The organism is Sphingomonas sp., assembly GCF_019746665.1.
In the GTDB taxonomy this organism is placed as follows: Bacteria; Pseudomonadota; Alphaproteobacteria; order Sphingomonadales; family Sphingomonadaceae; genus Sphingomonas.
Genome location: NZ_JAIERS010000005.1, coordinates 227,505 through 282,610, shown reverse-complemented (window position 1 = coordinate 282,610; position 55,106 = coordinate 227,505). Strand labels below are relative to the sequence as shown.

Sequence of the window (55,106 nt, the reverse complement as noted above, 5' to 3'; positions counted from 1 at the left end):
GCCCCCTGGGCTGGGGACGGCGGCTGGCTTTGTTTCGATCGTCGCGCGCTTACAGGGTGAAGCGCACGCCGAGACGGATGAAGTAGGTCGAGGCGTTGAAGTTCGGCGCCAGATTGTCGTTCGGCCCGCGATACTGCGAGTAACGATACTGGGCGCAGGTCTGCGTCGAGTTGGTGTTGACCGCAGCGACGCCACCGGTCGGCACCGTGCCGCCGATGTTGCCTACCGGGGTTCCGGTCGGCACCGCCTGGTTCAAGCACTGCACCTGGATCACCGGCGCGCCGCCGATCTGGCGCAGGCCGCCCCAATCGCTGTTCAGCAGGTTCGGCAGGTTGTTGATGTCGGCGAAGACCGAGATCCGCGACGAGCGGAAGAACAGCGGGATTTCCTGCTCCAGGTGGAGGTCGATCCGGGTCACCGCGCGGTTGCGGGCGATGTTCTTCGGCGCGATCTGGCCACGGAAGCGGCCCAGCGCGGTGCTGTTGATCAGGTTGTTCAGCTGGGTCTGCGTGTCGGCGCTATCGTAGCTGACGATCGGATCGTTCACCAGCGGCACATACAGCAGGTTCGAGTTCTGGTTGCTGGTCAGCACCGTGCCGAACACCGACGAGCGCGTCGCGACGTTGTCCTGCATGAAGAAGCTGTAGGGGTTGCCCGCGCGGGTTTCGCCGAACAGCTGGATCTTCGTCTTGTAATCGCCGAAGAACGCATGATCGTAGCCGATGCTGTACTTGAACTGCCAGGCGGTCTGCAGGTCCGACGTCCCCAGAACCGGGAAGTTCGGATCGGCGAACACCTGGAAGCGATAGTTCGAGTTCGGCGTCGACGCGCTGGCGTTGCCGACATCGCGAATGTCCTGAATGATATACGCGCCGGTCAGCGACAGGCCGAAATCGAATTCCTTGCGGAAGCGGAACACGCCGATGTGGCTGCGGCCACCCTGCGCATTATAGGTCAGCACATCCCAGTTGTTATCGGTGAAGCCCAGGCGACCGTTGTAGCGGGTGCGGCCATCGGGAAGCCGGCCGATCGCGATCGAGCGCACATCGGTGAAGGCCACGTCGTTGCGCACCTTCTGGAACAGATAATCGACGCCCCACTCGATGCCGAAGAAGTTCCAGTCCGCCGACAGCGACGCCTTCAGGATCGAAGGCAGGCGGAAATTGGGCGCCAATTCGGCGGTATTCGTGAGGGCCGAAGCCGACCCGCCCCGCGCGAACTGGGTGAGCGCGGGGTTCACATTCGCGCCGATGTTGTTGAGCGCGGCGGCGCAGACCGCCGCGGTCACGTTCGCGGCGCCGTTGCAGCCAAGCGCGGTCGTCGCGCGCGAGATGGTGAAGGCGTTGGTGGTGACGGTGTTCGAGAAGCTGTTCGACATGTAAATGTCGGGGTTGCCGCCCGCGAGGATGCCCACGCCGCCATGCAGGCGCAGCGAGGGGGTCACCTTCCAGTCGATCGCCAGGCGCGGCTCGAAGGTCTGCAGCCCCTTATAGGTCTGCTGGTTGCTGAAGCCGGTGCGATCGGTGAAGGCGGTGTTCAGCAGCGGGAAGCTGTTCTGGCCATAGAGGTTCCAGCGGAAACCGTAGCTGACGTTCAGGCCGGGTGCCGGGCGCCAATCGTCCTGCATACCAACCGAGATTTCGTCATAGCTAAAGTTCGCCGCCGCGCCCGTCGCGCCCGGGGCGACGACCGCTGCGTATTGCACCTGGTTGGCGTTGCCCGCCGCGAAATCGGCGAGCGAGTCGAAATAATAGCTGCCCAGGCTGTTCGGCACGAAGTTGTTGAAGGTGCGGTTGCGCGAGACTTCGACCAGCAGCTTCAGTTCGTGGTTGTTGAGGTTCAACCGGCCCAGGAACGACCCGCCGAAGGTATCGGTGTTGAGCACGTTGGTCTGGCGGAAATTGTCCGGACCGAAAGTGATGCGCGGCACGCCGGTCGAGCAGGCCGTCGCGCTGCCGACGCTGACCGCATCCTGGCAGACGGTGAACTGCGAACTGGTGCGGCCGCCCAGCGGCTCCTGACCGCGCTGATAGCCCTTGTAGATAAGGCGGATTTCGGTCGACAGCGTGCTCGACCAGGTCGAGTTCAGCTGCAGGATGCCGGCGCGGAGCAGTTCGCTCAGCGTATAGGCGTTGGAGCTGAGGCCATATTGCGGGTTGGTCGCCGAAACGGTGGTGTTGTTCGGGCTGATCAGCGCGTTGTACGCGTTGACGTACGAAATCGACAGGCGCTGGCCGCTGGCGATGTTCCAGTCGAGCCGGGTCGAGAATTTCTCGTCGAGGCGCTCGTTGATCCGCAGCACATCGCCGAACGCGGCGCCCGCGATGCCGTAACGCGCGGCGCCCGCCAGCCCGCGGAGGTTGTCGATCTGCGCGGTGGTCAGGCCCTGGATATTCTCCGGCTGGGTGCCGAAAGCGCGCGGATCGGTGTTCTTTTCATAGTTGAACATCAGGAACAGGCGATCCTTCAGGATCGGCCCGGCGATCGTCGCGCCATAGGTTTCCGACTTGAACGGCGGCAGCGCGATGCGCTGCGTGCCGATCCGGTCGCCCGAAAGCCCGTCGGTGTTCTGCGAATAGAAGCCGGTGAGGAACAGCTTGTTGGTGCCCGAACGGAGCACCGCGTCGATCACGCCGCCCTGATAGTTGGTCTGGCGGAAGTCGTAATTCGCCGCCGAGGTCGTGACCTGCTCCAGCGCGTCGAACGAGACCGGGCCACGGATGTTCGGGCTGGCGTCCTGGTTCAGACCGAAGGTGTCGCCGACGGTCACGCCGTTGATGGTGAAGCGGTTGAAGCGGGGGTTGACGCCGGCGAAGCGGATCGCGCCGCCGCGATCGGTCGAGTTGCCGAGATCGAACGTCACGAACGGGTCGCGCCGCTGGATGTCGCGGATGTCGCGGTTGACCGAGGCGACCTTGGCGATGTCGGCCACGCTCAGCGTGGTCTGCACGCCCTTGGACTGGTTGCCCGCGCCGCGAATCTTGGTCGCGCTGACGACGACTTCCTGGGTGTTGGCGGGCGCGAGCTCGATCGGCAGTTCATAGGTCTGCTGGACGACCGTGAAGATGTCGGTGATCTCGGTATTGCCCTGCGCGCTGCTCACCTCGACCTTGTAGGGGCCGCCGGGACGCAGGCCGGGGAAGGTGAAGTTGCCCTCGGCGTCGGTCTTCACCTCGGCGCGGGTGCCCGAATTCACTTCGGTCGCGGCCACCGACGCATTCGCGACGGGCGCGCCATCCTGCGTCACTCGGCCGCGGATGATCGAGGTCGTTTCCTGGGCGCTCGCCGCCACCGGAACGATCAGCGCGGCCACGGCCACGCCGGCAAACAGAGTATGACGCATTGCTTTCCCCTTGAACGTATATCGCTCGTTAAGCGCGGCGTACTTCGCCGTCCGGGGCGCCCTTGGGGGCGAAATGTTTCGACTCGATGACAGTCGATCCCGGCCCGTCCCCGGGCACGGATTCGGTCACAAAGCGTGGCAAAAACGCATCACCGCGCGGCGGCGACGATCGCTTGCCAGGCCGCCTCGTCGATCACCGAAATGCCCAGTTCGGCAGCCTTTTTCAGCTTCGATCCCGCGCCGGGGCCGGCGATGATGAGATCGGTCTTGGCGGAGACCGATCCGGCCACCCGCGCGCCAAGCGATTCGGCCTGGGCCTTGGCCTCGTCGCGACTCATCGTCTCCAGGCTGCCGGTGAAGACGAGCGTCTTGCCGCTCACCTCGGAGGCCTTGGCCTCGAATACCACATCAGCCGGGCGGCACTGGTCGAGCAGCGCTGCGAGCGCTTCCTGGTTGTGCGGCTCGGCGAAGAAATCGACGAGCGCCAGCGCGACCTCGGGGCCGACGCCGGGGGTTTCGACCACCGCCGCCAATTCCTTGGCGGTGCGCGCCAGCAGCTTGTCGTCGCTCTCGGCGAGCGCCCGGATCATGCCAGAGCGGACTTCCAGCGCGCGATCGATCATCGCGCGGAACGCCGCCCAGCTCCCATAGCGCCGCGCGAGATCGCGCGCCGTCACCTCCCCCACATGGCGGATGCCGAGCGCGAACAGGAAGCGATCGAGCGGCGGGGTGCGCTTGGCGTCGATCGCCGCGACCAGGTTCGCCGCCCAGACGCGCCCATCCTTCTTACGCGCGCGCAACTGCTCCTCGTTCAGGCGGAAAATGTCGGCGGGGCTCGCGATCAGGCCGTCACGGAAGAAATCCTCGATCTGCTTCAGCCCCAGCCCCTCGATATCGAGCGCGTGGCGGCTGACGAAATGGCGCAGCCGCTCGACCCGCTGCGCCGGGCAGATGAGGCCGCCGGAGCAGCGCCAATCGACCTCGCCCGGCTCGCGCTCGGCGGCCGAACCGCATTCGGGGCAGGCCTCCGGGAAGTGCCACGGGTCGCGCGGCGTGTCGCGGGTAAGGTTTTCGACGATCTGCGGGATCACGTCGCCCGCGCGTTGCAGCACCACCCGGTCCCCCGGGCGCACCCCCAGCCGCGCGATTTCATCGGCATTGTGGAGCGTCGCGTTGGTGACGATCACGCCCCCCACCCCCACTGGCTCCAGCCGGGCGACGGGGGTGAGCTTGCCGGTGCGCCCCACCTGAATGTCGATCGCCTTCAGGGTCGTCTGCGCGCGTTCGGCGGGGAATTTGTGCGCGATCGCCCAGCGCGGCGCGCGCGCGACCGACCCCAGCCGCGCCTGCAGATCGAGCCGATCGACCTTATAGACCACGCCGTCGATGTCGAAGGGCAGCTCGGCACGCGCCGCCTCGATCGCGCGGTAATGCGCGAGCGCGGCGTCGAGGCCGTCGACCCGGATCAACAAGTCGCTCACCGGCAGGCCCCAATCGCGGATGGCGTGCATCAGGCCGAGCTGGGTTTCGGCGGGGACATTGCTCGCCTCGCCCCAGCCATGCGCCAGGAATTTGAGCGGACGGCTGGCGGTGACGCTCGCGTCCTTCTGGCGGAGCGACCCGGCGGCGGCGTTGCGCGGATTGGCGAACTGGCGCGCCTTTTCCGGCGCCTCGGCCTCGGCGAGCAGGCGCGCGTTCAAGGCCGCGAAATCGGCCTTGGCCATATACACCTCGCCGCGCACCTCGAACACCTCGGGCGCTTCGCCGGTCAGCTGCTGCGGAATGTCGGCGATGGTGCGGACATTCGCGGTCACGTCCTCGCCGATCGTGCCGTCGCCACGGGTGAGCGCCTGCACCAGCCGGCCGCGCTCATAGCGCAGCGAGCAGGAAAGGCCGTCGATCTTGGGTTCGGCGGCGAGCGCGACGGGCGCGTCCTCGGGCAGCGCCAGGAAACGCCGGACGCGGGCGAGGAATTCGGCCACGTCCTCATCGGCGAAGGCATTGTCCAGGCTCATCATCGCGCGCGCATGCGCCACCTTGGCGAGATGCGCGGCGGGCGCGGCGCCCACGCGCTCGCTGGGCGAATCGGCGCGGACGAGGTGGGGGAAAGCGGCTTCGAGCGCGGCATTCTCGCGGATCAGCGCGTCATAATCGGCGTCGCTAATCTCGGGCGCGTCATCGGTGTGGTAGAGCGCGGCGTGGCGCGCGATCTCGGCGGCGAGGAAGGCGAGCCGCTCGGCGGCCTCGACGTCGGATTGGGGCGGCGACAACGTCATGGCGCAGCGCTAACCTCGCGCCGCCATCGGTTCAAGGAGGGCGCGGTGCCGAACTTCATCCAGATCACCCCGTTCATCCACGTCGCCGATCTGGAGGCGGCGCTGGCGTTCTTCGTCGATCTGCTGGGGTTCACGCTGGGCTATCGCCAGCCCGGCTATGCCTATGTCTCGCGCGAGGGCTGCGGCATCCGGCTGTTGCAGAGCGATGGCGATGATTGCGCGCCGCCGGGAACCCGGCGGTTCGCTTATTATATCGACGTGCGCGACGTGGACGCGCTTCATGCCGAATTGAAGCCCAAGCTCGAGGCGCTGCCCGAAGGCGACGTGTTCGGCCCGGTCGACCAGCCCTATGGCCAGCGCGAGCTGTTGATCCTGGCGCCGGATGGCAATTTGCTCGCGTTCGGGCAGTTGATTCAGGGCTAGCGGCGCGCGTTTGATGGGCGCGCTCGTGGGGGAGCGCGATTTCCGTTCATCCCTTCCCCGGCGAAGGCCGGGGCCCAGCGGCGCGCCATGATGAGGCGCACTTTCCTCGGCAGGGCCGAGATACTGGGCCCCGGCCTGCGCCGGGGACGACGATTACCTTCATGGGTGCGAATGCTCACGAATGGATGCGAATGTTCACGCCGCCGCCAGCAGCCGCCCCGCCTGCGCCCGGGCCTCGTTGGTGATCTCGGCGCCGGAGAGCATCCGCGCGATCTCCTCGCGGCGTTCGGTCGGGTCCAGCGCGCGGACGCCGGTGCGGGTGACGAGGCCGTCGCTCGCCTTGGCGATGAAGAAATGCCCCTGCCCGCGCGCCGCCACCTGCGGGCTGTGCGTCACCACCAGCAACTGGGTATGCTCGGCGAGCCGGGCGAGGCGCTCGCCGATCGCCGAGGCGACCGCGCCGCCGACGCCGCGGTCGATCTCGTCGAAGATCATCGTCGCCGCGCCGCCTTGTTCGGCGAGGCTCACTTTCAGCGCGAGCAGGAAGCGCGACAGTTCGCCGCCGCTCGCGATCTTGGCGAGCGGGGCGAACGGGGCGCCGGGGTTGGTCGCGATCTCGAACTCGACGCGATCGGCGCCGCTCGCGCTCCATTGCTCCTCGGGAAGCGGGGCGATGACGGTCCGGAAGCGCGCGGCGTCGAGTTTCAGGGGCGCGAGCTCGCGCGCGACTGCCCCGTCAAGGCGTTGCGCTGCCCCGCAGCGCACGGCACGGGCGCTTTCGGCCGCCGCGCGATAGTCGGCCGCCGCCGCCGCGACCCGCGCCTCCAGCCGCGCGATGCCGCCCTCGCCCGCTTCGATATGCTCAAGCTTCGCCGCCAAATCCTCGGCGAGCACCGCCAGATCATCGGGCTGCACCCGGTGTTTGCGCGCCACCGCGCGCAGCTCGAACAGCCGCGCCTCGTCAGCCTCCAGCGCGGCGGGATCGAAAGCGAGCGCATCGGCCGCCTCGTCCAGCTTATCCTGCGCCAGGCCGCCCTCCACCAGCGCCCGGTCGATCGCCGCCAGACTCTCGGCGAGCGCGGGATGGTCCTCGGCGACGCGCTCCAGGATGCGCGCCGCCTGGCGCAACTGGCTGAGTGCCGCGTCGCTACCGTCGAGCAAGGCGGCGACCGCCTGGAGATCGGCGGCGATCTTTTCACCGCGCTGCATCGCCGCGCGCCGCTCGGCGAGCTCGGCCTCCTCGCCGGGACTCGCGCCCAGCGCCCGCAGCTCGGCGACCGCGTGTTCGAGCCATTCACGGTCGCGCGCGGCATTCTCCAGATCGGTCCGGGCGCGCGCGAGCTCGTCCTGCGCCGCCCGCCACGCGGCGTGCGCTTCGCGTAGTGGCGCCGGGTCGATCCGCGCGAAAGCGTCGAGCAGGGCGCGATGGCCGCGCGGGTTGAGCAGCCCGCGATCGTCATGCTGGCCGTGAATTTCGACAAGATATCCAGCGAGTTCGCGCAACAGCGCGGCCGAGACCGGCTGATCGTTCACCAGCGCGCGGCTGCCGCCATCGGCCTTCACGATCCGCCGTACGATCAGCGGCTCGCCGGGTTCGACCTCCAGCCCATTGTCGACCAGCAGCGCCTCGAGCGCGCCACCGGGGGGCGTGAAGCTCGCCGTCACCACCGCCTGCGTCGCGCCACCGCGCACCAAGCCGCTATCGCCGCGCGCGCCGAGCGCCAGGCCCAGCGCATCGAGCAAAATCGACTTGCCAGCCCCGGTCTCGCCGGTCAGCACGCTGAGCCCCGCGCCGAACTCCAGGTCGAGCGCTTCGATCAGCACCACGTCGCGAATGGCGAGAGCCGTCAGCATTGCACGTCTCTCTGCCGCCATGCGGGCGCGAAGGAAAGCCTCAGGCGGCCTTGGGCGTGGTCGGCGGCGGCGGGGGCGGCGGCACGTTGTCCGGATAGCGGCCTATCAGATCATAGGCGCGCTTGTACCAGATCGTGCCCGGATAATTGGCGCCGAGCACCGCCGCGGCCTTGCGCGCCTCATCGCGTACCCCGAGCGCGAGATAGCTTTCGGTGAGGCGCATCAGCGCCTCGGGCACGTGCGAGGTCGTCTGGTACTGGTCGACGACGCGGCGGAAGCGCAACGTCGCCGAGAGCCATTCGGCGCGCTTCTCATAGAAGCGGCCAATCTCCATTTCCTTGCCCGCGAGGTGGTCGCGCACAAGGTCGAGCTTCAGCCGCGCGTCGGCGGCATAGCGCGAGTTTGGGTAGCGGCGCGAAAGCTCACCCATGGCGTCGAGCGCTTGCTGGGTGATCTTCTGGTCACGCGTCACGTCCGAGATTTGCTCGTAATAACACAGGGCGATCAGATAATAAGCATAAGGCGCATCGCGATTGCCCGGATGGACTGACAGGAAACGCTGCGCCGAATCGATCGATTTCTGATAATCGGCGTTCAGATAATAGCTGAACGCGCTCATCAGCTGGGCACGGCGCGCCCAGATCGAATAAGGATGCTGGCGCTCGACTTCATCGAACAACTGCGCCGCTTCGGCGTAACGGCCGGTGTCGAGCAGCCGCTTCGCGCCCGAATAAAGCGAGCCGACGTCGCGCGCGACATAAGGCAGATCGCCCTTCGACCGCCCCTGGGTACAGGCGGCAAGCGGCAGGGCGGCGACAAGGGCACAAAGCAGCGCGCGGGAATGGACCTTCATGGCGCATGGCTCTAGCCCAGCCGCGCACATGCGAACAACGCTTTTTGCGCGAGCCGCGCGGCGGACCCGTGGCGGGATCGCGGCGTTTGGCGCTAAAAGCCCACCAAACCGGAGGACTCATGCCCGCAACCCTGCTCGCCACCCATCGTGTCGAAAAACCCTGGGGTCGCCATCGGCTCTGGCCAGGCTTCGCCGATCCGGCGTCCGACGGCGATCCGGTGGGCGAGATATGGTTTCAGGCGCCCGAGGGTGACCCCGAGCTGCTGGTGAAATATCTGTTCACCGCCGAGAAATTGTCGGTGCAGGTCCATCCCGACGATGCCGCCGCGCGAGCCGCCGGCCATCCGCGCGGCAAGGACGAGGCCTGGGTGATTCTGGCCGCGGACCCGGGCGCGACGATCGCGCTCGGCACGCTCGAGCCGATGACCGGCGACGAACTGCGCGCCGCCGCGCTCGATGGCTCGATCGAAGGCAAGCTTGATTGGAAGCCGGTGGAGGCCGGCGACTTCTTCTATTCGCCCGCCGGCACGGTGCACGCGATCGGCGCCGGGATCACGCTGGTCGAGGTGCAGCAGAATGTGGATCTGACCTATCGCCTCTACGATTATGGCCGCCCGCGTCCGCTGCATCTGGAGGCGGGCGTCGCGGTCTCGCACGCGGCGCCGTTCGTCGCTCAAGCGGCGCCCGGCGCGATCGAACCGGGGCGGACGATCCTGGCGGAAGGACCGAAATTCGTCCTCGAACGCTGGCGCGGCGGCGACAAGCGGCTGGTGTTGGGTGGGGCACCCGGCTGGCTGGTTCCGCTGGCCGGCGAGGGCGTGGCCGATGGCGTGGCGTTCCGCGCGGGCGAGTGCCTGATGCTGGCGGGCGAGGTCGAGGTTCAGGCGGGCGACGACGCGGATTTGCTCGTCGCCTATCCCGGCGCGACGCGGCTGTAATTGAGCGTGCCGATGCCCCTTCCCTTCGGGAGTTTCGGGTCGGTCATGCCCCCGGCATCGAGCTCCCTCACCCAACCCTCTCCCCTGAAGGGAAGAGGGCTTATCGCTGTTTCGAAAGCAAGCGTGCTGGGACCGTGTTACCCCCGCTTCGCCGCCCGCGCCGTCGCCACCAGCTCGCGGAGCTGATCGAGCGTTAGCGCCGAGGAAATCACCTCCTCGCCCACCACCCAGCTGGGCGTGCCGCGCAAGCCGAGCTTGTCGCCCATCGCCAGATTGCGACCAATCTCCGCCTCGATCACCGGATCGCGCGCCGCCGCCCGCGCCTCGGCGGGCGTGATCCCGGCGGCGCGCAAGCCCTCGTCAAGCGACGCGTCGCTGATCGGGCCGGCGGCATAGACCGCCTGGTGAAACTGGTGAAACCGCCCGCGCTGCGCGGCGACCAGGCTCAGCTGCGCGGCGGCATAGCTTTCCCGGCTCAGGATCGGCAGCTCGCGGAACACGATCCGCACCTTGGGATCGACCGCGATCAGTTGGTCGATCGTCGCCAGGTTCCGCCGGCAATAGCCGCAATTATAATCGAAATACTGGACGATGGTCACGTCGCCCCGCGGATTGCCGGCCCAGGCGTTGCCGAAGGCGCGGGTGATCGCGGGTCGCGCTGCCCCCACCGCCTTCGCCGTGCCGCGCGCTCGATACGCCTCGGCAGCTTCGATCAAGACCTGGGGTTTACGCGCGAGATAGGCCTTCACCGCCTCGTCACTGAGCCCTGCCCCGCCCTGTCCCCAGCGCGCCGCGCCCGCCATCGCCGCCGCGCCGAGCAGCGCGCCGGCGAGCGCGACCAGCAGCATCACGAGCCAACCGCCGCGTCCGTTCATCGCTGCCCCTTCGCGTCTTGCAGCTGGTTCTGGGTGGTGAGCGCGATGTCCTGCGCGCGGATCCAGTCGGTCGAGTTGGGCGGCAGCCCGGCGAGCGCCCCGCGCGCGGCGGTGGCGGCGGTGCGCAGATCGCCGGTCAAGGTCGCGCGCTCGGCGGTGGCGAGCAAGGCCCGCGCGGTATCGCCCTTGCGCTCATAGACCACCCCCAGCTGATACCAGGCGAAGGGATTATCCTGATCGCGCGCCACCGCCAGCCGGAGCACCTTTTCCGCTTCGGCGAAATTGGCCTGGTTCTCGGTCGCGATCAGCGCATGGCCGAAGGTCGTCAGGATCAGCGGCGCTTTGGTCGCCTGCGATGCCTCGCGCAGCGGCGCGAGCGCGGCGAGCGGCTGGCCCGATTCGAGCAGGATTTGCCCGCGAATCTCCAGGAAATAAGGATCGTGCGGCGCGGCGGTGATCAGCGCCTGGGTCTCCTCATCGGCTTTCTCGGGATAGCCGCTTTTGTGATAGGCATAGGCGCGGGCGTAATGGGCGTAGAGGCTCTGGTCGGTGGGCGGATATTTGCGCAGCGTCACCTCGGCATCGTCGGCATAGCCGGCGAGCTTCGCCTTCACCCGGCGGAAGCGCTCCTCCAAATTGCCGTCGAGCGGCTTGCCCCAAGCTGGGTTGGTCTTGAGCGTATCGGTCAAGTTGGCGATGCGGTCGCTCGACACCGGGTGGTCGAGCAGGAAGCTGTCCTTGCGGCTGATGCCATAGCGATATTCAAGCGCGGTGAGCTTGGTGAAGAAGCTCAGATAACCCTTGCCGGTGATCCCGGCGCCATTGAGGAAGCGCGCGCCGGCGGCATCGGCCGAGGCTTCCTGATCGCGCGAAAAGGCCAGATATTTGCCGAGCGCCGCCTGCTGCCCCGCCGCGATCGCGCCCGCCGCGCCCTCGCCCGATCCTGCGGCGGCGGCGGCGATGCCGATGAGCAGCGACAGGATCTGAATGCCGAGCGCGGGCTTATACCCCCGGTCGGCGAGCGGCACGTGCCCACCGACCACGTGGCCGAGTTCGTGCGCGATCACGCCCTGCACTTCGTTGGCGCTGTCCGCCGCCTGGAGTGTGCCCGAATTGACGAACACGATCTGCCCGCCGGCGACGAAGGCGTTGATCGAAGAATCGCCGACCAGCACCACCTGCACATCCTTGGGATTGAGCCCCGCCGCGACGATCAGCGGCCTGGACATGTCGGCGAGCAACGCCTCGGTCTCGGCGTCGCGCAAGATCGACTGGGCGAGCGCTGCCTGCGGCACCAGCGCGAGCAGCAACATCAGCACGGCGGCGAGTTTCTTCATCGCCCCGCTATCGGCCATTTTGTCCTACGCTTCAACGCCGCTGCGGGCGGCGCCCGGCCTTAATGCGCGCTATCGGTCGCAACCGGGGCATCACCGAACGCCCACATGCGCTCCAGATTGTAGAAGCTGCGCACTTCGGGGCGGAACAGGTGGACGATCACGTCACCCGCGTCGATCAGCACCCAGTCCGCCGCGGGCAGACCCTCGACGCGCACCGGACGGCCGAATTCGGCCTTGATCTTCTCGGTAAGCTTCGAGGCCATCGACGCGACCTGGCGGGTCGAGCGGCCGCTCGCGATCACCATGTGATCGGCGATGCTCGATTTGCCCGCGAGCGGGATCGAAATGGTATCGACCGCCTGGTCGTCGTCGAGCGACGTCAGGACAAGCTGATGCAGCGCCTCGACGCTTTCGGCGTCGGGCGAACGATAGGCTTGGGGGGATGAGGCCAAGGGAACTCCTAGGTTGAAGACTCGCCCTTGCGGACAAGCGTGTCGCCAAGATGGGAAAGAAAGTGGCGCTGCCAAGCGGGGTCTGCGGCGCGCAGCCGCGTTGCGGAGGTATCGTCAGGGCGAAAGCGCAACAGCACGAGCGCCGGCAAGCTCCACCGCGTCCACTGTCGAGCCTGGTATGCGGGGTGGACGAAGCGCCGCAACCAACCCATCGCGGGGGCCGCGCGGGCGGCGCCATCATAACCCGGGCGGGCGATCACGGCAATGGGCACGCGGTGCGCGATCCGCCGCCAGCCGCGCCATTGGTGGAACTGGGCGAGATTATCGGCCCCCATCAGCCAGATGAACTGGTGCCGGGTGTAGAGCCTCGTAAGCTTGTCGATCGTGTCGACGGTGTAGCGGGTGCCGAGCCGGCATTCGATGTCGGTGACGCGGATCGGCGCCGCGCGCGCCATCCGCCGCGCGGAAGCCAGCCGCACGCCGAGCGGCGCCATGTCCGTTCGTCCCTCCTTAAGCGGATTGCCGGGCGAGACCAGCCACCACACTTCGTCCAGGTCGAGCGCGGTATGCGCCGCCATGCTGATCGCGCGGTGCCCCTGATGCGCCGGGTTGAACGAGCCGCCGAGCAGGCCGATCCGCCTCATAGCTGGTGCTGCCAATCGCGGGCGTAGTGGAGGACGCGGCGTATTTCGACCCTTTGCCGGCCCGCCCGATAAAGCAACAAGAAGGGCGTCGCGGCGACGCGCCACTTTCGAATGTCGGCCCACGCGGTCGGCGCGCCAATTTCTGGAAAATCGAGCAGGATCAACGGCGCGGTTTCTACGCGCTCAAGGATCGTGAACTCAAGATCGGGATCCAGCTCGCGGTAATGGGCCGCGATCTCGAACAGATCGTTGCGCGCCCGTCGCGCCCAGAGCAGTTGCCTCAAGCGGCCTGCTTCTTGGGCCGCATTGCCTCGATCTCGGCGACCAATTCCTCATGAGTCAGATAATCGCCGCGAGCGAAATCGTCCTCGCCCGCTTGCAGGAACGCGTCCAAGGCAGCTTCTTCCTCGACAAAGCGCTTGATCGCCTTGGCGACGAGCCAGGCGCGACTGCGCTCGCGCTTCGCAGCGAGCGCGTCGAGCGCGGCGAGCGTTTCGGCATCGAGGCGAGCGGTGATGACGGCGGTCTTGCTCATGTATTCACATGTATACGCGAGCAACCAAGGCTTCAAGGCCGGACCTGACCCGTCCCCCGCCCCACCCACTTATAGGTCGTCAACCCCTCCAGCGCGACCGGCCCCCGCGCGTGGAGCCGGCCGGTCGCGATGCCGATCTCGGCGCCCAGCCCGAACTCGCCGCCATCGGCGAACTGGGTGGAGGCGTTCCACAGCACGATCGCCGCGTCGACCTCGGCCAAAAAGCGTTCCGCCGCGCCCGTATCGGCCGTGACGATCGCCTCGGTATGGCCTGAGCCATGCCGCGCGATATGCGCGAGCGCGCCTTCGAGCCCATCGACCAGTGCGACCGAGGCGATCGGCTCGAGATATTCGGTGTCCCAGTCCGCCGGCGTCGCCGGGGCCACCGCCGAATTCATCGCCTGGATCGCGGCGTCCCCACGCAATTCGCAGCCCGCCGCGCGCAGCGCCGCGACCAGCCCTGCGGCCGCCGGATAGGCCTGGTCGATCAGCAGCGTCTCCATCGCCCCGCACACCCCCGGGCGCCGCAATTTGGCGTTGATCGCGATGCGCTCGGCCATTTCAGGCTCGGCCGAGGCGTGGACGAAGACATGGTTGATGCCATCGAGATGGGCGAGCACCGGCACCCGCGCCTCGGTCTGCACCCGCGCGACGAGCCCCTTGCCGCCGCGCGGTACGATCAGGTCGATCTGGCCGGCCGCCGCCAGCATCGCGCCAACCAGTGCCCGGTCGCTGCTGGGCACGAGTTGCACGGCCTCGACCGGCAATCCCGTTGCCGCAAGGCCCGCGACGAAGGCCGCGTGCAGCGCGGCGTTGCTCGAGAGCGCCTCCGAACCGCCCCGGAGGATCGCGGCGTTGCCCGACATGACGCACAAAGCAGCCGCATCGGCGGTGACGTTGGGCCGGCTCTCATAGATCAGCCCGATCACCCCGATCGGCACCCGTGCCCGCTCCAATACGATGCCGCTGGGCGCGGTGCGACGGTCGATCACCGCGCCGACCGGATCGTTGAGCCCCGCCACCGCCTCGATTCCCGCGGCGATCCCCTCCAGCCGCGCGGGATCGAGGCGCAACCGATCGCGCAGCGCCGGGCTGAGTGCCGTGGCCCCTGCCATATCCTCGGCATTGGCGGCCAGGATCGCATCGGCGCGCGCGCGGACCGCGCCGGCGGCGGCGCGCAGCCCCTCGGCCTTGGCGGCGGTGGGGAGCCGCGCGAGCGTCTGGCTCGCGGCACGGGCGCGGGCAGCGAGGTCGGCGATGATCGCGGCGGCGGACATTCGCCTTCGCTACCAGCCGACGCGGATCGCGCAAGATCATGTCGCCTCTGGCACGCCAAGCTGTTATTGCTGTGCGCCATGCAAGGGGGATTCGAAGCCGCCGGTGATCTCGCGACCGGCACCTTGATCGGTCACGCGCTCGACGGCGCTGGTCACGGTGCGGTGGGCGAGCACGGCCATGGCCGCTGCCTGAACTGCCAGGCAACCCTCCAAGGCGAGTTCTGCCATGATTGCGGGCAGGCGGCGCACGTTCACCGCACGCTTTGGTCGATCGTCCATGACCTGCTGCACGGCGTCTATCATTTCGAAGGAAAGATTTGGACGACGCTGCCGCTGCTTTTCTACAAGCCAGGCAGCCTGACGCGACGCTTCATCGCCGGCGAGCGCGCGAAATTCGTTTCCCCGCTCGCGCTGTTCCTGTTCTCGGTGTTCCTGATGGTCGCGACGTTCGAGAGCATCGGCGGCCCATTTTTCGACGCCGAGGGCGATTCGAAGCAGATCCGTGCGAACACCCAGCTGTCGGTTCCTGAACTGGACAAGCAACGCGCCCTATCGGTGGCGCAACGCGACCGCGCGCAGGCCGAAATGGCCGCGCTCAAAGCGCAAGCCACGCGGGTGCAAGCCACCGGCGGCGACGAAGCAGCGATCGAGGCGCGTGTCGACGCGCTGGATAAGCGGATAGACAAGCTGGACGAGGATATCGACGGGATCGACACGGCAAAATCCCTGCTTGGCGGCGGCAAGGATTTCGAGAAAGGCTTCAAGGACGGAATGAACGCCGGCAAGATCAATATCCATACCGGCAGCGAGACACTGGACGCAAGGATCAAGAAGGCTGCCGAGAATCCCAAGCTATTTTTCTACAAGCTGCAATCCAGCGCCTATAAATATAGCTGGATGTTGATCCCGATATCACTGCCGTTCATCTGGTTGCTGTTTGCCTTCCGGCGCGATGTCGGACCCTATGATCACGCGATCTTCGCGATCTATTCGCTATCGGCGATGACACTGGGCGTCGTCGGCCTGAGCGTGCTGCGCGCGATCGGCATCCCCACGCCCATCATCGCGACGATCTTCGCCTTCGGTCCACCGCTGCACATCTACAAGCAGCTGCGCGGTGCGTATCGCATCGGCCGCTTCGGCGCGGCCTGGCGTACCGTTGTGCTGCTGCTCAGCGCGATCTTCTCCGGCACGTTGTTCTTCATTGCCATCCTCAACGTCATCGCCTGAGCGCGCCGGACGTGACCGACGCCATCCCCGCCGCGACGCTGGTGCTGTTTCGAGAGCGCGACGACGGCCCGCCCGAGCTGCTGATCGTCGAGCGCGGGCGGGCGCTCGCCTTCGCAGGCGGTGCGCTGGTCTTCCCCGGCGGCCGGATCGACGCCGAGGACGAAGCACTCGCGCTCCAGCTTGCGCCCGGTGACCCAATCGGGGCCGCGCGCGTCGCCGCCTTGCGCGAACTGATCGAGGAAACCGGGATCGCGCTGGGGCTGTCCCCCGCGCCGGACGCCATCAAGGTCGCGCGGCTGCGCGCGGCACTGCACGCGGGCGAGCCCTTTGGCGCGCTGCTGGAGCGCCACGGCGTAACCCTAACGCTCAGCGCGCTCGTGCCGTTCGCGCGCTGGCGCCCGGCTCATGCGAATATGCGCATTTTCGACACGCATTTCTTCATCGCGGCCGCGCCAGCCGATGCCACGCCGATTGCCGACGGCACCGAAAGCGTCCGCGCCTTCTGGGCGAGCGCGGCCACCGTGCTCGCGGAAGCCGATGCCGAGCGCGCGAGCCTGATCTTCCCCACCCGCCGCAACCTTGAGCGGCTGGCGCGCTTCGCCAGCTTCGCCGAGGCCGCCGCCGACGCGCGCACCCATCCGATCGAGACGATCACCCCCTGGATCGAGCGGCGTGGCGACGCCGAATTTCTGTGCATCCCCGAAGGGCTTGGCTACCCGGTGACGGCGGAAGCGCTGGACCGAGCGCGGCGCGCGTAACGCTGCCTATTTCGCGAACACCCCGCACGCGACGCGCCCGCCGCTATTGCCCGAAGGGTCGGTCATCAGATCGTCGCGCCCGGCATGGACCACCATCGCCGCGCCATCGGTATCAAGTAGCCCGGCGAGCGTGCCCTTGGGGATCACCGCGCCCAACGTGCCGCGCCCGTCCTTGCCGATAATAAGGTTCGGCAAGTCGCCCTCATGCGGCCCCGCCGGGTTCATCGAGCCATGCTTGGTGCCAAGCGGGTTCCAATGGCCACCGGCGGTCGTGAAATCGGGCGCATCGCACTGGCCGACCGTGTGGACATGCGCGCCGTGCTGCCCCTCTGGCAAACCGCGGACATCGACCGTTACCCGCAAGCCCTGCTTCACCTCGCGCGCGGTCGCGCGGCCGACCTCCTTGCCGTCGGCGGTGCGCAGGATCGCGGTCGCAACCTCGGGCACCGGCTTGCGCTCGGCGAGCGCGGCGGCGGAGAGGGTAAGACCGAAAGCGGCGGCGATTACCACGTTGCGCATCGTCATTCTCCTTGCACCTGCGGGGTTGGCGCCGGCGCGGGGGCGTCCGCGACGATCACCGTCTTCAAGTTCATGAATTCGTGCATTCCCCACGGGCCAAGCTCGCGGCCATGACCCGAACGCTTCACCCCGCCGAACGCCGCTTCGGGGGTGGAGGCGAGCATCTGGTTGATCGCGGTCATCCCCGCCTCAAGATCGCGCACGAAGCAGGCTTGTTCACCGGGGTCGTTAGTCCACACCGACGAACCCAACCCGAACGGCACATCATTGGCGAGCGCGATCGCGGCGTCGATGCTTTCGGCACGGAACAGCATCGCGACCGGGCCGAACAGCTCCTCCTGCGCGATCGGGTCGTCCTGCGGCACCTCGGTCAGCACGCCGGGCTGCATGAACGCACCCTTGCCCGGCAGCGCCGTGCCGCCAACGAGTTTGGCGCCCGCCGCCTGGAAGCGCGCGAGCTGTTCGAGCACGGTGTCGCGCTGCTCGGCGCTGGAAAGCGGGCCGATATCAACGCTTTCATCGGTTGGGTCACCTACCTTGGCCGCGAGCATCGCGGCGGTGAAGCGCTCGGCGAAGGCGTCGTAGATGTCGGCATGGACGATCATCCGCTTCGCGCAGATGCAGCTCTGCCCGGCATTTTGCAGCCGCGCCGTAACCGCGGTCTTCACCGCCAGATCGATATCGGCCGAGGGCATGACGATGAACGGGTCGGAACCGCCCAGCTCGAGCACCACCTTCTTCAGCGCCGCGCCGGCCTGCGCCGCGACCTTGGCCCCCGCCTCTTCCGAGCCGGTGAGCGTCACCGCCGCGACGCGCGGATCGGCGATCAGCGCCCCTACCGCGCCAGCGCGGATCGCGAGGTTCTGGAACAGTCCGGCCGGCGCGCCACCCGCGACCACCATCTCCTCGATCGCGCTCGCGCAGCCCTGCGTCAGCGAAGCGTGCTTCAGCAACCCGACATTGCCCGCCATGATCGCCGGCGCCAGGAAACGCACCACCTGCCAATAAGGGAAGTTCCACGGCATCACCGCCAGCACCGGGCCGATCGGCAGCCAATGCTGGCGCACCCGCGCGCCGCTTGCGGTTGGCACCTCGATCTCGCGGAGCATCGCCGGACCATGCTGCGCATAATAGCGCAGCCCGCCGGCGCATTTCTGCACTTCCGCGCGCGCGCTTTTCAGGGTCTTGCCCATTTCGGTCGTCGCCAGCCGCGCGAGCCGCTCCTGATGCGCATCGAACTGCTCGGCGATCGCCTCCAGCAACCGCGCCCGCTCGTCGAGCGACGACAGCCGCCAGTCCCGAAACGCCGCCGCCGCGCGCGCGACCGCCGCCTCGACCTGTTCTGCAGTCATTTCAGGGATGGTATGGGCGGGGGCGCCACTCGCGGGATCAATCGCCTGAAACATGGTGCTCCTTTCCAAAGCGCGCGCCTGTTTGCTGAACGCACCGGGCGAGCGCAAGGGTGCGCCTCTCTTGACCCTTCTCGCTCGCCTGCCCCATAGCGGGCGTATGAACGGCGCAACCCCTGTGGACGACATGACTTTCGAGGACGCTCTGAAGGAATTGGAGCGGATCGTCGGCCGGCTGGAAAGCGGCGACGAGGCACTCGACAGCTCGATAGCGCTCTATGAGCGGGCGAGCCTGTTGCGCCAGCGTTGCGCCGAGCGGCTTGATGCGGCACAGGCGCGGATCGAGGCGATCCGCCTCGATGCCGAAGGCCGCGCCGCCGGTACCACCCCTTTTGCAGCGAGCTGAAACCCCGATGGCCGATGCCTCGAGTGTCTTGATGACGGCGCTTGGCGAAGTCTCCGCCGATGTCGATCGCCGGTTCGATCTGTTGCTGCAAATCCCCGACGATCCTCGCGCCGACCTTTATCGCGCGATGCGCCACGCCGCGATCGGCGGTGGCAAGCGGCTGCGGCCGCTGCTGGTGGCGGCGACCGCACGGCTGTTCGGCGTCGACCGGGACTGCGCCGGGCGCGCGGGCCTCGCGATCGAGTGCATCCACGTCTATTCGCTGATCCATGACGATCTGCCAGCGATGGATGACGACGATCTGCGTCGCGGCAAGCCCACCGTTCACAAGGCGTTCGACGAGGCGACCGCGATCCTGGCGGGCGACTGCCTCCACGCGCTCGCTTTCGAGGTGCTCGCCGATCCCGCGACCCATCCCGATCCGTTCGTCCGCGCCGAACTGGTGTTCGATCTTGCCCGCGCCGCTGGCCCCGCCGGCATGGCGGGCGGGCAGATGATGGATATCGAAGCCGAGAAAGCGAGCTTCGATCTGCCGACCATCACCCGGCTACAGGCGCTGAAGACCGGCGCGTTGATCGCGAGTTCGGTGGAAGCCGGCGCGATCCTGGGGCGCGTGCCGGTGGAGGGGCGCACTGGCCTGCGCGGCTATGCCCGCGATGTCGGCCTCGCTTTCCAGATCGCCGACGATCTGCTCGACCACGAAGGCGACGAGACCAAGATGGGCAAGCGCGTCGGCAAGGACGAGGCGCAGGGCAAGGAAACATTCCTGACGCTGCTCGGTGTCGATCGCGCGCGCGAGCAGGCGCGGCTGCTGGTCGATCAGTCGATCGAGCATCTTAAGAATTTCGGACCCGAAGCCGATCTTCTGCGCGACATCGCCCGGTTCATCCTGGAGCGCGATCGGTAAGAGCACCGCCTATCCAGCGATAGGCGCGCTCATGGCTGCGTGCTGAGCAGATAAACCTGCCGCAGCGCGTCGATCGGCTTCAGCGCGCCTTCAGCCTCATAATGCCAGAAGGTCCAGCCATTGCACGCGGGGGCGCCCTGCATCGCGGCACCGAGCTTGTGGATCGATCCCTCCCCGCCCGCGCTCGTCAACGAGCCATCGGCACGCACCGTCGCGACATAGCGGCGCTTGGCGTCGGACAGCACGCTGCCCGGCGCGAGCAGCCCGCATTCGACGATCGTGCCGAACGCGACGCGCGGCGCCTGGCGGGGGCTCTGCATCGTCACGAGCGCCGACTCATCGAGCGGCAGCGCGGCGGCGATCCGCTCGCGTGCGGCCGCGCAATAGCTGTCCTCGCGCTCGATCCCGATCCAGCGGCGGCCCAGCCGCTTGGCGACCGCGCCGGTCGTGCCGGTGCCGAAAAAGGGATCGAGCACCACATCGCCCGGCTTGGTGCAGGCCAGCAGCACGCGATAGAGCAACGCCTCGGGCTTTTGCGTCGGGTGGACTTTCACCCCGTCGCGCTTCAGCCGTTCCTGGCCGCCGCAGATCGGGAATTCCCAGTCGCTGCGCATCTGCAGTTCGTCGTTGAGCGTCTTCAGGCTGCGATAGTTGAAGGTGTAGCGCGCCTTCTCCCCCATCGCCGCCCAGATCAGCGTTTCATGCGCGTTTGTGAAGCGGGTGCCCTTGAAATTGGGCATCGGATTGGCCTTGCGCCAGACGATGTCGTTCAGAATCCAGAAGCCCAGATCCTGCACCGCGGCGCCGACGCGGAAGATGTTGTGATAGCTGCCGATCACCCACAAGGTGCCAGTCGGCTTCAGCAGTCGGCGCGCGGCGGCGAGCCATTCGCGGGTGAAGCGATCATAAGCGGCGAAGGTATCGAACTTGTCCCAATCGTCGGTCACCGCATCGACGAAGCTACCGTCGGGCCGATGAAGGTCGCCGCCCAGTTGCAGGTTATAGGGCGGATCGGCGAAGATCATATCGACCGAGCCGGGCGGCAGAGCGCGCATCGCGGCGATGCAATCACCCTGGATCAGTTGATCGAGCGGGAGCGCGCTCGCGGCTGGCTTGATCCTTTCAAGAACGCCCATCTTAACCATCCCCGCTCGCGTTGAGGCGGCAAAAGGGGCCGAATTGCGCGCCTCGTCAAGCGAACAATGGTTAACGCTAAGGCCTTAAGAATCCTTGTTGAGTCTGGTGGCGGGGGGCGTTTCCCAGATGTTGAGTCCCCGACTTATCCACAGCCCCCATTAGCTGTGGGTGTTGCGCGAAAGACTCACAATTTCAGCGTCACCTGCGCACACGGCGCAAAGCTCATCCGGTGGATCGGCGAGGGACCGTGGCGGTTGAGCGCGGCAAGGTGTTCGGCCGTGCCATAGCCCTTGTGGCGGGAAAAGCCGTAGGCGGGCCAGCGCGCGCACGCCTCGCGCATCAGCGCGTCGCGCGCTTCCTTGGCGATGATCGAGGCGGCGGAGATGGCAGGCTCGCTCGCATCGCCGCCCACGATCGCGCGCGCGGGCCAGCGCCAGTCGACTGCCCAGCGCGCGGGGGTTTGGTTGCCGTCGATCAGCACTTCGTGCGGGTCCACCCCCAGTGCCGCGACCGCGCGCGTCATCGCTAGCATGGTGGCGGCGAAGATGTTGATCCGGTCGATCTCATCGGCTTCCACGATGCCGAGCGCCCAGCGGCATTCGGCCTTGATCTCGGCCTCTAGCGCCGAGCGGCGCTTAGCGCTTAGCTTCTTGGAGTCCCCAAGCCCCACGATCGGTCGCGCGCCCAGCACGACCGCGGCGGCCACCACCGGCCCCGCGAGCGGCCCGCGCCCGACCTCATCGACGCCCGCGATCAGGGGAGGCGCCACGGCGGGAAGCGGCGGTTCTCGTCCGCTTGATAGAGGCACAGCGCATTCCCCGCCGGATCACGCAGCCGCGCCTCGCGCCAGCGCCACGGTCGATCGGTCGGCGGCTGATCGAACACTACGCCCGCCGCCCGCAACCGCGCGACTTCCGCATCCAGATCGTCACATTCCAGGAAAATGGTTGGCTCGGCGTCCGCCTCCAGCGACAAGGTGGCGCCGCCCGCCGCCTCGAACCGCGCGTAATGGCCGTCCTCGGTCCTGACGATCTGGCGCAGCCCGAGCGTGCGCCAGAAGTCGATCGCGCCGGGGGCGAGCGGCAGCGTCACCTGGTTGAGCCGAGCGCCGGGCCCGAGATCGAGCCGGACATGGTGGTGCCCCATCGGCCCATGTCCCGCCCCCAAACCGGGAGCGTCCCGCAGCGCGATCCGCACGAACTGGCGCGCGCGGGCGACCGCCGCCTTCAATGGATAGCCGAGAGCAAGGAAGGTCGCGAGCGCGCTGGCGAGCGTGCAACCCGTGCCGTGGGTGCTGGTGGTGGGAATGCGCGGCGCCTCCCAGCGCGCGAGCTCGCCATCGCGAGTGACAAGGCGATCGACGAGCATCTCGCCCGCGCCATGCCCGCCCTTGGCAAGCAGCGCGCAACCCTGCTCCAGTACCTTCGCCTCACCGCCCAGCGCTTCCAGCTCGGGCAGGTTGGGCGTCACGACCGTCGCACGGCGCATCAGCCGGGTGAACGCGGCGATGGCAGCTTGGTCGGCCAGCGTGGCGCCAGAGGTCGCGACCATCACCGGATCGAACACGATCGGCACGTCCAGCGTTTCCAGTCGCTCGGCCACCCTGTGCGCGGTTTCGGCGGAGCCGATCATGCCGATCTTCACCGCATCGACGCCAATGTCACCCACCACCGCGTCGATTTGGGCGAGCACCATGTCGGCGGGCACCGGATGAACCGCGTTCACCCCCAGCGTATTCTGCGCGGTGATCGCGGTCACTGCCGTCATCGCGTGGCCACCGAGCATCGTCACCGTTTTGAGATCGGCCTGAATCCCCGCCCCGCCCCCGCTATCGGAGCCGGCGACGATCAGCACGCGCGGGGTCATCGCTTGAACTTACGCTCGGTGGACGCGGGATAAGCGCGCAGTGCCTTGCCGGACCGCGTCGGGCGATCGAGCAGCTCGCCCCCGCAATTCGGGCAAAGCTCATCGAGCGCATCGGCGCACTCCGCGCAGAAGCTGCATTCGAACGAGCAGATGAACGCGCCGGCTTCATCCGCCGGCAGATCGACGCCGCAGCGTTCGCAATCGGGGCGCATCTCGAGCATCGCCCCCCAATAGGCCCATTGCCTTGCCGCGCCTAGAGCGGGCTACAGCCGCAACACCACCCACATATTGGCGATATGGTTATAGCGCGTGCCGTTCGCGCGGAACACCGTCTGGTTCAGATAGCCGGGCTCGACCGTCAGCTGCTTGGTGACCGGGATGCTCAGCCCGACGAAGCTGCGGACCTGGTCCCAACCGCTGCGCTGGCCCCAATCGGTGGTGTTGAAGCTGTAAAAGGGTTCCGACCACAGCACGCCCGAAAGCTTCGATCGGCCGCCGAGCGGATGCTGCAACCGCAGCTGCTGGCGCAGCCGCCAGCCGACCCCCTCGTAACCTTCGACAAAGCGCTCCTCCAGCCGGGTGCGCGCGGTGATCGTCAGGCGCTTGCCCGGCGGTGACAGCGGCACGAGCAGTTGCTGCCACAGCCGGTGCTCATGGGTCAGCGCCCGGCCAATCGGATCGGTGCGGACGAACGTATAGCCGGAATGGATCGACGCCCGCTTCGACAGCTGCACACCGATCGCGGTGCGGATCAGCAACTGGCCAAGCCGCTCGGCATCATCGGTAATGCGCGGCTGCACCTCCAGCCAGAAGATCGCGTCCTGCTTGATCTTGCCCTGGACGATGCCGACCGGCCAGGTTTGGAAATCATGGTCCGCTCGCGCCGGCGTCGCGGCGCCGAGCAGGGCAAGCGTGGCAAAGATGGGCACAGAACGCATCAACCGACCTCTGAGGATTGAGCGACGCAAAACGCGAAGGCGGCACCGCTGACGCGGCTTTTCCGCGCCACGGGTGAACAAAGTGGAAAGCTCCCAACTTAGGCTGCCCATAATGGGTTGCCCCAGGCCAATGATTGGCATTTCTACGATATCAGACCTTTGCATAAATCAATGTAATGTTGGGTTTAGGCGCCGGTAACCAATCCCAATCAACTACCGCGTCCACGTAATCGTGGCACCACCACGCGCGGATGCTAAATACTGACATTGGGGACGCGGCGAGTGAAACATTGGTCGATCGGGAACAAGTTGGGCGCGGCGCTGAGTTCGCTGGCCGCGATTATTCTAGGGTTCAGCGTGCTGGCCCTGTTTCAGATGGCGCGCATCAACGATAGTGCGACACAGGTCGCCGATCGTTGGTTGCCGCTTGTCCGGCAGGGCGCCGCGTTGGAGATGTCGCTCGCCGAGATGCGGCTGTTTCAATGGCGACACCTCACCGCCGACAGCCCCGCCACGCTCGAGGACGCCGAGCGCCATATGAAGGACACCCAAGCCAAGTTCGAGACCACTCGCCGTGAGTATGTCGCGATGGTGCGCGCGTCCGACCATCAGGACGATTTGAAGCCATTCAATCAGGTCTATACCGAGCTCGAGGCACACACCGCGCGCTGGCTCGACGATTCCCGCGCGGGGCGCAAGGCCCAGGCGCTCGCCTATTTCAAAGGACCGACGCGCAAGGCCTATGACACCGCTCGTGAAATGCTCGGACAGGTCGTCGCGCGCAATGCGGCCGGCGCCAGCGCCGCGAAGAAGGCTGCCGAGCAAGACTATAAATGGTCGATCGGGCTGACGGTGATCGCCATCGTCGCGGTTTTGGCGCTTGCCGGCGCGGCGACCTTCTTTCTGCGCGGCGCGATCGCCCGACCGGTACGCGCGATGACCGAGGCGATGACCGCGCTCGCCGCCGGCGATCTGTCGGTCGAGGTGCCAGCGTTCGATCGGCGGGACGAGATCGGCGCGCTCGCGGCGGCAATGGCCCGGTTCAAGCAGGCGGTGATCGAAGCCCAGGACAAGGCGCACACGTTGGCGGTGGTCGATCGCATCGGCCAGGCGCTCGCCGCGCTCGCCAAGGGCGACCTCACTCACCGGCTCGATGACAGCGTCGATGGCGACTTCATCAAGCTGCGCAACGACTTCAACGCTGCGACCGACACGCTCCGAGCAACGATCGTCGCGATCGGCCAGCGGGTCGAGACGACACGGGTCGCCACGGGGGACATCGAGCTGGCCTCGTCAGACCTTGCCAGCCGCACCTCGCGCCAGGCGGCGAGCCTGGAAGAGACCGCCGCCGCGCTTGGTGAACTGACCGCCAGCGCGCGCGAGGCGACCGATCAAGCGCACGCGGTGGCGGCGGTTGCCCGCCACGCGACCAGTGCTGCCGAGCAGGGGCTGGCGGTCGCCAGCGATTCCGCTGAAGCGATGCGGGCGATCGCGGGTAATTCGGCCCGCATCGGCGAAATCGCTTCGCTGATCGACGCGATCGCCTTCCAGACCAACCTGCTGGCGCTCAACGCCGGGGTGGAGGCCGCGCGCGCCGGCGATGCCGGCCGGGGCTTCGCGGTGGTCGCGACGGAAGTCCGCCCGCTCGCCCAGCGCTCGGCCGAGGCGGCCAAGGATGTGAAGGAAATCATCGGCTCGGCATCGGCCCAGGTCTCTTCGGGCGTGGCGCTCGTCGAACGCTCGGGCGAGGCGCTGAAGCAAATCGTCGCCGAAACCACCAAGGTGAGCGCGCTCGCCAAGGATATCAGCGCGGTGGTCGAGCGCCAGTCGGGCAGCATTGGCGAGATCAGCGCCGCATTGGGCGACATGAACCTGGGCACCCAGCAGAACGCCGCGATGGTCGAGGAAACCAACGCCACCTGCGTCAACCTCGCGCGCGAGGCGGTCGCACTCGACGAGGCGGTGCGCCAATTCAACACCGGCGAACGGCGCGCGGCGGTGGTCAAGGCGCCCACCCCGGCCAAAGCAACGCGACCCATGCCGCGCGCCCAGGGCAATCTCGCCCTGGCCAAGGATGATTGGACGGAATTCTGAAGTCGGTTTCAGCCGGTTGACGGGCCGAATCAGGCGCCATTCAGCCGACCGCGCCTGTCAGCGCAGCGAAAAATACCTTGTTCGCCGATCGGGTGCGGCATCAAATCACCCAACCGAGATCGCCGGTGCAAAGCTTTGCGGAACCGTCAGGAATCATCGGAAGTCGTTACAGAAAATCAATGTAAGCGCCGCCGTCAACCTGTGGAAACTGACATAATGCGTGCCCAGATTGGGCTAGCCCTTTACAGCTCGTAAGTATTTCCACCGCATCAGTTCCCAACATAGATTAAGGGGGTGGGCTTTAGGCGGCCTGGCTCGTCGCGGCGGGGATCACGACCCGTGACCAGCGACGGAGCGCCGCGCCGCGCTGTTGGATGCAGCATGGGCCTTGTCCCCGTTGCGACGGAGACATTGACGGTGAAGCACTGGTCGATCGGGAATAAGTTGAGCGCCGCGCTAGGGGCGCTGGCGGCGGTGATCCTGGGGTTCAGCCTGTTCGCGCTGATGCAGATCGCGCGGGTGAATGACAAGGCGGCGGAAGTCGCGGGGCAATGGCTGCCTTCGGTGCGCCAGGTCGCGGCGCTGCAATTGTCGCTCGCGGAGATCCGGCTGGTCCATTGGCGCCACTTCACCGCCGACAGCCCGGCAGCGCAGCAAGACGCCGAGACGCGGATCGCCGAACAGCAGCGCAGTTTCGCGACGCTGCGCCGCGATTATGCGGCGATGCTCCGCTCCGCCGAAGATCGCGCCGATCTCGCGCGCTTCAACCAAAGCGTGGCGGTGCTTGACGGGCATAATGAGCAATGGCTCGCAATGTCGCGCGCGGGGCGCCAGGCCGATGCCATGGCCTATTTCAAGGGGCCCACGCGCAAGGCCTATGACGCCGCCCGCGAGGCGCTCGGTAAGATCGTCGCGCGCAACGCGGCCGGCGCCAAGGCGGCGAGCGACGCCGGCGCGGCGATTTATCGCTGGTCATTCTTCCTCACGATTGCCGCGATCCTGGCGGTGATGGCGTTCGCTGGCGCGGCCGCGCTTTATCTGCGGCGTGCGATCGCCCAGCCGGTGCGCGCGATGACCGAGGCGATGACCGCGCTGGCGGCCGGTGACCTGTCGGTCAGCGTTCCGGCGCGCGATCGGCGCGACGAAATCGGCGCGCTCGCCACCGCGATGGAAGCCTTTCAAACCGCCGCGATCGAAGCGCGCGACCGGGCGCAGGAAACGTTGACGGTGGTCGACCGCGTCGGTGCCGCGCTCGCCGCGCTCGCCAAGGGTGACCTCACCCACCGGCTCGACAAGCATGTTGACGGCGCGTTCGCCAAGCTGCGCGACGATTTCAACGCCGCCGCCGATACGCTGCGCGAAACGATCGTCGCGATCGGCGAGCGGGTCGAGACGACGCGGGTCGCGACCACCGACATCGAAATGGCCTCTTCCGATCTCGCCAGCCGCACCTCGCGCCAGGCGGCGAGCCTCGAGGAAACGGCGGCCGCGATCGGTGAACTCACCGACAGCGCCCGCCAGGCGACCGAACAGGTGCGCGCGGTGGCGGATGGCGCTCGCCACGCGACCAGTGCGGCCGAGCAGGGGCTGGCGGTCGCGACCGATTCGGCCGACGCGATGCGCGCGATCGCGGAGAGCTCGGCCCGCATCGGCGAGATCGCCTCGCTGATCGACGCGATCGCCTTCCAGACCAACCTGCTCGCGCTGAACGCGGGGGTGGAGGCCGCAAGAGCTGGTGATGCCGGCCGGGGCTTCGCGGTGGTCGCGACGGAAGTTCGCGCGCTCGCGCAGCGCTCGGCGGAAGCGGCCAAGGATGTGAAGGAGATCATCGGCTCGGCATCGGCCCAGGTCTCTTCGGGCGTGGCGCTCGTCGAACGCTCGGGCGAGGCGCTGAAGCAAATCGTCGCCGAAACGACCAAGGTGAGCGCGCTCGCCAAGGACATCAGCGCGGTCGTCGAGCGCCAGTCGGGCAGCATCGGCGAGATCAGCGCGGCATTGAGCGACATGAACCTGGGCACCCAGCAGAACGCGGCAATGGTCGAGGAAACCAACGCCACCTGCGTCAATCTCGCGCGCGAGGCGGTCGCGCTCGACGAGGCGGTGCGCCAGTTCAATACCGGCGAGCGGCGGGCAGCGGTAGTCAAGGCTAAGGCGCCCGCGCCTTCCAAGGCTTCGAGCCCCGTGCCCCGCGTCCATGGCAACCTCGCTTTGGCCGAGGAAGAATGGTCGGAGTTCTGAATTGCGGGCGCCCATCCCTTGGCAATGACCAGCGGGTGGGCGCCTATTCCGGCCTAGCGCACCGACGGCGCGGGCGCTGCCGAACCGACGCTCACGCCACTTCTCGCACCACGCCGCAAATGCGATCGACCACCCGGGCGACCTGCTCGGGATCATCGCCTTCCGCCATCACCCGGATCACCGGCTCGGTGCCCGACGGGCGGATCACCAGCCGGCCCTTGCCGTAAAGCTCGGCCTCGGCCTCGGCGATCACGGCTTGGACGCGCTCATGCTCGAGCGGCTTGCCGCCGGCGAAGCGGACATTCTTCAGCAACTGCGGCAGCGGATCGAAGCGGTGAAGCACCTCGCTCGCCGGGCGCCCGGCGCGCACGATTTCCGCGAGCACTTGCAATGCGGCAACCAGCCCATCGCCGGTGGTCGCATAGTCGCTCAGGATGATGTGCCCCGATTGCTCTCCGCCGACATTGCAGCCGCGCTGGCGCATGGCCTCCAATACATAGCGGTCGCCCACCTTGGTGCGCACCAGGCCCAGTTCGTGGCTCTCCAGATAGCGCTCCAGCCCGAGATTGGACATCACCGTCGCGACAAGCAGGCCGTTGCGCAACTGGCCGCGCCGCGCCCAACCGAGCGCGATCGTCGCCATCAGCTGGTCGCCATCGATCACCCGGCCCTTTTCGTCGACCACGATCAGCCGGTCGGCATCGCCATCGAGCGCGATCCCGAGATCGGCGCCCGCCGCCACGACGGTCTCGCACAACAATTGCGGCGACGTGGAACCCACCCCGTCATTGATGTTCTTGCCATTGGGCTCGACCCCGATCGCGACGACATCGGCGCCCAGCTCCCACAGCGCGGAAGGGGCCACCTGATAAGCGGCGCCGTTCGCGCAGTCGACGACGATGCGCAGCCCGTCCAACCGCAGATCGCGCGGGAAAGTGAGCTTGGCGGCATGGATATAGCGGCCGCGGGCATCGTCATAGCGCTTGGCGCGGCCGATATCGGCGGCGGCGGAGAGCGGAATGTCGCTTTCGATCAGCCGCTCGATCGCGAGTTCGTCTTCATCCGACAGCTTGTAACCGTCCGGCCCGAACAATTTGATGCCGTTGTCGGCGAAGGGGTTGTGGCTCGCCGAGATCATCACGCCCATGTCGGCACGCATCGACTGGGTGAGCATCGCGACCGCGGGGGTCGGCATCGGCCCCACCAGCACCACGTCCATGCCCACGGCGGTGAACCCCGCGATCAGCGCCGATTCGAGCATATAGCCCGACAGGCGCGTATCCTTGCCGATCACGACCCGGTGCTTGTGATCGCCCCGCGCGAAATGGGCGCCGGCCGCCATGCCAACCTGCATCGCCATCGCCGCCGTCATCGGCGCCATGTTGGTCAGGCCGCGAATACCGTCCGTGCCGAAATATTTTCTTGCCATGCTTTGCCACTCAAATTGCTTGCCGCCGCCCGCCAAGGCTGGGCAGGAGGCACGCTTTGTCCTTAACTGTGCGAGCGCATGTCACAACCCACCCGCATCTTGCTATCCCTAATTGTTGGCCTCGCCACCGGGATCGTGGCGGCGGCGAGCGGCGGCGCATGGGTGGCCCCCGCCGCCGACGTGGCGCAGCCGATCGGCGAGGCGTGGCTCGCGGGGCTCAAGATGACGATCGTTCCGCTGATCGTCGCGCTGCTGATCACCGGCGTCGCGGCGACCGCCGAGACCGCGCGCTCGGGCCGGCTCGCCGCGCGCGCGCTGACCTTGTTCATGACGCTGCTGGTGATTTCATCAGCGCTCGCGGCGGTGATCATGCCGGCGATCCTGGCGCTGTGGCCGCTCGATCCGGTGGCGGGCGGTGCCTTGCGGCGGGCGCTCGCCGGGGCGCAGCCGACCGGGCCAATGCCGGGCTTCACCGAATTCATGAAGGCGATCATCCCGACCAACCCGATCGCCGCCGCCGCCAATGACGCGATCCTGCCGCTCATCATCTTCACCATGGCGATGGCGTTCGCGATCACCAGACTGCCGGCAGAGCGGCGCTCGCTGCTGGTGGATTTCTTCCAGGCGGTGGCGGACGCGATGCTGGTGGTGATCAACTGGGTGCTGGCCCTCGCGCCGATCGGGGTCGCGGCGCTCGCCTTCGTCGTCGGCGCGCGGGCGGGGACGGCGGCGGTGGGGGCGTTGCTCCACTATATCGTCACTTATTCAGCGGTCGGGCTGATCATCGGGCTGCTCGCCTATCCGCTGGTGCTGATCGCAGGGCGGGTGCCGCTCGGCCGCTTCGCGCGCGCGGTGGCACCGGCCCAGGCGGTCGCGATCTCGACCCAGAGCTCGCTCGCCTCGCTGCCGGCGATGATCAAGGGCGCGGAAGCCTTGGCGCTGCCCAAGCCCGTGTCGGGGGTGGTGCTGCCGCTCGCGGTCGCGGTGTTCCGGATCACCGCCCCGCCGATGAACCTGGCGGTGATCCTCTACATCGCCCATTGGTATGGGCTGGCGCTGAGCCCGCTCCAGATCGTCGCGGCGGTCGCGGCGGCATCGGTGACGACCTTCAGCGGCGTCGGGCTGCCGGGGCAGGTAAGCTATGTCGCCTCGGTCGCGCCGATCGGGCTCGCGATCGGGGTGCCGGTCGAGGCGCTGGGGCTGCTGATCGCGGTCGAGACGATCCCCGACATCTTCCGCACCCTCGGCAATGTGACGATGGACGTGGCGGTGACGGCGGTGCTGTCGCGCGGCGCCGCGCCGGATGGCGCGGCGGGTTAGCCCCACACGACGCGCATCGCCCCGACTCTCGTGCCCGCGCCTTAGCGCAGCGCCCCCGCCACCAGCTTGTGCAGCTTGGTGTGCAGCCCGTCATTGGCGGCAAGCACCTCGCGCCGGTCGATCATTTTGTCGCCGCCGCGATAGTCGCTGACGTAACCGCCGGCTTCCTTCACCAGCAGCAACCCGGCCGCCACGTCCCAGTGGCTGAGGCCCGATTCCCAAAAGCCATCGAACCGCCCCGCCGCGACCCAAGCGAGATCGAGCGCGGCCGATCCGAAGCGGCGAATCCCCGCGACCGAGGGCGCCACCGCACCGAAAATCCGGCTCCACTGCGCGAAATCGCCGTGGCCGAGGAAGGGGATGCCGGTCGCGATCAACGCGTCCGCCAGATCGCCGCGCGCGGAAACGCGCAGCCGCTGGTCCTGCAACCAGGCGCCCCGGCCCTTCTCCGCCCAGAAGCTCTCATCGGTCAGCGGCTGATAGATCAGCGCCGCCATCGGCTCCCACCTGCCACCCGGCTTGGGTTCCTCGGCCGCGATCGAGATCGCGAAATGGGGGATGCCGTGGAGGAAGTTGCTGGTGCCGTCGAGCGGATCGATCACGAAGCGCGGCTTGCTGGGGTCGCCCGCGACCGCGCCCCGCTCCTCCATCACGAATGCCCAATCGGGGCGCGCGGCGCTCAATTCCTCATACAATGTTTGCTCGGCGCGCTTGTCGGCCATCGAGACGAAATCGGCCGGCCCCTTGCGGCTTACCTGAAGATGCTGAACCTCGCCGAAATCGCGCCGCAGCCGGGGCGCCGCCTTGCGCGCGGCGCGTTCCATCACTGTGATCAGGCCGGAATGAGAAACCATAAAACACCTTTAGCCCCCGCCCCTTCAGGGGAGAGGGTTGGGAGAGGGGACGCAACGGAGAGGTGACGCGGCACACGGCCCCTCTCCCCGACCCTCTCCCCCTGAAGGGGAGAGGGAGAAGCGCTCAGTCCGCGCGCCGGACGTAAGCCTGTTCGTACACATCGACGACGATGCGCGTGCCGCTTTCGATATGCGGCGGCACCATGATCCGCACGCCGTTATCGAGCACCGCCGGCTTGTAGCTGGACGAGGCGGTCTGCCCCTTCACCACCGCGTCGGCCTCGACGATCACCGCCTCGATCGTGTCGGGAAGCTGCACGCTGATCGGCTCTTCGTCGTAAAGTTCCATCACCACGTCCATCCCGTCCTGCAGGAAGGCGGCGGCGTCGCCGAGCAGATCGCGCGGCAGCGTGGTCTGATCGTAAGTTTCCTTGTCCATGAAGACGAGCATGTCGCCTTCGGGATAGAGGAACTGAAAATCCTTGGTGTCGAGCCGCACGCGTTCCACCGTTTCGGCCGAGCGGAAGCGGACGTTGTTCTTGCGGCCATCGCGCAGGTTCTTCATTTCGACCTGCATATAGGCACCGCCCTTGCCGGGCTGGGTGTGCTGGATCTTCACCGCCCGCCAGATGCCGCCTTCATACTCGATGATGTTGCCGGGGCGAATGTCGACGCCGCTGATCTTCATGGGAACCCTGTTTCAAAGAAAGAGCAAGGCGCGCCCTTAGCGCCCCAGGCGAAGGCAGGCAAGGCGGGCTCAGTAACGATCGCGCAACCGGCCGACGCTGGAGGTGACGGCCTTGGTGCGCACATCCTCCTCGGCGCATTCCGCCTCCAGCGCGGCGCGGATCGCCTCGATCTCGCGATCGGTCTTGTGCTCGATGCCGATGAACTGGACGCGCGCCTGCTCCACCGCGCGCAGCAGCTCGTCGAGCTTCGCCTGCATCGCGGCCGAATCGCGGTTCTGCGAATTCTGGATCAGGAACACCATCAGGAAGGTGACGATCGTCGTCGCGGTGTTCACGACCAGCTGCCAGGTGTCCGAATAATGGAAGATCGGCCCGGTGAGCCCCCACACCGCGATCACGGTGAGGGCGAGGATGAAAGCGATGGGCTGCCCCGCCACCGCCGCGACGCGGCCGGCGATCAGGGTGAAGATCCGGTCGAACATGCGGCTTTCCTCGAAACGGCGCGACGCACCGGTTCAAGGGTATTGCTGGCGGGTATGCAAGACGGGGAGCATAACAATCCGCTCATCTTCAACATGATAGACGAGGATATAGGTCGCGTGGACGACTGCCTCACGGACGCCGGGCACGCGGGCGCTGGACTCCGTGAAACCCAGCACATTCTTCAGGTCGTCTACAGCTATATCGGCTCAACCGACGAGGCGCCCGCTTCAGCCCCCCAGCATCGCCCCGAACGCTTGCACCGCCGCCGCCTCGTCACTATCCCACACCGCGCCTGACACGGCGAGGAAATCGGCGCCCGCCGCTACCAGCGGCGCGGCATTTTGCGGTGTGATCCCGCCGATCGCGACGCAGGGCAGCTCGAACAAGGTCGACCACCAACTGAGCAGCACCGGCTCGGCATGATGCTCGACCGTCTTGGTCCGTGTCGGGTAGAAGGCACCGAACGCGACATAATCGGCCCCCGCCTCCCCCGCTTCCATCGCCAGATGGCGGCTGGCGTGGCAGGTGACGCCGATCTGCGCCGCCGGCCCTAGCAGCGCGCGCGCCTCCCGCGGGTCGCCATCGCCTTGACCCAGATGCACCCCGTCCGCCCCCAGCCGCTTGGCGAGCGCCATGTCGTCATTGACGATGAAGGCCACGTCATGCTCGGTGCAAATCCGCTGCAGCGGTTCGGCGAGCCGCGCCGCCGCGTGCTGATCGACGCCCTTGACCCGGAACTGGAAGGCCGCAACTGGCCCAGCGCCGAGTGCGCGTTTAAGCCGCTCGGGAAAACCGCCCCCAACCTCAAGCGGCGAGATCAGGTAAAGCTGGCAGGGCGGCCGGCGATCATCGCGCACGAAGGCGGCGGCGAAATCGGGGTCGAGGGGGCCAAGCGGATCGTCTTCGGTCATCGCCCGCGCTTCACCGCGATCAATCACATCCGTCAATGGGGCAGTCAAAAATGCGCCGAATAGCCGCCGTCGACGGTGATGATCGTACCCGTCACATAACTCGCCGCGTCGCTTGCCAGGAACAGCGCGGCGCCGGCGATCTCCTCGGGCTGGCCCCAGCGCTTGAGCGAGGTGCGCCGGTCAAGCCAGGCGGCGATTTCCGGATCGGCGATCATCGCCGCGTTCGCCTCGGTCGCGAAGAAGCCGGGGGCGATCCCGTTCACGGTAATGCCATGCGGCCCCAGTTCGGCGGCGAGCGCGCGGGTGAGCGCCGCGAGACCGCCCTTGGCCATCGTATAGGCCGCGTCGCCGCTGTTCGCGATATCCCCGGCGATCGAGGTGACGTTGATGATCCGGCCGCGCCCCTTGGCCATCATCGGCCGCGCCGCCGCGCGGGCGATCGCGAAGGGGGCGATCAGGTTCACCTCGGCGAGCGCGCGCACATCATCGAGCGCGAAATCGAACAGCGCGCGGCGATCGCGCTGCCCAACGTTGTTGATCAAGATGTCGAGCTTATGGTCGGTCGCGATCGCCGCCGCGCGCGCCTCCAGATCGGGCGCGGCGAGATCGAACGGCATCGGCTCGGCGTGCGGGCCGATCGCCGCGGCTGCCCGCGCCAGTGCCGCCGGATCGCGCCCGCCAAGCAGCACGCGCGCGCCCGCCTCCGCCAGCGCACGCGCGATCTCGAACCCTAGCCCCCGCCCCGCGCCGGTCACCAGCGCGGTGCGGCCATCGAGCGCGAACAGGTTCAGGCTTCCTCGCCCTTATAAATCGCGACGAGCTTGTCGAGCATCGCCAGCGCTTCCGCGCGGGGCCGCTGGAAGGTGTTGCGGCCGATGATCGAGCCGTTGCCGCCGCCGTCGCGAATGTCGCGCGCATCCTGATACACCGCGTCCGCGCCCTTCGCCGCGCCGCCCGAGAACACCACGATCCGGCGGCCATTGAAGCAGCTCTTCACGACATGCTTCACGCGCGTGGCCTGAGCCGACCAGTCATGGCCTTCATAGGCCTTTTGCGCGTCCTTCTGCTCGATATGGTTGCTCGGCAGCTTCACCTTGATGATGTGCGCGCCAAGCAGCGCGGCCATGTGCGCGGCGTACGCACCGACATCGAGCGCGAGCTCGCCGTCCTTCGACAGCTTGCCACCGCGCGGGTACGACCAGATCACGGTGGCGATGCCGACCGACTTCGCCTCGGCGATCATCTCCTTGATCTCCTCCATCATGTCGAACACGTCGTCCGCGCCCGGATAGATGGTGAAGCCGATCGCCGAGCAGCCCAGCCGCAGCGCATCCTCGACGCCACCGGTCACCGCCTGATTGATGCTGGTCGCCCAGCTGTTCGACGAATTGACCTTCAGGATGGTCGGAATCTGGCCGGCGAAGCTGTCCGCCCCCGCCTCGATCATGCCGAGCGGCGCGGCATAGGCCGAAAGCCCGGCGTCAATCGCCAGCTGATAATGGTAATGCGGGTCATAGGCATCGGGATTCACCGCGAAGCTGCGCGCCGGGCCATGTTCGAACCCCTGATCGACCGGCAGGATGATCAGCTTGCCGGTACCGCCCAAGCGGCCTTGCATCAGGATGCGCGCGAGATTGGCCTTCACCCCCGGATTATCGGACTCGTAATTGTTGAGAATGGCTTTGACGGTCGGCGTCATTCGGGCTCCCCTGCGATCATGCATACGAATGCTGCCGGGCTGTTAGCCGCCGGGGCGCATGGCGGCAACTGCTTAGCGGGTGCGTGCTGTGCCTGCTTGACGCACGCCCTGGCGTAGGAAAGGTTGCCTATTCTGAACAAGGGAGCCGGCATGATCCGCGCCATAGCCTTGCGTCTCGCTGCATTACCTCTCGCGGTGATGCTAGTCGGCGCGTCGCCCAAACTCAGGGTGGGCGATATCGCACCCGAGGGTGAGTTTACCTTGGTAAGTGGCGAAAAGGTGGCGATCAGCGCTTTGCGAGGGCAGGTCGTCGTGATCAATTTCTGGGCGACATGGTGTGTGCCCTGCCGCAAGGAATTGCCGACACTAGACGCCTTTTATCGCCTGACAAAGCAACACGGTCTGCGCGTCTTCGCGGTAACGACCGAGGACTCCGTGCCGATCTATGCGATGAAGAAGGTGTTCGACACCATGGCGATCAGCCCGGTGAAGCGGGTGAAGGGCCCCTATTTCAGCCTGGGGGCGGTGCCGACTAATTTCATCATCGATCGGGCGGGACGGGTGCGTTACGCCAAAACCGGCGCGTTCGATCTCGACGATCTAAACCGCGAAGTCGTGCCGTTACTTAACGAACCGGCGCCCGAGGCACCAGCGCTCTAGGCACGCGCCAGCGCCGCCACCCCGGGCAGTTCCTTGCCTTCCATCCATTCGAGGAACGCGCCGCCGGCGGTCGATACGAAGCTCATCGCGTCCGCGGCGCCGGCCACGTTGAGCGCGGCCACGGTATCGCCCCCGCCCGCGACCGAAACGAGCGATCCCTCCGCCGTGAGCGCGGCGGCGGTGCGCGCGAGCGCCACGGTCGCGGCGTCGAAGGGCGGCGTCTCGAACGCGCCGAGCGGGCCGTTCCACACGAGCGTGCGGCATGTCTTGAGCACATCGCCCAGCGCTTCGACCGCCGCCGGGCCGATATCGAGGATCATCTCGTCAGCCGCCACTTCGTGGACGTTGCAGGTGCGCAAGGATGGCGGGTTGGGCGCGAATTCCTTCGCCACGACGACATCATAGGGCAGATGGATCGTGCAGCCGGCGGTTTCGGCCGCGGCGAAGATTTCTTCGGCGGTGCCGGTCAAGTCATGCTCGCACAAAGACTTGCCGACATTGACCCCGCGCGCGGCGAGGAAAGTGTTGGCCATGCCGCCGCCGATGATCAGGTGATCCACCCGCGCGACGAGGTGCTTCAGTACGTCCAGCTTGGTCGAAACCTTGGCGCCGCCCACCACCGCCGCCACCGGATGCTCAGGGTTACCGAGCGCCTTGTCGAGCGCGTCGAGCTCGGCCTCCATCTGCCGCCCGGCGAAGGCCGGCAGCCGGTGGGCAAGGCCCTCGGTCGAGGCGTGGGCGCGGTGCGCGGCCGAAAAGGCATCGTTGACGTAGAGATCACCGAGCGCGGCGAAGCGGTCGATTACCTCGGGTGCGTTCTTCTCCTCGCCGCCGAAGAAGCGCGTATTCTCCAGCAGCCCGACTTCGCCCGGCGCCAAGCTGGCGACGGCTTCCGCCGCGCCCTCCCAATCGACATAGCGCACCGGGCGGCCGAGCACCGCCGCGAACGGCTGCGTGATCTGCGCCAGGCTGAACTCGGGCGTGGGCGCCTTGGGGCGGCCGAAATGCGCGAGCACCAGCACGATCGCGCCCTTGTCCGCCAGTTCGGCGACGGTCGGCACTGCGGCGCGCAGGCGGGTATCGTCGGTGACGGCGCCCTCGGCCATCGGCACGTTCAGATCCTCGCGCACCAGCACACGCTTGCCCGCCACATCGCCCATATCGTCGAGCGTCTTGAAAGCCCTCACGCCGCCAACTCCCCAAAACTTTCAATTTCGATCGTGTCGCCGATCGCGACCATCCCGCCGCTCAGCACCCGCGCGCAGGCGCCCCCGCGCCAATCGGGGCGAAGCGCGGCCCGCAGGCCCGGGATCAGCGCGTCCATGCGCTCGCACGGATCGCATTCGGTGGTGATTTCCAGCCGCACCCCGCCGATGCGCAGGATCGCCCCCGCGCGCTGCGGCAGATCGAGGCCCTCGACCAGCAGATTGGCGCGCCGTTCCCACCACGGCAGCGTAGCGCCCAGCTCGGCGAGCGCGGCGGCCCAATCGCCCGCCTCGATCAGGGTCACCTGCCGCCGGTTGCGCTTGCCGGGCTTGAACACGCCCTTGCAGTCGCCCTCGACGCCAAGCTCGGGGGTGATTAGGGCGCGCTCCAGCGTCTCCATAGCCGCGCGCGGGGCGGCGTGGCGGGCGATGCCGGCGAGGGTGGCGGGGATCATTTCAACGCCCCAACGCCACCACAGGTCCGCCCGTCACCCCGGCCCCCGAGCCGGGGTCCCGCTGCCTCGCGCCGCGCGAAGAAGCGAGACCCCGGGTCAAGCCCGGGGTGACGTGGCGTGATCTGGGGGCGACGCCCAGAAACATCAAAGCAACGCGGCCATCGCCTTGGCGGTGTCGACCATGCGGTTCGAGAAGCCCCATTCATTGTCGTACCAGCTGACGACGCGCACCAGCTTGCCCTCGATCACCGCCGTTTCCAGGCTGTCGACCGTCGACGAGGCCGGCGCGTGAAGCAGGTCGATCGAGACCAGCGGATCGGTGCTGTAATCGAGAATACCCTTCAGCGGTCCGCTTTCGGAAGCCGCCTTCAGCGCCGCGTTCACCTCGTCGCGGGTCACGTCGCGCTTGGGGGTGAAAGTCAGGTCGACCAGGCTCACGTCCGGGGTCGGCACGCGGATCGCCGAGCCGTCGAGCTTGCCCTTCAGCTCGGGCAGCACCTCGCCCACCGCGCGCGCGGCGCCGGTGGTGGTCGGGATCATGCTCATCGCGGCCGCACGCGCGCGGCGGAGGTCGCTGTGAACCTGATCGAGGATCTTCTGATCGTTGGTATAAGCGTGAACCGTGGTCATCAGCCCGCGCTCGATGCCGAACGCATCGTTCAGCACCTTGGCGACGGGGGCGAGGCAGTTGGTGGTGCACGACGCGTTCGAGACGATGGTGTGTTCAGCCGCCAGCTTGTCGTGGTTCACGCCGTAGACCACCGTCAGGTCCGCCCCCTTGGCCGGGGCCGAGATCAGCACGCGCTTGGCGCCCGCGTCGAGATGCTTCTGCGCGCTCGCGCGGTCGGTGAAGAAGCCGGTGCATTCCAGCACAAGATCAATGCCGAGCTCGGCGTGGGGCAGATTGGCCGGGTCGCGCTCGGCGGTGACGCGGACGCGCTTGCCGTCGATCACCAGATCATTGCCCTCGGCGGCGACGGTGCCCGGATATTTGCCGTGGACCGAATCGCGCGCGAACAGCCAGGCGTTGGACTTGGCATCGGCCAGGTCGTTGATCGCGACCAGCTCGAGCCCGGTATCGTCCCGCTCCAGCATCGCCCGCGCGACGAGGCGACCGATGCGCCCGAAGCCGTTGATCGCTACCTTCACCGTCATAAGCTACTCCCTTGGTTCAGCGCCCCAGCCGCGCGGCGATTTGCGGCGCGATACTGTCGGCGGTCAGCCCGAAATGGCGATACAGCGCCTCGGCCGGGGCGGAGGCGCCGAAGCTGTCGATCCCGAAGCGCATCCCATCGGCCCCGGTCCAACGCTCCCAGCCAAAGGTCGTGCCCGCCTCGATCGAGACTTTGAGGACATCGGCGGGCAGCAGCTCGTCCTTGTAGGCGGCGTCTTGCGCTTCGAAATGGCGCCAGCTGGGCATCGAGACGACATCGGCGCCGATACCCCGCGCTTCGAGCGCTTGCGCCGTTTCGACCGCGAGGCTCACTTCAGAGCCAGTCGCGATGAGGACGACCGCCCGCGGCGCCTGGGCGGCGCGCAGCCGGTAAGCACCGCGCGCGCTCAGCATTCCGCCCTCGCCGCGCAGCGTCGGCAGGTTCTGGCGCGACAGCGCGAGCAGCCCCGGCCCATCGGCGCGACCCAGCGCGAGCGTCCAGCATTCGGCGGTCTCCACCGCGTCGCACGGGCGATAGACGTCGAGCCCCGGGATCATTCGCAGGCTTTGCAGATGCTCGATCGGCTGATGCGTCGGGCCGTCCTCGCCGAGCCCGATCGAATCGTGCGTCATCACATAGATCACGCGCGCATGCTGGAGCGCCGAAAGGCGGATCGCCGCGCGGGCATAGTCGGCGAACACCAGGAACGTGCCGCCATAGGGGATGACGCCGCCGTGCAGCGCCATGCCGTTCATCGCGGCGGCCATGCCGAACTCGCGGATGCCGTAATAGAGGTAGCGGCCGCCGTAATTCTCGGCCGTTAGCGGGCCGGTGGCGGCGGTCTTGGTGTTGTTCGAGCCCGTCAGGTCGGCCGAACCGCCGATCAGCTCGGGGATCAGCGGGGTGATCGCCTCGAGCGCCATCTCGCTCGCCTTGCGCGTCGCGACCGTGGGCGCGTCGGCGATGAGTTTCGCCATGAACGCTTCCGCCTCGCCCTGCGGCGCGGGGAGCTGGCCGGCCATGCGCCGCTCGAACTCGCCACGCGCCGGATGCGCCGCGAGCCGGTCGGCCCAGGCCGCGCGCGCGTCCACCGAGCGCTTGCCGGCGCGCAGCCACGCCTCGCGAATATCCTGGGGCACCTCGAACGGCGCGGCGGTCCAGCCGAGCGCCTCGCGCGCGCCGGCGACTTCGGCGGTGCCGAGCGGCGAGCCGTGGGTCTTGGCGGTGCCCTGCTTGGTCGGCGCGCCCTTGCCAATGATCGTGCGGCAGCGAATCAGCGAGGGGCGCGGATCGGCCGTGGCCTCGGCCAAAGCTTCGGCGACGGCGGCGAAATCATGCCCGTCGCACTCGACGACATGCCAGCCGGTCGCGGCATAGCGCGCCGGGATGTCCTCGCTCGACGACAGCGAAACCGCGCCGTCGATCGTGATCTTGTTATCGTCCCACAGCACGTTCAACCGCCCGAGCTTCAGATGCCCGGCGATCCCGATCGCTTCGTGGTTGATGCCTTCCATCAGGCAGCCGTCGCCCGCGATCACCCAAGTGCGGTGATCGACCAGCGCGTCGCCGAACACCGCGCTCAGATGCCGCTCGGCGATCGCCATGCCGACCGCCATCGCCAGCCCCTGCCCCAGCGGGCCGGTGGTGCATTCGACGCCGGGCAGCTCGAAATTTTCCGGGTGCCCCGCGCACGGGCTGCCCAATTGGCGGAACGCCTTGATGTCGTCGATCGTCGGGCGCGCATAGCCGGTCAGGTGGAGCAGCGCGTAGATCAGCATCGATCCGTGCCCGGCCGACAGCACGAAGCGGTCACGGTCCGCCCAATGGGGATCGGCAGGATCGAACTTCAGATATTGGGTGAAGAGCACGGTCGCCGCGTCGGCCATGCCCATCGGCATCCCGGGATGGCCCGAATTGGCGGCCTCCACCGCATCCATCGCCAGCGCGCGAATGGCGTTGGCAAGCTGTTGGTCGGTCGGCGCCATCCTATCCCCGCTGTGGCACTCAGCGCGCCGTGAGTCGAAAGTCGCGCGCGTCTTTGCGGTGGCACGGCGCCCCCGTCAACCGCCTCGCCGCGCCGCCGGCTTGCGGGGGCCGCGCACCGTGCTACGTTGCGGCGCATGGCAGAGGCGTTGGCGCGGATCGAGGCCGCGCTCGAACGGATCGACCGCGCGGCGGCGCGGCACCAGGAGCAAGCGGCGCGGCTCGCGGCCCGGCACGACCGGCTGCGCGAGCGGGTGGCGGCGGCGATGACGGCGCTCGACGCGCTGATCGAGCGCGATGGCTGAGGTGGTGATCCAGCTCGGCGGGCGCGGCTATCCCGTCGCCTGCGCCGATGGCCAGGAGCCGCGGCTGCACGCGCTCGGCGCGATGCTCGCCGAACGCTGGCCGATCGCGCAGCGCGCGGCCGGCACTGGCCCGCCCGAACGCGCGCTGCTGCTGCTCGCGCTGATGCTGGCCGACGCGCTCGACGAGGCGCGTACCGCGCAGCCGCTGGGTGATTCCACCCTGCTCGATCGGCTCGCGACCCGGCTTGAAGCGCTGGCGGAAAGCCTTGAGGACGCCGCGCAAAATCCCTAGATAGGGCATGGCGGGTACTGCCCGGCACGAGCTTTAGGAACATCCCTGAGGCGATATCACCATCCACGGGGGCTGTCCCTACCCTGGCCCTGGCCAAGGCAAACGGTTCCCACCTGACGTTGAGGCGTCAGAGGATATTCGAGCAACCGACCCATGGTGGTCCCGCCACTTACCCCTCCGCTGAAAGCCGATCTCCGCGCGGCGATGCGCGCCGCGCGTTTGCGGCAGGCGGCCGTGCCGATCGTGCCGCCGGCGCCGTTCCTCGCGCGTCTGGCCCAGCCAGGCGTGATCGCCGCCTATCTCCCGATCGCGGGCGAGGCCGACCCGGCGCTGCTCGTCGAGGCCGCGGTCGCGCGCGGCTGGGGACTGGCGCTGCCCCGCATTGCCCGGCGGGGCGCGCCGATGCGCTTTTTGGACGGCGACGCCCCGCGCGAGCCGGGGCCGATGGGCCTCACCCAGCCGGTCGCGGACGCGCGCGAATTGGTGCCCGATCTGATCCTCACCCCACTGGTCGCGTTCGACCTGCGCCTCAACCGGCTGGGCCAGGGCGCGGGCTTCTACGATCGTGCGTTCGCCGACCACCCCCAGAGCTTGCGGATCGGCGTCGCCTGGTCCATCCAGCGCGTCGAGGCGGTGCCGACCGAGCCCTGGGACGTGCCGCTCCACGCTGTCATCACGGAACAGGGCTGGATCGAGCGATGACCCCAAGTTGGCGCAAACCCGCCGGCGCGCTGCTGCTGCTGCTGTTGATCACGCTTTGGGCGGTGCTGGTGACGAGCCTCTCGGGTACGCTCGCGCGCTGGCCGGCGCTGGTTCAAGCGCTCTTTTATCTGGTGACGGGGATCATCTGGATCATGCCGCTGAAGCCGTTGCTCCGCTGGATGGAAACCGGGCGCTGGCGGGCGGAAAAATAAGGCCCCCGCCGCGCGCGACAGGGGCCAGGTTTCTAGAGAGCCGCGGGTGCCCTAGCGGTAATTGAAACCGTAATAGCTATAGACCTGCTCGCCATAGCTATCATCATAGCTGGGTTCCTGCTCGCTATAATGCGGCGCGCCCTGCAGCTGTTCCTTGGTGACGTCGACCACATAGCCGCCATGATCGGTGTCATAGGTCAGCGCGTCCCAGGGCAGCGGATAACGGTCGGTACCCATGCCGAGGAAGCCGCCGAAGGTCATCACCGCATAATCGACCTGGCCCGAAAGCTTATCGACCATGAAATGCTCGATCGTGCCGAGCCGCTCTCCCTGCTGGTTGTAAACCGCGGTTCCTTCGACCTTGTTCGAGGCGATCAGATCGCTGGTCTCGCGCGTGTCCAAATTCTGGCTTGTGTCCATGATTGCCCTCTTGGCTTGCGGCACGGCGGGAGAAAGCCGCGCTTCCGGAGGGGTCAACGCATGGCGCAGCGCGCGCGCGGCAACGGTTGGTCGCTCGCGCGGCTCGTTTGAGCAGAAGCTGCTGCGAAATGGCGCGAGTGACGGGGCTCGAACCCGCGACCTCCGGCGTGACAGGCCGGCGCTCTAACCGACTGAGCTACACCCGCGCATCGGTTGAGGCGGCGCGGATAGGCGAGCCGTGCGGGGCTGTCAACAGGGGAATGCGGCGGCCAAACCCGGCCCTTCGTCCACTAATTGCCAGCGACCAATCTGTCGCCAAGCCTGAGAAGGACGGTGATCGGATCGCGGCCATTGCCATAGCCATAGGCAGCCGCCTCGCGCCGGCTGCACTGCCGCTCGCCCGCGAACAGGCCGCATCGGCCGGCAGGGGTCAACGCCGCCATACCGCCCGGCGAATCCGCCGTCCGGCCATCGGCCGCCAGATCGCGCTCAACCGGCAACGGCAGGCGATACTGATCGCCGCGGCGGCCGCAGACCACAACTTCAGCGCCGACGCCCGGGGCGCAGAGCGACAGCGTGGGACGGGTCGGCTCCGCGACCGCCACGGTGCCCAGATCGAAGTTGGGCACATCGGCCGGCATGCCAATCGCTTGCAGCGCCAGCATGAGGCGCCAACTCACCGCCCGCCGCCCCCGCGCCGTCGCTGTTCGAGCGTGCCGTGTTCGAACAGGAAGCCGGCGATGTCGGGCTTGCCGGCGGCCGCGACCACCGTTTGGGCGATGATCAGGATCGGCACCGCCAGCAGCGCTCCCGCCGTGCCCCACACCCACCCCCAGAAGCTCAACGAAATCAGGATCATGATGGGGTTGATCGTCAGCCGGTGGCCGACGATCAGCGGCGTGATGACATTCGCCTCCAGCAGGTGCGATGCGACCATGATCGCCGCCGGCATCAACGCCACCCACAAATCGGTGAACACCATCGTCCCGCCCAGCGCGAGCAGCACCGCCGCCACGATCGGCCCGAAATAGGGAACGTAATTGAGCAGCGCGACGATGCCACCCCACATCGCGGGGTATGGCATCCCCATCGCCCACAGGCACCCCGCCAGGAACACCCCGAGCGAGAAGTTGATGACGGTGATCGTCCCCAGATAGGCCGAGGTATCGTCGACCACGTCCTGAATGACGCGCGCGGTCGCCATCGCACCCGAAAAGCTCGCGCGGCTGGTGATCGTCTCGCGCCGCAGCCGCGTCCAGCCGGCGAGGAAGAAATAGACGACGAGGATGCCGAAGAAGATGTGGACGAACACCGACGGCGCCGAACTCGCGATCAGATCGACGAGCGAACTCGGCGGCGGTTGCTGGGTCTGCGCGGCCCGCGCGACCGACTGCGCCGAGCCGGCCGCGAACTTCATCGCGGTGCGATCGATGTATTTTTCCAGGCTTTGGTAGAGCTCCAGGATCGGCTTCAGGTTCATCTGGATACGGCCGATCCGCTCCGGCAACAGGCGGAAGAACGCGACCGCCGGCACGATGATCGCCGCGAGCGCGACATTGGCGGCAGCGAGGAAGCCCGTGACGCAGAGCAGCGCCGCGATCGACGACGGCACCCGCCGCCGCTCGATCCATTCGAGCACCGGCACCAAGGCGATCGCGATGACGAGCGCGGCGGTGAGCGGCAGGAAGAATTCGGTTCCGGCCTTGAGCGCGAAGGGAAGCGCGAGCAGCAACCCCACGCCGCCGATCAGAGTGACCGCGGCGAGCAGCCGGTCGCGCCGCAACATCGCCTCCTCCGCCGGCGTGGGCGGGCTCGGCGCCGCCTCGTTCAGACCTTCATATGGCTTGTCCACGATCCGTTCCTTGCTGCGCCCCTCTTAGCGCCATTCCCTGCCGCTGTAATCCCGGCTAGCGTTCATTCCATGACCGAGCTTTTAGTGATCGACGCGGGCACCACTTCCACCCGCGCCATGGCTTTCGCTCCCGATGGAACCTGCCGCGCGAGCGCCGCCGCCGAATTGACCCAGCATTACCCGCAAGCCGGCTGGGTGGAACATGACGCGGGCGAAATTTGGGCACGCACACACGAAATGGCCGCGCAGGTGATCGCGGCGGTAGGCGGGACCGATCGCATCGCCGCGATCGGCATCACCAACCAGCGCGAGACGGTGGTGTTCTGGGACAAGGTGAGCGGCGAACCGCTCGCGCCCGCGATCGTCTGGCAGGATCGCCGCACCGCGCAGGACTGTCAGGCACTTAAAGAGGCCGGCCACGAGGCGACCGTGCAGGCCAAGACCGGGCTGCTGCTCGACCCGTATTTTTCGGGCTCGAAGATTGGCTGGGCGTTGCGCCACTGGCCGCAGCTCGCCGAGGCGGGCGATCGGCTCGCGATCGGCACCGTTGAAAGCTGGCTGGTGTGGAAGCTCACCGGCGGGCTGCACATCACCGATGCCACCAACGCCAGCCGCACCGCGCTGATGGCGATCGGCAGCGGCGCCTGGGACGATGGCTTGATCGACCTGTTCGGCGCCCCGCGCGCGGCCTTGCCGGAAATCGTGGACTGCGCCGGCCGCTTCGCCGAGACGCGACTGTTCGGCGGCGCGATCCCGATATGCGGGCTGGCGGGCGACCAGCAGGCGGCGACGATCGGCCAGGCCTGCCTGAACCCGGGCGACACCAAGGCGACCTTCGGCACCGGCGCTTTCATCCTGACGATGGCGGGCGCCACGCCGCCGATCTCGCGCCACCGATTGCTCTCGACGATCGCCTGGCAGCTGGGGGGGCGGCGCGCCTATGCGCTCGAAGGATCAGTGTTCATCGCGGGCAGCCTGATCAAATGGCTGCGCGACGCGCTGCAGCTGATTCCCGATGCCGCCTGCACCGCGGCGCTTGCCGCCTCGGTGGCCGATAATGGCGGCGTCTATTTGGTGCCCGCCTTGTCGGGCCTGGGCGCGCCGTGGTGGCAGCCCGAGGCGCGCGCGGCGATCACGGGCCTGAGCTTCGCGACCGGGCGCGCGCATCTGGTTCGCGCCGCGCTCGAGGCGATGGCGCATCAGAGCCATGACCTGATGACCGCCTTCGCCGCCGATGGCTGCACTTGGGCCACGCTGAAGATCGATGGCGGGATGGTCGCGAATGATTGGCTGGCGCAGGATCTGGCGGACATGCTCGCGATCCCCGTCGAACGCCCCAGCTTCACCGAGACGACGGCGCTCGGCGCGGCGATGCTCGCGGGCGTCGGTTGTGGCCTGTTCGCAGACCTACAGGCGGCGAGCGTGATGCGTGGCCGGGTCGAGCCCTTCATTCCGAAGCTGAATGACAGGGCGCGCACCGCGCGGCTCGCGGGGTGGCAGCAGGCGGTGCGTTCGGTGGTTGACGCAAGGGACGCTCAGCTAGGTTAAAAAATGCCAGTGGATTGACTTGTTTCGACGCTTTGGCGCAATTCAGGCGCACCCCGGGGGATTAGGGGGGCGAAAGGCTCGCGAAGGCCGGGACGCTTTCGCCAGACAGGAGAGAGTGATGCGCCGTTCGATTTTCACCATCGCCATGCTCGCCGCGCCGTTCGCGGCGGCACCGGCTCTCGCGCAGACCGACGCCGCGACGGGCCAGAAGCTCTACACGCAGAAGTGCGCGATCTGCCACGCGCCGAACCAGAACAAGATCGGCCCGATGCACAAGGGCATCGTCGGCAAGAAGATCGCGAGCGTGCCGGGCTATGCCTATTCAGCGGCGTTGAAAAAGCTGCAGGGCACCTGGACCCCGGCCGCGCTCGACAAGTGGCTGGCCAACCCGCAGGCGGTGGCCAAGGGCAGCAAGATGGTGCTCCAGGTCGCCGACGCGAACCAGCGCAAGGCGATTATCGCTTACCTGGCGACGCTGAAGTAAGCGCTTCGTTCGGTTGTAGGGAAGCGCGCCGCGGCGGGAAGCCGGGGCGCGTTTTTCTTTTGGGGGAACGGTGCGGCGGCCTTTGTCGACGCCGACGCTGACGGATGCATTGCCGACTTGTTGGCCAGCTTTCGACGCTGACCGGTTACGCCCATGTTCCCGTCGATGAACCGCGATACAGTTGGGCCAGATGAGATGCGCCTTCGCGCTGCGGTCGAAGCGATTTATGGCTGCTTCGCGGCCCCTGTGCCTAAACAGATCATCGGCTGTCCCTGCTGTATCACGACACGGCAAATAGACATTCTACTAACCAAGCCATTACACGCGGTAACCGGGACCGCCCTCTGGCGATACGTATCGGGCGTTTTCCTCACCGTCGGGGCGGAGCGCGATTTTCGCTATTTGCTGCCACGCATCTTGGAAGTTTCGGCGTTCGATCCGACCAACGCCAATGACCCGGAAGTTGTTTTGGGTAAGCTGAAGCTCGCGGGGTGGCGCTCTTGGTCGCCCGCGGAACAGCAGGTGATCGAGGAGTTCGTGGACGCCTGGTTCGAGCGAGAGCTGACGAGAGACTTGGCGGGCGCCGAAGCGGGCTGGATCGAGATGAACGCCGAAAGCGTTCTCTGCGGCGCGGCACGGGCGGGATTTCCGCTGCGGCCTTGGCTTATCCGCTTGTGCGAGCCCGATGCCGCTCCCGTGCTAGAAGACCTGAAATCGCGCTATCCTAGCGAGCTGTCCGCGTTTTGGGAGCTCGCCCCTCAACAGCTTCAGGAGTTTGCTACAATCCTAGACGGTGGATCGAGCTAATTCTGCCCCGCTAAGCCGCCGCCTCCAGCCGATCCGCGAAGAACGATTTCAGCTCGCGCTTCAAAATCTTGCCATTCGCATTGCGCGGCAAAGTCTCTTCCGAAAAACGTACCGCCACCGGCACTTTGAACGCCGCGAGATGCTGGCGCACCCAGGCTTGCAATTCGGCCTCGCTCGCGCTGGTGCCCGGCGCGAGATAAACCACCGCCGCCGGCTCCTCGCCCAGCGTGCGGTGCGGCAGGCCGATCAGGGCGGCGTCGCTCACTGATGGATGGGCGTAGAGCACATTCTCGACTTCGCTCGAATAGATATTCTCGCCGCCGCGAATGATCATGTCCTTGGCGCGGTCGACGATGTAGAGGAAACCTTCCTCGTCCAGACGCGCCAGATCGCCGGTGCGCACCCAGCCATCGACAAAGGTCGCCGCCGTCGCCTCGGGCTTGTTCCAATAGCCCTTCACGATCATCGGCCCGCGCGCCCACAATTCGCCGACCTCGCCCACGGCCAGTTCGTGGGTGCCGCTTTCGTCCATGATCTTCAGGTCCGCGACCGCGACCGCCGGGCCGGCGCTGGTCGGGCGGTTGAGATAATCTTCCGCCCCATGGCCGGTGACGGTCGCCATCGTCTCGGTCATCCCCCAGCCATTGCCGGGCAGCGCGCCGAATTCGGTGTAGATGCGCTTGACGAGTTCGGGCGCGGACGGGGCGCCGCCATAGGCGATGCTCTCCAGGCTAGAGAGGTCGTATTTGGCGCGATCGGGATGGTCGAGCAGCTGCCAGGCGATGGTCGGCACACCGCCGGTCGCGTGGACCCGCTCGCGCTCGATGATCTCCATCGCGCGGATCGCATCCCATTTGCGCATGAAGATCAGCGTCGATCCGCTCGCGACCGCGCCCATCATCCCGGCGCTGCACGCGGTGACGTGGAACAGCGGGATGCAGGTGAGCATCTTCTTGGGCTCGGGCGCGGCCGGTGGCGCCTCCCCCCGGCGCAGCAAGGTCCGCGCGCCCGAATAGCCGCTGGAGAAGATGTTGGTCACCAGATTGCGGTGGGTGCCGAGCGCGCCCTTGGGGTTGCCGGTGGTGCCGCTGGTGTAGAAGATCGTTGCCTCGGTCTCGGGCGTCAGCGCCGCTTCGGGCAGCGGTTGATCGGGGAGCGATGCCCAATCATGCGGCGTGCCGATGAGGTCGGTCAGCGTCACCTCGCCCGCGCCGCGCAGCACCACCACGCGCCCGAGCGCGGGCAAAGCGCCGTAATGGTCACGCAGCCGATCGTGCCGCTCGGCATCGACAAACAGGACGCGCGCGCCCGAGTCAGCTAGGCCGTATTCCAGCTCGGCGCCGGTCCACCAGGCATTGAGCGGCACCGCGATCGCACCGATCGCGACGGTCGCGAAGAAGATCACCGGCCATTCGGGCAGGTTGCGCGCGCACAGCGCCACCCGGTCGCCCGGCTGCACGCCCATCGCGATCAACTGCCGAGCGAGCGCGGAGACGGCGCGGAAATGCGCTTCGTAAGTAACCCGCTCATCCTCATGGATCACGAATTCGCGCGCGCCGTGCAGGCGGCTGAACTGCACCAGCAAGCCCAGATGCGGCGGCGCGTTCTTCCACACCCGCGTCGGCACGCCGCCGATTTCGACCGTTTCCATCTCGAACCGCGCGCCCGGCGCGGTGAGCATTGCCTCGATCTCGGCGAGACTCGCCTTGGGCCAGCTGGGGTCCAGCGCGATCAGGGGTTCGCCAAGGCTCGACATCGCGGGGTTCTCTCCATCCAGACTTCGGCTCTCACCGCCGGTTTGGCGTGAAGGTTAGTGTTGATTCGGCGGCCGCTCAAGGCAATAGAAGAGCCGGTTTCGAAACAGGGGTACGGCTTTGATGGCACTCGCGGACCCGCAGGCACTGGGCTTCGATCGGGCGCGGCTCGCGCGGATCGATACGCTGCTCGCCGAACGCTATGTGACGACGGGGCTGCTGCCGAACGCGCAAATCCTGATCGCGCGCGAGGGCGAAATCGCCCATTTCAGCCATCTCGGCCAGGCGCGCGAGGAGGGCGGCGCGGTCACCGAGGCATCGCTGTTTCGAATCGCGAGCATGACCAAGCCGATCACGAGCCTGGCGTTCATGATGCTACTCGAAGAGGCCGAGGTGGGGCTCGACACGCCCGTCCACCACGTCCTCCCCGAGTTCAAGGGGCTGGGCGTCTATAATGGTGGCGGCGGCGGGGTGCCTTTCGTTACCAAGCCAACCGCCGAGCCGATGCGGATGGTCGATCTGCTGCGCCATACCAGTGGGCTGACCTATAGCTTCCAGAACCGCAGCAATATCGACGCCGCCTATCGCGAGCAGAAGCTGGAAAACTGGTTCGGCAACCATGACCTGAACGGGTTCGTCGGCGCGCTGGGGCAATTGCCGCTGGAGTTCTCGCCGGGCAGCGCGTGGAATTATTCGGTGTCGACCGATGTGCTCGGCGCGGTGGTCGAACGGCTTTCGGGCCAGACTCTCGATGCCTTCTTCCACGAACGCATCTTCGCGCCGCTGGGGATGCACGACACCTTCTTCCACGTACCCGAAGATAAGATCGACCGCTTGGTCGATTGCTATGATTGGGTGCCCGGCGGCAAGAAATTGTGGGACCGTGGCGCCAACAGCGCTTGGGCGCACCGGCCCAAATTCCTCTCGGGCGGCGGCGGGCTGGTATCGACCGCGCTCGATTATCATCGGTTCTGCACGCTTTGCCTGAATGGCGGCACGCTCGACGGGGTGCGGCTCGTCAGCCGCAAGACGATCGAGCTGATGACGCAAAACCACCTGCCCGGCGGCGCCGATCTTTCCGCCATGTCGAAATCCTTGTTCAGCGAGACGCAGAATGCCGGCACCGGCTTTGGCCTGGGCTTCGCGGTGACGATCGACCCGGTGCGGTCGATGATGCCGGGTTCGGTCGGGGAATATTATTGGGGCGGGATGTTCTCGACCGCCTTCTTCATCGATCCGGTCGAGCGGATCAGCATGGTGTTCATGACCCAGCTGCGCCCCTCCAGCACCTATCCCATCCGGCGCGAGCTGAAGACGCTGATCTATTCGGCGTTGCTGTGATGGGCCTTAGGGACGCTGGATACTCGACCAGCTCCTCCCCCGGCGGGGGAGGAGCTTTGCTACCCGCACTCGACCAACAACAGGAGCAACCATGACCTCGCCGATCACCACCGAACGCCATGATGATGTGCTGGTCATCTATTCGGACAATCCGCCGGTCAACGCGCTGGGCGCCGCCGTTCGCACCGGGCTCGACGCGGCGGTGAAGGCGGGGCTCGCCGATGCGAGCGTGAAAGCGATGGTGATCGCGTGCAAGGGCAAGACCTTCTTCGCGGGCGCCGACATCACGGAATTCGGCAAGCCCCCGGTCGAACCGCTCCTGCCGCAGCTGCTCGACATGGTGGAGGCCGCCGACAAGCCGATCGTCGCCGCCATCCACGGCACCGCGCTCGGCGGCGGGTGCGAGGTGACGCTCGCCTGTCATTATCGCATCGCGGTGCCCTCGGCGCAGATCGGCACCCCCGAGGTGAAGCTCGGCCTGCTCCCCGGCGCGGGCGGCACCCAGCGGCTGCCGCGCCTGGCGGGCGTCAAGCTCGCGCTTGAACTCACCGCCAAGGGCGATCCCATCGGCGCCAAGCTCGCGCAGCAGGCCGGGCTGGTCGATCGCCTCGCCGGCGAGGGCAGCCTGGTGGAGGACGCGATTGCCTTCGCCCGCGAAGTCGCCGCTGTCCGCCCCCTCCCCCGCGCGAGCGAGAAGACCGCGACCGCCGATCCCGAGGCAGTCGCTGCGTTCAAGAAGGAAAATGCCAAGCGTTTCCGTGGCTTCGACGCGCCTGCCGCCAACATCGCCTGCGTCGAAAAGGCGACCGACGGCTCCAGCTTCGAGGAAGGCATCAAGTTCGAACGCGAAAGCTTCATGAAGCTGATGTTCGGCACGCAATCGGCCGCCATGCGCCACATCTTCTTCGCCGAGCGCAAGGCGGCGAAGATCGACGGCATCGCCGATGACATCGCGCTGCGCGCCATCAACAAGGTCGGCGTGATCGGCGCGGGCACGATGGGCGGCGGGATCAGCATGAATTTCCTGTCGGCGGGCATCCCGGTCACCATCGTCGAAATGGCGCAGGAAGCGCTCGAGCGCGGCACCGGCGTGATCCGCAAGAATTACGAGGCGAGCGCCGCCAAGGGCCGGCTGAAGCCCGAACAGGTGGAAGCGGCGATGGGCGCGCTCACCCCCACGCTCAGCCTCGACGATCTCGCCGATTGCGACCTGATCATCGAAGCCGTTTACGAGAATATGGACGTTAAGAAGGAGCTGTTCGGCAAGCTCGACAAGATCGCCAAGCCGGGCGCGATCCTTGCCTCCAACACCAGCTATCTGAACGTCGATGAGATCGCCGCCTCGACCAGCCGCCCGCAAGACGTGGTCGGGATGCACTTCTTCTCGCCCGCCAATGTGATGAAGCTGCTGGAAGTGGTGCGCGGCGCGAAGACGGCGGACGATGTGCTCGCGACCGTGATGGCGCTGTCCAAGAAGATCAAGAAGGTCGCGGTCGTCGCGGGCGTCTGCCACGGCTTCATCGGCAATCGGATGCTAATGCCGCGCCAGGTGGAGGCGAACAAGCTGCTGATGGAAGGCGCGACGCCCGAGCAGATCGACCGCGTCCATGTCGAATTCGGGATGCCGATGGGGCCGTTCCAGATGAGCGACCTGGCGGGCGTCGACATCGGCTGGCACCGCGACCCGAGCCGGATCGAGAATATCCGCGACGCGCTTTGCGCCGAGGGCCGCTGGGGGCAGAAGAAGGGCGCCGGCTTCTATGATTATGACGAGAAGCGCAACCCGACGCCCAGCCCCCGCGTCGCCGAGATCATCGAGGAGTTCCGCTCCAAATCGAACCTGCCCAAGCGCGAGGTGAGCGACGAGGAGATCATCGAACGCACGCTCTACACGATGGTCAACGAAGGCGCGCTGATCCTGGAAGAGAAGATGGCGCAGCGCGCGAGCGACATCGATGTCGTGTGGATCTATGGCTATGGCTGGCCGGTCTATCGCGGCGGCCCGATGTTCTGGGCCGATACCGAAGGGCTGAAGAAGATCGTCGCGGGCCTTGAGAAGCACGGCTTCAAGGTGGCCGAGCTGCTCAAGAGCAAGGCCGAGGCTGGCGGGCGGTTCAATTGAGAGTGATAGTGACCATGACCCTCTCCCCTTCAGGGGAGAGGGTGGCCCGCGTGAAACGCGGGTCGGGTGAGGGGGCGATGCCGCAGAGCGCCGTGCCCCGCATCGCCCCCCCTCTCCCAACCCTCTCCCCTAAAGGGGAGAGGGCTTATGGTTGTTCGGCATGACCCGAACCGCCCTCGCCACCGCCGCCGCGATCCGCGCGGGTGAGACGACCGCGCTCGCCGAGGCCGAAGCGGCGATCGCGCGGGTCGAACGGGACGATGGCGCGATCAACGCGGTCGTCGTCCGCGATTTCGCGCGCGCGCTGGAGCAAGCCCGTGCGGTCGATGCGCGGATCGCGGCGGGCGACACTGGCGGTGTGCTGCTCGGCGTGCCGATGACGGTGAAGGAAAGCTTCGACGTCGCGGGCCTCCCCACCTGCTGGGGCTATCCCGAACACGCCGATTTCATCGCGAGCGACGATGCGGTCGCCGTCCGGCGCCTGAAGCGCGCGGGCGCGGTGATCCTGGGCAAGACCAACGTCCCCGTCGCGCTCGCCGATCTCCAGACTAACAACCCGGTCTATGGCCGCACCCGCAACCCGCTCAACCTTGAACGCGTGCCGGGTGGTTCCTCGGGCGGGGCGGCCGCGGCGCTCGCGGCGGGTTATGTACCGGTCGAGATCGGCTCCGACATTGGCGGCTCGATCCGCATCCCCGCCGCCTTTTGCGGGCTGTGGGGGCACAAGCCCACTTATGGCGCGCTGCTGAGCACCGGGCATAACTTCCCGCGCACCAGCGGTAGCGGCGTCGCGCTCAACGTCATCGGCCCGCTCGCGCGCGATCCCGATGATCTGGAGGCGCTGCTCGATCTGCTCGCCGAAGCGCCACTCGCCCGCCCCGCCCCGCGCGCACCCGGCGACTGGCGGGTGCTGCTGCTCGAGGTGCGCCCGCATGTCGCGGTGCAAGCGAGCATCGCCGACGCGATCGAGGCGACCGGCCGGGCGTTCGAAGCCGCCGGCGCCAAGGTCGATCGCACCAGCCCGCTAATTCCCGATCTCGCGGCGCAAACCGCGCTTTATCTGCGGATGCTGCTGCCCGCGCTCACCCGCGGCAAGATGCCGGAGGGAATGCAGCCGCCGAGCCTTATCGACTGGTTCGGTCTGATCGATGGCCAGACCCAGTTTCGTACCGCCTGGAACCGTCTGTTCGAGCATTATGACGCGGTGATCGCGCCGATCTGGGGCACCACCGCTTACCCGCATGATGACACGCCGCTCGGCGAGCGCCTGCTGATCGTCGACGGCGAACCCACCCCGGCGGGGGCACAGATGGCGCTGCCCGGCCTCGCCACCTTCCCGATGTTGCCCGCCACCAGCGTGCGCATCGGCACCGATCCCGATGGCCTGCCGATCGGGGTTCAAGTGATCGCCGATTACAACCGCGATTTCACCGCGATCGCCGTCGCCCGCGCGGCGCACCAGTTGATGATGGGGAAGTGACCATGACCGACCTTGAAACCTTCCGCGCCGAAACCCGCGCCTGGCTCGACGCGCATTGCCCGGCTGAAATGCGCGAGCCGGTGCGCGGCGACGCCGATATCTGCTGGGGCGGGCGCAACCCAAGCTTCAAGCCCGGGCAGCAGCAATGGCTCGACGCGATGGCGAGCCGCGGCTGGACGGTGCCCGATTGGCCCACCCAATATGGCGGCGGCGGCCTGTCGCCCGCCGAGACCAAGGTCCTGCGCGAGGAGATGGCGACGCTCAGATGCCGCAGCCCGCTCAATTCGTTCGGCATTTCCATGCTCGGGCCGGCGCTGCTGAAATACGGGACCGAGGAGCAGAAGCTCGAGCATCTGCCCAAGATCGCGCGTGGCGAGATTCGTTGGTGTCAGGGCTATTCGGAGCCCAATGCCGGGTCCGACCTGGCGAGCCTGGCCACCTCGGCGATCGAGGATGGCGACGATTTCATCATCAACGGGCAGAAGGTGTGGACCTCTTACGCCGACAAGGCGGACTGGATCTTCTGCCTGGTGCGCACCGACAAGGCGGACAAGCATAACGGCATCAGCTTCATCCTGTTCGACATGACGACGCCGGGCGTCTCGACCCGGCCGATCCTGCTGATCAGCGGCTATTCGCCGTTCTGCGAGACCTTCTTCGACAATGTCCGCGTGCCCAAGGCCAATGTCGTCGGCC

Annotated in this window: 54 protein-coding genes and 1 tRNA gene (1 of these 55 only partly in view); 21 read left to right on the top strand and 34 right to left on the bottom strand. The window is 67.3% G+C overall.

Features of this window, described 5'->3' with window-relative positions; all coding sequences use genetic code 11:
• Positions 1–49: 49 nt before the first annotated feature.
• Positions 50–3,343: a carboxypeptidase regulatory-like domain-containing protein gene (locus tag K2X73_RS04230; protein ID WP_294108861.1), complete on the bottom strand. Its 3,294-nt coding sequence runs from the start codon at positions 3,341–3,343 to the stop codon at positions 50–52.
• 149 nt (positions 3,344–3,492) lie between these two features.
• Positions 3,493–5,619, bottom strand: coding sequence for an NAD-dependent DNA ligase LigA (gene ligA, locus K2X73_RS04225; RefSeq protein ID WP_294108860.1), 2,127 nt, complete (start codon positions 5,617–5,619; stop codon positions 3,493–3,495).
• Positions 5,620–5,664: 45 nt separating this feature from the next.
• Between ligA and K2X73_RS04220 the strand changes: the two genes are divergently transcribed.
• Positions 5,665–6,042 (top strand): VOC family protein, encoded by a 378-nt coding sequence (locus K2X73_RS04220; protein ID WP_294108859.1) that lies wholly within the window; start codon positions 5,665–5,667, stop codon positions 6,040–6,042.
• Positions 6,043–6,237: 195 nt separating this feature from the next.
• Here the strand turns inward: K2X73_RS04220 and recN are convergent, their stop codons facing one another.
• Both recN and K2X73_RS04210 read right to left on the bottom strand, forming a co-directional pair.
• Positions 6,238–7,896 (bottom strand): DNA repair protein RecN, encoded by a 1,659-nt coding sequence (gene recN, locus K2X73_RS04215; protein ID WP_294108858.1) that lies wholly within the window; start codon positions 7,894–7,896, stop codon positions 6,238–6,240.
• Positions 7,897–7,936: 40 nt separating this feature from the next.
• Positions 7,937–8,749, bottom strand: coding sequence for an outer membrane protein assembly factor BamD (locus tag K2X73_RS04210; protein ID WP_294108857.1), 813 nt, complete (start codon positions 8,747–8,749; stop codon positions 7,937–7,939).
• 119 nt (positions 8,750–8,868) lie between these two features.
• On the opposite strand from K2X73_RS04210, the gene K2X73_RS04205 reads away from it, so the two are divergent.
• Positions 8,869–9,687 carry a class I mannose-6-phosphate isomerase gene (locus K2X73_RS04205; RefSeq protein WP_294108856.1) on the top strand — a complete coding sequence of 273 codons (819 nt, stop codon included), beginning with the start codon at positions 8,869–8,871 and terminating at the stop codon, positions 9,685–9,687.
• 137 nt (positions 9,688–9,824) lie between these two features.
• Here the strand turns inward: K2X73_RS04205 and K2X73_RS04200 are convergent, their stop codons facing one another.
• From K2X73_RS04200 to K2X73_RS04170, 7 genes are read right to left on the bottom strand one after another with little or no spacing between them, the layout of a single operon-like run.
• Positions 9,825–10,562: a DsbA family protein gene (locus K2X73_RS04200; protein ID WP_294108855.1), complete on the bottom strand. Its 738-nt coding sequence runs from the start codon at positions 10,560–10,562 to the stop codon at positions 9,825–9,827.
• Entirely contained in the window at positions 10,559–11,899 is a 1,341-nt protein-coding gene (locus tag K2X73_RS04195; protein ID WP_294108854.1) for a M48 family metalloprotease, read from the bottom strand. Before K2X73_RS04195 ends, K2X73_RS04200 begins: the two co-directional genes overlap by 4 nt.
• A 59-nt stretch (positions 11,900–11,958) precedes the next feature.
• Entirely contained in the window at positions 11,959–12,351 is a 393-nt protein-coding gene (gene rsfS, locus K2X73_RS04190) for a ribosome silencing factor (RefSeq protein ID WP_294108853.1), read from the bottom strand.
• Positions 12,352–12,359: 8 nt separating this feature from the next.
• Positions 12,360–12,995: a nicotinate-nucleotide adenylyltransferase gene (locus K2X73_RS04185; protein WP_294108852.1), complete on the bottom strand. Its 636-nt coding sequence runs from the start codon at positions 12,993–12,995 to the stop codon at positions 12,360–12,362.
• Entirely contained in the window at positions 12,992–13,279 is a 288-nt protein-coding gene (locus tag K2X73_RS04180; protein WP_294108851.1) for a type II toxin-antitoxin system RelE/ParE family toxin, read from the bottom strand. The genes K2X73_RS04185 and K2X73_RS04180 overlap by 4 nt, the downstream gene beginning before the upstream one ends.
• A complete protein-coding gene (locus tag K2X73_RS04175; RefSeq protein WP_294108850.1) occupies positions 13,276–13,530 on the bottom strand; it encodes a ribbon-helix-helix protein, CopG family in 255 nt (84 codons plus the stop codon). The genes K2X73_RS04180 and K2X73_RS04175 overlap by 4 nt, the downstream gene beginning before the upstream one ends.
• 32 nt (positions 13,531–13,562) lie before the next feature.
• On the bottom strand, positions 13,563–14,807 hold the full coding sequence (locus tag K2X73_RS04170) for a glutamate-5-semialdehyde dehydrogenase (RefSeq protein ID WP_294108849.1): 1,245 nt from the start codon (positions 14,805–14,807) through the stop codon (positions 13,563–13,565).
• A 78-nt stretch (positions 14,808–14,885) separates the two neighbouring features.
• Between K2X73_RS04170 and K2X73_RS04165 the strand changes: the two genes are divergently transcribed.
• Positions 14,886–16,037 carry a DUF3667 domain-containing protein gene (locus tag K2X73_RS04165; RefSeq protein ID WP_294108848.1) on the top strand — a complete coding sequence of 384 codons (1,152 nt, stop codon included), beginning with the start codon at positions 14,886–14,888 and terminating at the stop codon, positions 16,035–16,037.
• Positions 16,038–16,048: 11 nt separating this feature from the next.
• On the top strand, positions 16,049–16,795 hold the full coding sequence (locus tag K2X73_RS04160; protein ID WP_294108847.1) for an NUDIX domain-containing protein: 747 nt from the start codon (positions 16,049–16,051) through the stop codon (positions 16,793–16,795).
• A gap of 6 nt (positions 16,796–16,801) precedes the next feature.
• On the opposite strand, the gene K2X73_RS04155 is transcribed toward K2X73_RS04160, so the two are convergent.
• Together K2X73_RS04155 and K2X73_RS04150 are read right to left on the bottom strand one after the other, a co-directional pair.
• A complete protein-coding gene (locus K2X73_RS04155; protein WP_294108846.1) occupies positions 16,802–17,314 on the bottom strand; it encodes a superoxide dismutase family protein in 513 nt (170 codons plus the stop codon).
• A gap of 2 nt (positions 17,315–17,316) precedes the next feature.
• Complete coding sequence (locus K2X73_RS04150) at positions 17,317–18,720, bottom strand: NAD-dependent succinate-semialdehyde dehydrogenase (protein ID WP_294108845.1); 1,404 nt, start codon at positions 18,718–18,720, stop codon at positions 17,317–17,319.
• Between the two features lie 103 nt (positions 18,721–18,823).
• Here K2X73_RS04150 and K2X73_RS04145 point away from each other — a divergent pair, with 103 nt between their 5' ends.
• Positions 18,824–19,069, top strand: a complete 246-nt coding sequence (locus K2X73_RS04145; protein WP_294108844.1) for an exodeoxyribonuclease VII small subunit — start codon at positions 18,824–18,826, stop codon at positions 19,067–19,069.
• A 31-nt stretch (positions 19,070–19,100) separates the two neighbouring features.
• Positions 19,101–19,976, top strand: coding sequence for a polyprenyl synthetase family protein (locus tag K2X73_RS04140; RefSeq protein ID WP_294108843.1), 876 nt, complete (start codon positions 19,101–19,103; stop codon positions 19,974–19,976).
• A 29-nt stretch (positions 19,977–20,005) separates the two neighbouring features.
• Here K2X73_RS04140 and K2X73_RS04135 read toward each other — a convergent pair whose 3' ends face one another.
• The 5 genes from K2X73_RS04135 to K2X73_RS04115 all read right to left on the bottom strand — a co-directional run bounded on the left by K2X73_RS04135 (position 20,006) and on the right by K2X73_RS04115 (position 23,917).
• Entirely contained in the window at positions 20,006–21,112 is a 1,107-nt protein-coding gene (locus K2X73_RS04135; RefSeq protein ID WP_294108842.1) for a site-specific DNA-methyltransferase, read from the bottom strand.
• Positions 21,113–21,297: 185 nt separating this feature from the next.
• Positions 21,298–21,882: a ribonuclease HII gene (locus K2X73_RS04130; protein ID WP_294108840.1), complete on the bottom strand. Its 585-nt coding sequence runs from the start codon at positions 21,880–21,882 to the stop codon at positions 21,298–21,300.
• Complete coding sequence (gene thiD / locus K2X73_RS04125; protein WP_294108836.1) at positions 21,867–22,979, bottom strand: bifunctional hydroxymethylpyrimidine kinase/phosphomethylpyrimidine kinase; 1,113 nt, start codon at positions 22,977–22,979, stop codon at positions 21,867–21,869. The genes K2X73_RS04130 and thiD overlap by 16 nt, the downstream gene beginning before the upstream one ends.
• On the bottom strand, positions 22,976–23,200 hold the full coding sequence (locus K2X73_RS04120; RefSeq protein ID WP_294108834.1) for a DUF1272 domain-containing protein: 225 nt from the start codon (positions 23,198–23,200) through the stop codon (positions 22,976–22,978). The genes thiD and K2X73_RS04120 overlap by 4 nt, the downstream gene beginning before the upstream one ends.
• Before the next feature lie 42 nt (positions 23,201–23,242).
• On the bottom strand, positions 23,243–23,917 hold the full coding sequence (locus K2X73_RS04115; protein ID WP_294108833.1) for a DUF2490 domain-containing protein: 675 nt from the start codon (positions 23,915–23,917) through the stop codon (positions 23,243–23,245).
• A 282-nt stretch (positions 23,918–24,199) separates the two neighbouring features.
• Here K2X73_RS04115 and K2X73_RS04110 point away from each other — a divergent pair, with 282 nt between their 5' ends.
• Together K2X73_RS04110 and K2X73_RS04105 are read left to right on the top strand one after the other, a co-directional pair.
• Positions 24,200–26,011, top strand: a complete 1,812-nt coding sequence (locus K2X73_RS04110; RefSeq protein WP_294108831.1) for a methyl-accepting chemotaxis protein — start codon at positions 24,200–24,202, stop codon at positions 26,009–26,011.
• Positions 26,012–26,392: 381 nt separating this feature from the next.
• Positions 26,393–28,249 carry a methyl-accepting chemotaxis protein gene (locus K2X73_RS04105; protein ID WP_294108830.1) on the top strand — a complete coding sequence of 619 codons (1,857 nt, stop codon included), beginning with the start codon at positions 26,393–26,395 and terminating at the stop codon, positions 28,247–28,249.
• Between the two features lie 91 nt (positions 28,250–28,340).
• Here K2X73_RS04105 and glmM read toward each other — a convergent pair whose 3' ends face one another.
• The gene (glmM, locus tag K2X73_RS04100; protein WP_294108825.1) at positions 28,341–29,678 is read right to left on the bottom strand and encodes a phosphoglucosamine mutase; all 1,338 of its coding nucleotides are present in this window, start codon (positions 29,676–29,678) and stop codon (positions 28,341–28,343) included.
• 99 nt (positions 29,679–29,777) lie between these two features.
• Here glmM and K2X73_RS04095 point away from each other — a divergent pair, with 99 nt between their 5' ends.
• Positions 29,778–30,998, top strand: a complete 1,221-nt coding sequence (locus tag K2X73_RS04095) for a cation:dicarboxylase symporter family transporter (protein ID WP_365980297.1) — start codon at positions 29,778–29,780, stop codon at positions 30,996–30,998.
• 41 nt (positions 30,999–31,039) lie between these two features.
• On the opposite strand, the gene K2X73_RS04090 is transcribed toward K2X73_RS04095, so the two are convergent.
• The 6 genes from K2X73_RS04090 to K2X73_RS04065 form a co-directional block, all read right to left on the bottom strand.
• A complete protein-coding gene (locus tag K2X73_RS04090) occupies positions 31,040–31,852 on the bottom strand; it encodes an inositol monophosphatase family protein (RefSeq protein WP_294108821.1) in 813 nt (270 codons plus the stop codon).
• A 124-nt stretch (positions 31,853–31,976) separates the two neighbouring features.
• Positions 31,977–32,540 (bottom strand): elongation factor P, encoded by a 564-nt coding sequence (gene efp / locus K2X73_RS04085; protein WP_294108819.1) that lies wholly within the window; start codon positions 32,538–32,540, stop codon positions 31,977–31,979.
• Positions 32,541–32,609: 69 nt separating this feature from the next.
• On the bottom strand, positions 32,610–33,023 hold the full coding sequence (locus K2X73_RS04080; RefSeq protein WP_294108817.1) for a low affinity iron permease family protein: 414 nt from the start codon (positions 33,021–33,023) through the stop codon (positions 32,610–32,612).
• A 228-nt stretch (positions 33,024–33,251) separates the two neighbouring features.
• Positions 33,252–33,935, bottom strand: a complete 684-nt coding sequence (gene thiE, locus K2X73_RS04075) for a thiamine phosphate synthase (protein WP_294108815.1) — start codon at positions 33,933–33,935, stop codon at positions 33,252–33,254.
• A 44-nt stretch (positions 33,936–33,979) separates the two neighbouring features.
• Positions 33,980–34,690 carry an SDR family oxidoreductase gene (locus tag K2X73_RS04070; RefSeq protein WP_294108813.1) on the bottom strand — a complete coding sequence of 237 codons (711 nt, stop codon included), beginning with the start codon at positions 34,688–34,690 and terminating at the stop codon, positions 33,980–33,982.
• Between the two features lie 32 nt (positions 34,691–34,722).
• Positions 34,723–35,634 carry a class I fructose-bisphosphate aldolase gene (locus K2X73_RS04065; protein ID WP_294108811.1) on the bottom strand — a complete coding sequence of 304 codons (912 nt, stop codon included), beginning with the start codon at positions 35,632–35,634 and terminating at the stop codon, positions 34,723–34,725.
• Positions 35,635–35,784: 150 nt separating this feature from the next.
• Between K2X73_RS04065 and K2X73_RS04060 the strand changes: the two genes are divergently transcribed.
• Positions 35,785–36,294 (top strand): TlpA disulfide reductase family protein, encoded by a 510-nt coding sequence (locus K2X73_RS04060; RefSeq protein ID WP_294108809.1) that lies wholly within the window; start codon positions 35,785–35,787, stop codon positions 36,292–36,294.
• Here K2X73_RS04060 and K2X73_RS04055 read toward each other — a convergent pair.
• The 4 genes from K2X73_RS04055 to tkt form a co-directional block, all read right to left on the bottom strand.
• The gene (locus tag K2X73_RS04055) at positions 36,291–37,454 is read right to left on the bottom strand and encodes a phosphoglycerate kinase (protein ID WP_294108994.1); all 1,164 of its coding nucleotides are present in this window, start codon (positions 37,452–37,454) and stop codon (positions 36,291–36,293) included. The two genes, K2X73_RS04060 and K2X73_RS04055, sit on opposite strands and share 4 nt — an antisense overlap.
• A 23-nt stretch (positions 37,455–37,477) precedes the next feature.
• Positions 37,478–37,954, bottom strand: a complete 477-nt coding sequence (locus K2X73_RS04050) for an MOSC domain-containing protein (protein WP_294108805.1) — start codon at positions 37,952–37,954, stop codon at positions 37,478–37,480.
• A 144-nt stretch (positions 37,955–38,098) separates the two neighbouring features.
• Positions 38,099–39,109, bottom strand: a complete 1,011-nt coding sequence (gene gap, locus K2X73_RS04045) for a type I glyceraldehyde-3-phosphate dehydrogenase (RefSeq protein WP_294108803.1) — start codon at positions 39,107–39,109, stop codon at positions 38,099–38,101.
• Positions 39,110–39,125: 16 nt separating this feature from the next.
• Positions 39,126–41,093: a transketolase gene (gene tkt / locus K2X73_RS04040; RefSeq protein ID WP_294108801.1), complete on the bottom strand. Its 1,968-nt coding sequence runs from the start codon at positions 41,091–41,093 to the stop codon at positions 39,126–39,128.
• 135 nt (positions 41,094–41,228) lie between these two features.
• On the opposite strand from tkt, the gene K2X73_RS04035 reads away from it, so the two are divergent.
• From K2X73_RS04035 to K2X73_RS04020, 4 genes are all read left to right on the top strand, one after another.
• A complete protein-coding gene (locus K2X73_RS04035) occupies positions 41,229–41,396 on the top strand; it encodes a hypothetical protein (RefSeq protein WP_294108799.1) in 168 nt (55 codons plus the stop codon).
• Positions 41,389–41,688, top strand: a complete 300-nt coding sequence (locus tag K2X73_RS04030; protein WP_294108796.1) for a cell division protein ZapA — start codon at positions 41,389–41,391, stop codon at positions 41,686–41,688. The genes K2X73_RS04035 and K2X73_RS04030 overlap by 8 nt, the downstream gene beginning before the upstream one ends.
• A 204-nt stretch (positions 41,689–41,892) precedes the next feature.
• Complete coding sequence (locus K2X73_RS04025; RefSeq protein WP_294108794.1) at positions 41,893–42,390, top strand: 5-formyltetrahydrofolate cyclo-ligase; 498 nt, start codon at positions 41,893–41,895, stop codon at positions 42,388–42,390.
• On the top strand, positions 42,387–42,602 hold the full coding sequence (locus tag K2X73_RS04020) for a DUF2842 domain-containing protein (RefSeq protein ID WP_294108792.1): 216 nt from the start codon (positions 42,387–42,389) through the stop codon (positions 42,600–42,602). Before K2X73_RS04025 ends, K2X73_RS04020 begins: the two co-directional genes overlap by 4 nt.
• Positions 42,603–42,653: 51 nt before the next feature.
• On the opposite strand, the gene K2X73_RS04015 is transcribed toward K2X73_RS04020, so the two are convergent.
• The 4 genes from K2X73_RS04015 to K2X73_RS04000 all read right to left on the bottom strand — a co-directional run bounded on the left by K2X73_RS04015 (position 42,654) and on the right by K2X73_RS04000 (position 44,808).
• A complete protein-coding gene (locus K2X73_RS04015) occupies positions 42,654–43,022 on the bottom strand; it encodes a PRC-barrel domain-containing protein (RefSeq protein WP_294108790.1) in 369 nt (122 codons plus the stop codon).
• Positions 43,023–43,151: 129 nt separating this feature from the next.
• A tRNA-Asp gene (locus K2X73_RS04010) sits at positions 43,152–43,228 on the bottom strand.
• An 84-nt stretch (positions 43,229–43,312) separates the two neighbouring features.
• The gene (locus K2X73_RS04005; protein ID WP_294108787.1) at positions 43,313–43,687 is read right to left on the bottom strand and encodes a hypothetical protein; all 375 of its coding nucleotides are present in this window, start codon (positions 43,685–43,687) and stop codon (positions 43,313–43,315) included.
• Between the two features lie 11 nt (positions 43,688–43,698).
• Positions 43,699–44,808, bottom strand: a complete 1,110-nt coding sequence (locus tag K2X73_RS04000) for an AI-2E family transporter (protein ID WP_294108993.1) — start codon at positions 44,806–44,808, stop codon at positions 43,699–43,701.
• A gap of 135 nt (positions 44,809–44,943) precedes the next feature.
• On the opposite strand from K2X73_RS04000, the gene K2X73_RS03995 reads away from it, so the two are divergent.
• From K2X73_RS03995 to K2X73_RS03985, 3 genes are all read left to right on the top strand, one after another.
• Positions 44,944–46,422 (top strand): glycerol kinase, encoded by a 1,479-nt coding sequence (locus tag K2X73_RS03995; protein WP_294108785.1) that lies wholly within the window; start codon positions 44,944–44,946, stop codon positions 46,420–46,422.
• A gap of 118 nt (positions 46,423–46,540) precedes the next feature.
• Complete coding sequence (locus K2X73_RS03990) at positions 46,541–46,906, top strand: c-type cytochrome (RefSeq protein WP_294108783.1); 366 nt, start codon at positions 46,541–46,543, stop codon at positions 46,904–46,906.
• 165 nt (positions 46,907–47,071) lie between these two features.
• Complete coding sequence (locus tag K2X73_RS03985; protein WP_294108781.1) at positions 47,072–47,713, top strand: hypothetical protein; 642 nt, start codon at positions 47,072–47,074, stop codon at positions 47,711–47,713.
• Between the two features lie 10 nt (positions 47,714–47,723).
• On the opposite strand, the gene K2X73_RS03980 is transcribed toward K2X73_RS03985, so the two are convergent.
• Positions 47,724–49,469, bottom strand: coding sequence for a class I adenylate-forming enzyme family protein (locus K2X73_RS03980; RefSeq protein ID WP_294108780.1), 1,746 nt, complete (start codon positions 49,467–49,469; stop codon positions 47,724–47,726).
• 121 nt (positions 49,470–49,590) lie between these two features.
• Between K2X73_RS03980 and K2X73_RS03975 the strand changes: the two genes are divergently transcribed.
• The 4 genes from K2X73_RS03975 to K2X73_RS03960 form a co-directional block, all read left to right on the top strand.
• Positions 49,591–50,808, top strand: a complete 1,218-nt coding sequence (locus K2X73_RS03975; RefSeq protein ID WP_294108779.1) for a serine hydrolase domain-containing protein — start codon at positions 49,591–49,593, stop codon at positions 50,806–50,808.
• Between the two features lie 91 nt (positions 50,809–50,899).
• On the top strand, positions 50,900–52,930 hold the full coding sequence (locus K2X73_RS03970) for a 3-hydroxyacyl-CoA dehydrogenase NAD-binding domain-containing protein (protein ID WP_294108778.1): 2,031 nt from the start codon (positions 50,900–50,902) through the stop codon (positions 52,928–52,930).
• 160 nt (positions 52,931–53,090) lie between these two features.
• Positions 53,091–54,410 (top strand): amidase family protein, encoded by a 1,320-nt coding sequence (locus K2X73_RS03965; RefSeq protein WP_294108776.1) that lies wholly within the window; start codon positions 53,091–53,093, stop codon positions 54,408–54,410.
• 2 nt (positions 54,411–54,412) lie between these two features.
• A protein-coding gene (locus K2X73_RS03960; protein WP_294108774.1) for an acyl-CoA dehydrogenase family protein crosses the window boundary here: on the top strand, positions 54,413–55,106 show its 5' portion. It continues 488 nt past the right edge of the window; only the first 694 of its 1,182 coding nucleotides appear in the window; the start codon lies at positions 54,413–54,415; the stop codon falls past the right edge of the window.

Bases quoted from the DNA above. Each gene is read 5' to 3' on its own strand.
- K2X73_RS04030 (WP_294108796.1), top strand. From the start codon at position 41,389: ATGGCTGAGGTGGTGATCCAGCTCGGCGGGCGCGGCTATCCCGTCGCC.
- K2X73_RS04145 (WP_294108844.1), top strand. From the start codon at position 18,824: ATGAACGGCGCAACCCCTGTGGACGACATGACTTTCGAGGACGCTCTG.
- K2X73_RS04060 (WP_294108809.1), top strand. From the start codon at position 35,785: ATGATCCGCGCCATAGCCTTGCGTCTCGCTGCATTACCTCTCGCGGTG.
- K2X73_RS04015 (WP_294108790.1), bottom strand. From the start codon at position 43,022: ATGGACACAAGCCAGAATTTGGACACGCGCGAGACCAGCGATCTGATC.
- K2X73_RS04065 (WP_294108811.1), bottom strand. From the start codon at position 35,634: ATGACGCCGACCGTCAAAGCCATTCTCAACAATTACGAGTCCGATAAT.
- K2X73_RS04135 (WP_294108842.1), bottom strand. From the start codon at position 21,112: ATGGGCGTTCTTGAAAGGATCAAGCCAGCCGCGAGCGCGCTCCCGCTC.
- gap (WP_294108803.1), bottom strand. From the start codon at position 39,109: ATGACGGTGAAGGTAGCGATCAACGGCTTCGGGCGCATCGGTCGCCTC.
- ligA (WP_294108860.1), bottom strand. From the start codon at position 5,619: ATGACGTTGTCGCCGCCCCAATCCGACGTCGAGGCCGCCGAGCGGCTC.
- K2X73_RS04200 (WP_294108855.1), bottom strand. From the start codon at position 10,562: ATGAACGGACGCGGCGGTTGGCTCGTGATGCTGCTGGTCGCGCTCGCC.
- K2X73_RS04205 (WP_294108856.1), top strand. From the start codon at position 8,869: ATGCCCGCAACCCTGCTCGCCACCCATCGTGTCGAAAAACCCTGGGGT.
- K2X73_RS04210 (WP_294108857.1), bottom strand. From the start codon at position 8,749: ATGAAGGTCCATTCCCGCGCGCTGCTTTGTGCCCTTGTCGCCGCCCTG.
- K2X73_RS04140 (WP_294108843.1), top strand. From the start codon at position 19,101: ATGACGGCGCTTGGCGAAGTCTCCGCCGATGTCGATCGCCGGTTCGAT.
- K2X73_RS03965 (WP_294108776.1), top strand. From the start codon at position 53,091: ATGACCCGAACCGCCCTCGCCACCGCCGCCGCGATCCGCGCGGGTGAG.
- K2X73_RS03975 (WP_294108779.1), top strand. From the start codon at position 49,591: ATGGCACTCGCGGACCCGCAGGCACTGGGCTTCGATCGGGCGCGGCTC.
- recN (WP_294108858.1), bottom strand. From the start codon at position 7,896: ATGCTGACGGCTCTCGCCATTCGCGACGTGGTGCTGATCGAAGCGCTC.
- K2X73_RS04230 (WP_294108861.1), bottom strand. From the start codon at position 3,343: ATGCGTCATACTCTGTTTGCCGGCGTGGCCGTGGCCGCGCTGATCGTT.
- K2X73_RS04005 (WP_294108787.1), bottom strand. From the start codon at position 43,687: ATGCTGGCGCTGCAAGCGATTGGCATGCCGGCCGATGTGCCCAACTTC.
- K2X73_RS04035 (WP_294108799.1), top strand. From the start codon at position 41,229: ATGGCAGAGGCGTTGGCGCGGATCGAGGCCGCGCTCGAACGGATCGAC.
- K2X73_RS03990 (WP_294108783.1), top strand. From the start codon at position 46,541: ATGCGCCGTTCGATTTTCACCATCGCCATGCTCGCCGCGCCGTTCGCG.
- efp (WP_294108819.1), bottom strand. From the start codon at position 32,540: ATGAAGATCAGCGGCGTCGACATTCGCCCCGGCAACATCATCGAGTAT.
- K2X73_RS04155 (WP_294108846.1), bottom strand. From the start codon at position 17,314: ATGCGCAACGTGGTAATCGCCGCCGCTTTCGGTCTTACCCTCTCCGCC.
- K2X73_RS03980 (WP_294108780.1), bottom strand. From the start codon at position 49,469: ATGTCGAGCCTTGGCGAACCCCTGATCGCGCTGGACCCCAGCTGGCCC.
- K2X73_RS04175 (WP_294108850.1), bottom strand. From the start codon at position 13,530: ATGAGCAAGACCGCCGTCATCACCGCTCGCCTCGATGCCGAAACGCTC.
- K2X73_RS03985 (WP_294108781.1), top strand. From the start codon at position 47,072: ATGAACCGCGATACAGTTGGGCCAGATGAGATGCGCCTTCGCGCTGCG.
- K2X73_RS04165 (WP_294108848.1), top strand. From the start codon at position 14,886: ATGCAAGGGGGATTCGAAGCCGCCGGTGATCTCGCGACCGGCACCTTG.
- K2X73_RS04105 (WP_294108830.1), top strand. From the start codon at position 26,393: ATGGGCCTTGTCCCCGTTGCGACGGAGACATTGACGGTGAAGCACTGG.
- K2X73_RS04150 (WP_294108845.1), bottom strand. From the start codon at position 18,720: ATGTTTCAGGCGATTGATCCCGCGAGTGGCGCCCCCGCCCATACCATC.
- K2X73_RS03970 (WP_294108778.1), top strand. From the start codon at position 50,900: ATGACCTCGCCGATCACCACCGAACGCCATGATGATGTGCTGGTCATC.
- glmM (WP_294108825.1), bottom strand. From the start codon at position 29,678: ATGGCAAGAAAATATTTCGGCACGGACGGTATTCGCGGCCTGACCAAC.
- K2X73_RS04090 (WP_294108821.1), bottom strand. From the start codon at position 31,852: ATGGTTTCTCATTCCGGCCTGATCACAGTGATGGAACGCGCCGCGCGC.
- K2X73_RS04080 (WP_294108817.1), bottom strand. From the start codon at position 33,023: ATGTTCGACCGGATCTTCACCCTGATCGCCGGCCGCGTCGCGGCGGTG.
- K2X73_RS04020 (WP_294108792.1), top strand. From the start codon at position 42,387: ATGACCCCAAGTTGGCGCAAACCCGCCGGCGCGCTGCTGCTGCTGCTG.
- K2X73_RS04195 (WP_294108854.1), bottom strand. From the start codon at position 11,899: ATGAAGAAACTCGCCGCCGTGCTGATGTTGCTGCTCGCGCTGGTGCCG.
- K2X73_RS04120 (WP_294108834.1), bottom strand. From the start codon at position 23,200: ATGCTCGAGATGCGCCCCGATTGCGAACGCTGCGGCGTCGATCTGCCG.
- K2X73_RS04025 (WP_294108794.1), top strand. From the start codon at position 41,893: ATGCGCGCCGCGCGTTTGCGGCAGGCGGCCGTGCCGATCGTGCCGCCG.
- K2X73_RS04185 (WP_294108852.1), bottom strand. From the start codon at position 12,995: ATGAGGCGGATCGGCCTGCTCGGCGGCTCGTTCAACCCGGCGCATCAG.
- K2X73_RS04115 (WP_294108833.1), bottom strand. From the start codon at position 23,917: ATGCGTTCTGTGCCCATCTTTGCCACGCTTGCCCTGCTCGGCGCCGCG.
- K2X73_RS04170 (WP_294108849.1), bottom strand. From the start codon at position 14,807: ATGTCCGCCGCCGCGATCATCGCCGACCTCGCTGCCCGCGCCCGTGCC.
- K2X73_RS04000 (WP_294108993.1), bottom strand. From the start codon at position 44,808: ATGTTGCGGCGCGACCGGCTGCTCGCCGCGGTCACTCTGATCGGCGGC.
- thiE (WP_294108815.1), bottom strand. From the start codon at position 33,935: ATGACCGAAGACGATCCGCTTGGCCCCCTCGACCCCGATTTCGCCGCC.
- K2X73_RS04055 (WP_294108994.1), bottom strand. From the start codon at position 37,454: ATGGGCGATGTGGCGGGCAAGCGTGTGCTGGTGCGCGAGGATCTGAAC.
- tkt (WP_294108801.1), bottom strand. From the start codon at position 41,093: ATGGCGCCGACCGACCAACAGCTTGCCAACGCCATTCGCGCGCTGGCG.
- K2X73_RS04050 (WP_294108805.1), bottom strand. From the start codon at position 37,954: ATGATCCCCGCCACCCTCGCCGGCATCGCCCGCCACGCCGCCCCGCGC.
- K2X73_RS03995 (WP_294108785.1), top strand. From the start codon at position 44,944: ATGACCGAGCTTTTAGTGATCGACGCGGGCACCACTTCCACCCGCGCC.
- thiD (WP_294108836.1), bottom strand. From the start codon at position 22,979: ATGACCCCGCGCGTGCTGATCGTCGCCGGCTCCGATAGCGGGGGCGGG.